General features: G+C 56.4%; 43 protein-coding genes and 2 tRNA genes (1 of these 45 running past the window's edge). 31 read left to right on the forward strand and 14 right to left on the reverse strand.

Features of this window, described 5'->3' with window-relative positions:
* From dnaA to O4G22_RS00035, 7 genes are all read left to right on the forward strand, one after another.
* Positions 1-1,407, forward strand: a complete 1,407-nt coding sequence (dnaA, locus tag O4G22_RS00005) for a chromosomal replication initiator protein DnaA (RefSeq protein WP_022198053.1) — start codon at positions 1-3, stop codon at positions 1,405-1,407.
* 160 nt (positions 1,408-1,567) lie between these two features.
* A complete protein-coding gene (locus O4G22_RS00010; RefSeq protein ID WP_022198052.1) occupies positions 1,568-2,503 on the forward strand; it encodes an ABC transporter ATP-binding protein in 936 nt (311 codons plus the stop codon).
* Positions 2,504-2,557: 54 nt separating this feature from the next.
* Positions 2,558-3,340, forward strand: coding sequence for an ABC transporter permease subunit (locus tag O4G22_RS00015; protein WP_022198051.1), 783 nt, complete (start codon positions 2,558-2,560; stop codon positions 3,338-3,340).
* A gap of 34 nt (positions 3,341-3,374) precedes the next feature.
* Positions 3,375-4,946 carry a DUF7088 domain-containing protein gene (locus O4G22_RS00020; protein WP_022198050.1) on the forward strand — a complete coding sequence of 524 codons (1,572 nt, stop codon included), beginning with the start codon at positions 3,375-3,377 and terminating at the stop codon, positions 4,944-4,946.
* A gap of 28 nt (positions 4,947-4,974) precedes the next feature.
* Positions 4,975-7,029, forward strand: coding sequence for a DUF4340 domain-containing protein (locus O4G22_RS00025; RefSeq protein WP_306713890.1), 2,055 nt, complete (start codon positions 4,975-4,977; stop codon positions 7,027-7,029).
* Between the two features lie 13 nt (positions 7,030-7,042).
* Complete coding sequence (locus O4G22_RS00030) at positions 7,043-7,822, forward strand: Nif3-like dinuclear metal center hexameric protein (RefSeq protein WP_306701851.1); 780 nt, start codon at positions 7,043-7,045, stop codon at positions 7,820-7,822.
* 16 nt (positions 7,823-7,838) lie between these two features.
* Positions 7,839-8,804 (forward strand): RluA family pseudouridine synthase, encoded by a 966-nt coding sequence (locus O4G22_RS00035; RefSeq protein WP_094136079.1) that lies wholly within the window; start codon positions 7,839-7,841, stop codon positions 8,802-8,804.
* A gap of 50 nt (positions 8,805-8,854) precedes the next feature.
* Here the strand turns inward: O4G22_RS00035 and O4G22_RS00040 are convergent, their stop codons facing one another.
* Positions 8,855-9,730, reverse strand: coding sequence for a PEP-CTERM sorting domain-containing protein (locus O4G22_RS00040; RefSeq protein WP_306701852.1), 876 nt, complete (start codon positions 9,728-9,730; stop codon positions 8,855-8,857).
* A 292-nt stretch (positions 9,731-10,022) separates the two neighbouring features.
* Between O4G22_RS00040 and pheA the strand changes: the two genes are divergently transcribed.
* The 4 genes from pheA (at position 10,023) to pgsA (ending at position 16,035) form a co-directional block, all read left to right on the forward strand.
* A complete protein-coding gene (gene pheA, locus O4G22_RS00045) occupies positions 10,023-11,180 on the forward strand; it encodes a prephenate dehydratase (RefSeq protein ID WP_306701853.1) in 1,158 nt (385 codons plus the stop codon).
* 43 nt (positions 11,181-11,223) lie between these two features.
* Positions 11,224-12,840: an alpha-L-fucosidase gene (locus O4G22_RS00050; protein WP_306701854.1), complete on the forward strand. Its 1,617-nt coding sequence runs from the start codon at positions 11,224-11,226 to the stop codon at positions 12,838-12,840.
* A gap of 24 nt (positions 12,841-12,864) precedes the next feature.
* Complete coding sequence (ligA, locus tag O4G22_RS00055) at positions 12,865-15,249, forward strand: NAD-dependent DNA ligase LigA (protein ID WP_306701855.1); 2,385 nt, start codon at positions 12,865-12,867, stop codon at positions 15,247-15,249.
* Positions 15,250-15,426: 177 nt separating this feature from the next.
* Positions 15,427-16,035: a CDP-diacylglycerol--glycerol-3-phosphate 3-phosphatidyltransferase gene (gene pgsA, locus O4G22_RS00060; RefSeq protein ID WP_306701856.1), complete on the forward strand. Its 609-nt coding sequence runs from the start codon at positions 15,427-15,429 to the stop codon at positions 16,033-16,035.
* 231 nt (positions 16,036-16,266) lie between these two features.
* Here the strand turns inward: pgsA and O4G22_RS00065 are convergent, their stop codons facing one another.
* Positions 16,267-17,508, reverse strand: coding sequence for a hypothetical protein (locus tag O4G22_RS00065; RefSeq protein ID WP_306701857.1), 1,242 nt, complete (start codon positions 17,506-17,508; stop codon positions 16,267-16,269).
* A 339-nt stretch (positions 17,509-17,847) separates the two neighbouring features.
* Here O4G22_RS00065 and O4G22_RS00070 point away from each other — a divergent pair, with 339 nt between their 5' ends.
* From O4G22_RS00070 to O4G22_RS00095, 6 genes are all read left to right on the forward strand, one after another.
* Positions 17,848-18,036, forward strand: coding sequence for a hypothetical protein (locus tag O4G22_RS00070; protein ID WP_306701858.1), 189 nt, complete (start codon positions 17,848-17,850; stop codon positions 18,034-18,036).
* 50 nt (positions 18,037-18,086) lie between these two features.
* A complete protein-coding gene (locus O4G22_RS00075; RefSeq protein ID WP_306701859.1) occupies positions 18,087-19,376 on the forward strand; it encodes a DEAD/DEAH box helicase in 1,290 nt (429 codons plus the stop codon).
* A 112-nt stretch (positions 19,377-19,488) separates the two neighbouring features.
* Complete coding sequence (locus O4G22_RS00080) at positions 19,489-20,097, forward strand: hypothetical protein (protein WP_306701860.1); 609 nt, start codon at positions 19,489-19,491, stop codon at positions 20,095-20,097.
* Between the two features lie 494 nt (positions 20,098-20,591).
* Positions 20,592-22,037 (forward strand): Gfo/Idh/MocA family protein, encoded by a 1,446-nt coding sequence (locus O4G22_RS00085; protein ID WP_306701861.1) that lies wholly within the window; start codon positions 20,592-20,594, stop codon positions 22,035-22,037.
* Positions 22,038-22,369: 332 nt separating this feature from the next.
* The gene (gene eboE, locus O4G22_RS00090) at positions 22,370-23,512 is read left to right on the forward strand and encodes a metabolite traffic protein EboE (RefSeq protein WP_306701862.1); all 1,143 of its coding nucleotides are present in this window, start codon (positions 22,370-22,372) and stop codon (positions 23,510-23,512) included.
* A 4-nt stretch (positions 23,513-23,516) separates the two neighbouring features.
* A complete protein-coding gene (locus O4G22_RS00095; RefSeq protein WP_306701863.1) occupies positions 23,517-24,476 on the forward strand; it encodes a hypothetical protein in 960 nt (319 codons plus the stop codon).
* Positions 24,477-24,494: 18 nt separating this feature from the next.
* On the opposite strand, the gene O4G22_RS00100 is transcribed toward O4G22_RS00095, so the two are convergent.
* Both O4G22_RS00100 and rpoN read right to left on the reverse strand, forming a co-directional pair.
* Entirely contained in the window at positions 24,495-25,649 is a 1,155-nt protein-coding gene (locus tag O4G22_RS00100) for an MFS transporter (protein WP_306702433.1), read from the reverse strand.
* A 149-nt stretch (positions 25,650-25,798) separates the two neighbouring features.
* A complete protein-coding gene (rpoN, locus tag O4G22_RS00105; protein ID WP_306701864.1) occupies positions 25,799-27,187 on the reverse strand; it encodes an RNA polymerase factor sigma-54 in 1,389 nt (462 codons plus the stop codon).
* Between the two features lie 142 nt (positions 27,188-27,329).
* On the opposite strand from rpoN, the gene O4G22_RS00110 reads away from it, so the two are divergent.
* The 4 genes from O4G22_RS00110 to O4G22_RS00125 all read left to right on the forward strand — a co-directional run bounded on the left by O4G22_RS00110 (position 27,330) and on the right by O4G22_RS00125 (position 32,422).
* Positions 27,330-28,040: a GDSL-type esterase/lipase family protein gene (locus tag O4G22_RS00110; protein WP_180974692.1), complete on the forward strand. Its 711-nt coding sequence runs from the start codon at positions 27,330-27,332 to the stop codon at positions 28,038-28,040.
* A 211-nt stretch (positions 28,041-28,251) separates the two neighbouring features.
* The gene (locus tag O4G22_RS00115) at positions 28,252-28,851 is read left to right on the forward strand and encodes a manganese efflux pump MntP family protein (protein ID WP_297405666.1); all 600 of its coding nucleotides are present in this window, start codon (positions 28,252-28,254) and stop codon (positions 28,849-28,851) included.
* 108 nt (positions 28,852-28,959) lie between these two features.
* Complete coding sequence (locus O4G22_RS00120; RefSeq protein WP_300771730.1) at positions 28,960-31,188, forward strand: tetratricopeptide repeat protein; 2,229 nt, start codon at positions 28,960-28,962, stop codon at positions 31,186-31,188.
* 16 nt (positions 31,189-31,204) lie between these two features.
* Positions 31,205-32,422: a hypothetical protein gene (locus O4G22_RS00125; protein ID WP_094140301.1), complete on the forward strand. Its 1,218-nt coding sequence runs from the start codon at positions 31,205-31,207 to the stop codon at positions 32,420-32,422.
* A 231-nt stretch (positions 32,423-32,653) separates the two neighbouring features.
* On the opposite strand, the gene O4G22_RS00130 is transcribed toward O4G22_RS00125, so the two are convergent.
* From O4G22_RS00130 to O4G22_RS00155, 6 genes are all read right to left on the reverse strand, one after another.
* Positions 32,654-34,033 carry a replication-associated recombination protein A gene (locus O4G22_RS00130; RefSeq protein WP_022197174.1) on the reverse strand — a complete coding sequence of 460 codons (1,380 nt, stop codon included), beginning with the start codon at positions 34,031-34,033 and terminating at the stop codon, positions 32,654-32,656.
* A 107-nt stretch (positions 34,034-34,140) separates the two neighbouring features.
* Positions 34,141-34,536, reverse strand: coding sequence for a hypothetical protein (locus O4G22_RS00135; protein ID WP_290488355.1), 396 nt, complete (start codon positions 34,534-34,536; stop codon positions 34,141-34,143).
* Between the two features lie 364 nt (positions 34,537-34,900).
* Positions 34,901-35,827 (reverse strand): NAD-dependent epimerase/dehydratase family protein, encoded by a 927-nt coding sequence (locus O4G22_RS00140; RefSeq protein ID WP_022197172.1) that lies wholly within the window; start codon positions 35,825-35,827, stop codon positions 34,901-34,903.
* A gap of 26 nt (positions 35,828-35,853) precedes the next feature.
* Positions 35,854-36,948, reverse strand: a complete 1,095-nt coding sequence (locus O4G22_RS00145) for a phosphotransferase enzyme family protein (RefSeq protein ID WP_022197171.1) — start codon at positions 36,946-36,948, stop codon at positions 35,854-35,856.
* 12 nt (positions 36,949-36,960) lie between these two features.
* A complete protein-coding gene (locus O4G22_RS00150) occupies positions 36,961-37,869 on the reverse strand; it encodes a nucleotidyltransferase family protein (protein WP_343229884.1) in 909 nt (302 codons plus the stop codon).
* A 75-nt stretch (positions 37,870-37,944) separates the two neighbouring features.
* Positions 37,945-38,664, reverse strand: a complete 720-nt coding sequence (locus tag O4G22_RS00155) for a hypothetical protein (protein WP_306701865.1) — start codon at positions 38,662-38,664, stop codon at positions 37,945-37,947.
* Between the two features lie 103 nt (positions 38,665-38,767).
* Between O4G22_RS00155 and O4G22_RS00160 the strand changes: the two genes are divergently transcribed.
* The 3 genes from O4G22_RS00160 (at position 38,768) to O4G22_RS00170 (ending at position 41,405) form a co-directional block, all read left to right on the forward strand.
* Positions 38,768-39,460, forward strand: coding sequence for a M50 family metallopeptidase (locus O4G22_RS00160; protein WP_022197168.1), 693 nt, complete (start codon positions 38,768-38,770; stop codon positions 39,458-39,460).
* 57 nt (positions 39,461-39,517) lie between these two features.
* The gene (proS, locus tag O4G22_RS00165; protein WP_295978710.1) at positions 39,518-41,038 is read left to right on the forward strand and encodes a proline--tRNA ligase; all 1,521 of its coding nucleotides are present in this window, start codon (positions 39,518-39,520) and stop codon (positions 41,036-41,038) included.
* 292 nt (positions 41,039-41,330) lie between these two features.
* Positions 41,331-41,405: transfer RNA gene (locus tag O4G22_RS00170), tRNA-Gly, on the forward strand.
* Between the two features lie 684 nt (positions 41,406-42,089).
* Here O4G22_RS00170 and O4G22_RS00175 read toward each other — a convergent pair.
* From O4G22_RS00175 to O4G22_RS00185, 3 genes are all read right to left on the reverse strand, one after another.
* Complete coding sequence (locus O4G22_RS00175) at positions 42,090-42,509, reverse strand: hypothetical protein (RefSeq protein ID WP_146022881.1); 420 nt, start codon at positions 42,507-42,509, stop codon at positions 42,090-42,092.
* 781 nt (positions 42,510-43,290) lie between these two features.
* Positions 43,291-43,686, reverse strand: a complete 396-nt coding sequence (locus tag O4G22_RS00180) for a hypothetical protein (protein WP_295978706.1) — start codon at positions 43,684-43,686, stop codon at positions 43,291-43,293.
* Entirely contained in the window at positions 43,673-49,555 is a 5,883-nt protein-coding gene (locus O4G22_RS00185) for an RHS repeat-associated core domain-containing protein (protein ID WP_306701867.1), read from the reverse strand. Before O4G22_RS00185 ends, O4G22_RS00180 begins: the two co-directional genes overlap by 14 nt.
* 416 nt (positions 49,556-49,971) lie before the next feature.
* On the opposite strand from O4G22_RS00185, the gene gadC reads away from it, so the two are divergent.
* On the forward strand, positions 49,972-51,540 hold the full coding sequence (gene gadC / locus O4G22_RS00190; protein WP_306701868.1) for a putative glutamine/gamma-aminobutyrate antiporter GadC: 1,569 nt from the start codon (positions 49,972-49,974) through the stop codon (positions 51,538-51,540).
* Positions 51,533-52,474, forward strand: coding sequence for a glutaminase A (gene glsA, locus O4G22_RS00195; RefSeq protein WP_297673382.1), 942 nt, complete (start codon positions 51,533-51,535; stop codon positions 52,472-52,474). The genes gadC and glsA overlap by 8 nt, the downstream gene beginning before the upstream one ends.
* A 98-nt stretch (positions 52,475-52,572) precedes the next feature.
* On the opposite strand, the gene O4G22_RS00200 is transcribed toward glsA, so the two are convergent.
* Positions 52,573-52,983 (reverse strand): GNAT family N-acetyltransferase, encoded by a 411-nt coding sequence (locus O4G22_RS00200; protein WP_343229883.1) that lies wholly within the window; start codon positions 52,981-52,983, stop codon positions 52,573-52,575.
* A gap of 447 nt (positions 52,984-53,430) precedes the next feature.
* Between O4G22_RS00200 and O4G22_RS00205 the strand changes: the two genes are divergently transcribed.
* The 5 genes from O4G22_RS00205 to priA form a co-directional block, all read left to right on the forward strand.
* Positions 53,431-54,840, forward strand: a complete 1,410-nt coding sequence (locus tag O4G22_RS00205) for an alanine/glycine:cation symporter family protein (protein ID WP_295978701.1) — start codon at positions 53,431-53,433, stop codon at positions 54,838-54,840.
* An 87-nt stretch (positions 54,841-54,927) separates the two neighbouring features.
* Positions 54,928-55,003 (forward strand) — tRNA-Glu (locus O4G22_RS00210).
* A 234-nt stretch (positions 55,004-55,237) separates the two neighbouring features.
* The gene (gene prfA, locus O4G22_RS00215; protein WP_295979551.1) at positions 55,238-56,314 is read left to right on the forward strand and encodes a peptide chain release factor 1; all 1,077 of its coding nucleotides are present in this window, start codon (positions 55,238-55,240) and stop codon (positions 56,312-56,314) included.
* A 15-nt stretch (positions 56,315-56,329) separates the two neighbouring features.
* Entirely contained in the window at positions 56,330-57,235 is a 906-nt protein-coding gene (prmC, locus tag O4G22_RS00220) for a peptide chain release factor N(5)-glutamine methyltransferase (protein ID WP_306701869.1), read from the forward strand.
* Between the two features lie 22 nt (positions 57,236-57,257).
* Positions 57,258-57,671 carry the 5' portion of a replication restart helicase PriA gene (priA, locus tag O4G22_RS00225; protein WP_306701870.1) on the forward strand. 1,803 nt of this gene lie beyond the right edge of the window, so 414 of the gene's 2,217 nt are visible here — the first part of the coding sequence; its start codon is at positions 57,258-57,260; its stop codon lies off the right edge, out of view.

Consider the following 57,671-nt stretch of genomic DNA (forward strand, 5'->3'; position numbering starts at 1 on the left):
ATGACGCCGCCATCAGAACTGTCTGCCACCTGGTCCAGAATCACGGGAGCCCTGCAAACAATCATGTCCCCGGAGGTGTATGGATTGTGGTTTCCCAAGTTTTCCCTGCTGGAGGATTCAGGGAAGGCTTTGACGCTGGTGTGCGACGATCCTATGGCCGCCCTCTGGGTGGAAAACAGCTATACGCCGGAGCTGAAGCAGGCCGCCATGCTGGCTCTGGGCACGGAACGCCAGATCAAGTTCGTCTGCACGGATGAAGTGGCTTCCATGCCCGCTGCAGAAGGCCAGCCGCAAAAAGCCTCATCCCGGGCCAAAACGCCGCAGGCGGCGGATTCCCCGGCCGCACCGGTCAAAAAACAGCGCACCCCGGCAGCCAGGGCATGCCTGAATGACTTATATACGTTTGATTCGTTCGTGGTTTATGAAGACAGCCGCTTCGCGTATCAGGCCGGGCTGTCCGCCGCCCAGTCGGAACGGCCCCTGTTCAATCCGCTTTTCCTGTACGGAAAATCCGGCGTAGGTAAAACCCATTTGCTCCAGGCCATCGGCCATGAAGTGCTCCATCAGGATTCATCCACCAATGTGGTGTACGTCACGGGCGAACAGTTCGCCAATGAATTTATTGACGCTTCCCGAACCCAAAACGGACAAAGCTTCACCAAACTGCGCCGCAAATACCGCAAGGCTGACGTCCTGCTGGTGGACGATGTGCAATTTATCTCCGGCAAGGAAAAAACGGTGGAAGAATTCCTGCATACGTTTGACGAACTGTTCCATGCCCACAAAACCATCGTGATTTGCGCGGATGCCGCCGCATGCGACATTTCCAATCTGGACCCCCGGCTGGCGGCGCGCCTGGAATCCGGCCTTACGGTAGAATTGAACCTTCCGGACGACAACGCACGGCTGGAAATCCTGCGCAGCAAGCGCGACCGGGCCGGCATGAACGTCTCCGACGAAATTCTGGAGTTTCTGGCCAGCCGCATCCAGAAGAGCGTGCGCCGTCTGGAAGGCGCGCTGCTCCGTGTGGCCACCTTTACTTCCCTGTCCGGAGACATGCCTGATATCGCCAAAATCGAGCAGCTTCTACGCGACATCCTGCGGGAAGAAACAAGCCGCATCCTGACCGTGGATTCCATCCAGAAGCGCGTGGCGGATTTTTACGAACTTAAGGTGAGCGATCTGACCGGCAAGCGCCGCCCCAACAGCATCGCCTTTCCGCGCCAGATCGCCATGTACTTGAGCCGCCGCCTGACGGAACGCTCCCTGAAGGATATCGGCCAGGCATTCGGCGGACGGGACCACGGCACCGTCATTCATGCGAACAAGCTGGTAGCCTCCCGTATGGAAGAGGATGTGCGCGTGAGGGACATCGTCCAGAGGCTGGAAGAAGAGCTGAGGGATTGATTTCCCTTCTCTTCGTTCCCTGCCGGCCAGGCGGGAAAAGCTCCGCCCCCGTTTAGCCCCCATGGCTTTTCAAACGAAAGAAGCGCTTCCGCGGAGCGGGGGAGAATAAGCTTGAGGCGAAAGCGGTTTGGATTAGAATCACCCTGTTCCCATTGATTCCATGATCCACGCCGACCAGCTTTCCAAAGAGTTTGGCCGCTTTCAAGCGGTAAAGAATGCATCCTTCCAGATTGAAAAGGGGGAAATCGTAGGGTTCCTGGGGCCGAACGGCGCAGGCAAAACCACGACTTTGCGCATGCTGACCGGCTATCTGCCCCCCACTTCCGGCACAGCCACGATTGCGGGGTTCGACATTGTGAAAAATCCCCTGGAGGCTCGCAAACATCTGGGTTATCTGCCGGAACACGTGCCTCTTTACGACGATCAGCGCGTCACGGAATACCTGAAATTCCGCGCCAGGCTTAAAGGCATTTCTTCCAAGCAGATCTGGCCTGCCGTCTCCAAGGTTGTAGAACAATGCGGCCTGGATCCCGTGCGCCGCAAGATGATCCGCACCCTTTCCAAAGGCTACCGCCAGCGCGTAGGCCTGGCGGACGCCCTGCTGGGGGAACCGGATCTGCTGATCCTCGACGAGCCCACCAACGGTCTTGACCCCAACCAGATACGCCAGATACGCGAGCTGATCAAAGGCCTGGCGGCCAACCACACCATTATTCTTTCCACCCACATTCTCAGTGAGGTGGAAATGATTTGCAACAAGGTCATCATCATTGACCAGGGAACTATCAAGGCGGCGGATACCCCCTCCAACCTGACGGCCAACCTCCGGGCAGCCGGCAAGATTACGCTGGAATTCCGGGGAGACTTGGCCCTGATTACGCAGAAACTGGAAAACCTGGAACATGTGAAGAAGGTCATCCATGAAGGAACGGACGCCGACGGCTGGCATACGCTGACCGTACGCGCGGAGGCCGGGACGGATACCCGTGAAAAGGCCGCGCGCCTCCTTGCGGAACAGGGATGCCCCCTGCGCCATATTTACCGCCACACCCCCACGCTGGAAGAAGTGTTCGTGGAAATGACCCGCAAAGATTAACCCCCATTTTTCCAGCCCCGCCCATCCACCACCTCCCATTTCCCTTTTCTCCCCATGTCTCCAGTACTTACCATTTTCAGAAAAGAACTCAGAAGCTACGTAATGACTCCGTACGGATGGGTTATCCTGGCTTTCGTCATGGCCCTTCAGAGCGTCTCCCTGTCCGGCACGCTAAAGGCTTTTCAACTGGCCCCGCAGAAGGAAGGCATCCTGTTCTTCATCCTGCATTCCCCCATGTTCTGGTTTTACTTCCTGTTCATCTTCCCGCTGCTCACCATGCGCTCCCTGGCGGAGGAAGAAAAGACGGGAACGCTGGAATCCCTGCTTACCACGCCCATCAAGACATGGCAGGTGGTCCTGGGAAAATACTTCTCCGCGTACGCCTTTTACATCATCCTGTGGCTGCCCATGCTTCTCTACCCCACCCTGGCGGACTGGTCCAACCTGATTGTGCAGTGGATTTACGGATATGACGCGGGCATGGTTCTTCCCTACCGCCTTGCGGACTGGGCCGGGGCATACGCCATACTGCTGCTGATCGGCGCCTGGTTCACGGCCATTGGCATTTTCGCCTCTTCCATGACGGGCAGCCAGATTATTTCCGGCATCATCACCATCGGCCTGCTGGTTCTGATTTTCTTCATGGGGCTGATTCCCGTGGTGTGGGGGGAATTCCCCGCGGCGGGGATTTTCCACTACATGTCCTGCTCGGAACATCTGGACCGCTTTTCCGCCGGACTGGTTGACACACGTCCCGTCGTATTTTACCTGACCATGACGGTCCTGACGCTGGCCGTCACCATCCGCATCATTGACCACCGCCGCTGGAAACACTGATTCATCCCGCCTTCACCCCTTTTCATTTTTATCTATGAGCGAAACACCAGACACCCCCGCCGCGGCTGCGGAAGCCTCCCAGCCCGCCGCCCGCAAGGTCAAACGCCCCTGGATGACCTGGATCAAGCTTTTCCTGCTGTTCCTTATCGTCGTATGCCTGAATTACGTGGGCTGCCACGAGTATTACCGCCGGGACCTGACGGAAGACCAGCGTTATGAAATATCCCGCCAGAGCATCAACATGCTCCAGTCTCCGGAAATCCAGAAGCGCAAAACACCCGTCAAAATCACGTTCGCTTTCCTGCGCACCACGCAAAACTATACCCGCATGCGTTCTCTGCTTGAGGAGTACGAACGTTATTCCAACGGCAAAGTGAAGGTGGAGTACGTGGATCCCCTCCGCCAGCCGAACAAGGCACGTGAAATCTCCAATATCTACGGAATTGAATTCAAGAAGAACCTGGTCATCATTGATGCCCGGGAAGATACGGAAAAAGCGCTCAAGACGTTTGAAGGCACCCAGGCAGACGCCGCCCACGTGCGCATCCTGCCTGGAGACGCCTTCGTAGTGTACGCCCCCGGGCCGGACGGCAAAAGCATGAAGGCGGTGGCCCTCCAAATTGAAGATATGATGACTGCCGGCATTTACGGGGCGGCCAACGGCGAACCGCGTAAAATCTATATCGCGGCGGACAAGAGCAACTTCAACGAGGCCCTGAGCAACAACCAGGAGGAAAGCATCTTCACGACGCTGGGCAAAATCTGCCGTTCCGTCAACCTGCAGCTTGTACCCATCCGCATGAGCGGTCTGGAAGAGATTCCGGAAGATGCCGCGGGATTTATGATCATCGGTTCCAAATATGATCTGTCCCCGCAGGAGGCGGAAGTGCTCCAGCGGTACTGGGCGCGCCCGAACGCCGCCATCCTGATCATGCTGGAACCCCGGAATGACACCCCCAGACAGCTCTACCGCTTTCTCCGCGAACAGGGGCTGCGGCCCCAGAATGACCGCGTGATGCTCCGCAACAGGGGCAACCGTTCCGTTTTTGAAATTAACTCCATTTTCGCCCCCTCCCTGAATTGCACCCGTGAATTCTGGAATTCCAGCACCGGGCTGGAAGGGGAGAGCATCTCCCTTATCCTGGATTCCGACAACGCGGCCATGGAACAGAAGCGCATTACGCCGTATCCCCTTCTGGTAACCACGGAGGATTATTATGGAGAAACCAAATACAACCAGTTCCCAGCCAAGTTCGACGCGAGGGAAGACAATCCGGGTCCTCTGATGATCGGCGCGGCCCTCATCCGGGGGAATGCCGGGGACGTGAACCAGAACAAGACTACCGGGCGCCTGGTTCTGCTTGGCAATACGGACCTGCTTCAGCCCCGGCAAATCAAACCGGAACAAAGGGATTTCATGCGTACGCTGATCGGCTGGATGACGGACCGTGAAGAATTGCGCGGCCTCGGCTCCCGCCATGACCTGACCGTCAAGCTGAATCTGGACCGCAATGCCCTGGGCGTTTTGGAACTCCTGACGAATATCGGCCTCCCCCTGCTGGCGCTGCTGATCGCCCTGATTATCTGGAACACGCGCCGTCATTAACCCCATCCACGCCCATTACCGGAAGCACATGCGCACATTCCGCTTTATCCTTCTCATCCTCATCGCCCTCGCTTCTGTCGGCGCGGCGGTGCTCCTCACCATTGACGGCAACCTGTCCCGCATCATCGGGCGCACCGCTTTCAGTTCCGGAGAACGGCTTTTCCCGTACACCCGGGAAGAAATGAACGAGGTTTCCTGGATGCGCATCAATTGCGTGGGGGATGTCGCGGAATTCCGCCGCAAACCCAACGGCGTCTGGTGGTGCGAAAAGCCCTGGAACGACCGTATGGACCCTCGCGCGGCGGCGGCCATTCTCCAGTACACGTACTCCACCAGCATCGTGGACGCATTGCCCCTGCACAAGATTGATTCCGCCTCCCTGAAGGAATTCGGCGTGAAGACCACTCCCGTTACCATCACTCTCAAGGAAATGAGCGACGACGGAAAGCGTTCCTCCACCGTGGCGCGCTATACGCTGGGTTCCCCGGCGCCCTGGCTGGTGGACGATCCGGAAAACAAGACCACGGATGACACCACCTATATGCAGACGGATTTCTACGGACGGGACACCCGCATTCTGGTGGGCACCGGGAACATCCTCCCTCTGTTCAAGTCCGGCATCCGCCAGCTTCGGGACCACCGCCCCCTGCTCCTGCATCCGGCCATGCCCGCCTCCATTGAGATCAATAACCGGGGCCAGCGCATCGCCCTGGAGCGCAAGACTCCCGGCTCCCCCTGGAAAATCACGTATCCCCTTTCCCTGGATACGGACCCGGCCATGATGGAGGTGCTTCTGGGCACGCTTCAGAAACTGACCGCCGTGCGCGTGTACAACCCGGAGGAAACAAGCGTACCGGACATGACGGATGATCAAATCACCTCCGTCTCCATCAGGAATTTCACAGGCAGCCTTTCGGGGGACGGCAAATCCCTGCAAATGGAGGAACAGCCCGTCACGCTTAGGATTTACCCTCCCTCCGACAACGGCAGCCTGTCCGAACTGGTCAAGGCCACCGTTTCCGACCGCAAGGCCGTCTTTGAACTGGCGCAAACGACGGAAACCAACAAGGAAATCCCCGGCATACGCAATATTCCGCTGGATCTGGATCTTTTGCGTTCCAAGCAATTGACGGACATCGGGGATTACAAAATTACCGGCCTTTCCATCCGCAAGAGCTTTCAGGATTATCCCACCATTGCCCGCTTCATTCAGGGAGATGAGAAAAAAGGCATCAAACCCACCTGGCTGTACACGGCAGAGGGCGCCCGTTACCAGGAAGCTAATCCGGATCATCTCATTTCCCTGCTGAAAACCGTTAAACAGGGAAAAGTGGCCGGCTTCGCCTCGGACAAGGCTACGGATCTTTCCGTGTACGGGCTGGATAACCCCAGAATGACGCTCACCATGTCCCTTCTGCCCAAGCCCGGTGAAGAACCCCGCCCCCCCGTGACGGTGTTTTTCTCCAAGGGAGCGGACGGTTCCTGGTATGCCCGACAGGCCGGGAAACCCACCGTCGCCATACTGGACAACGCCTACATGAGGGATTTGCTGGCAGATGCCCTGGCCTGGAAAAAAAAGAGGCTTCTTTCCTTCAGCAGGTTTGACCTCAGAGAAATGCACCTGGACCGCATCGGTTCCGGAGGCCCCCTGATTCTAAAATTCGACCGTCTGGACGATTCATGGACGGCTTCCAGGAACGGGAAGGATGAAACCCTGAATATTAACCCGAACCGCGCCAACCGCTATCTGGACGAACTGGAAAAAATGGAGGTGAGCGCCTGGCTCCCCTATACGGACGTCATGGCGCATGAAGCCCTGAAAAATCCCGTTTTCCGCCTGAAACTCGTCCTCCAGTCTTACAAGGATGCGGGCCCCGTGCCAACCAAATCCGGCGTCGGCGATATTACCTTTGCCCCGGAACCGGAAACGGAAGACAAAGTCATCACGCTGGAAATCGCCCCGGCGGGAGAAGCCGGATACAGCAGGTTTTATTACGGCAGAGTCAATACAACCCCGAATTATTTTATCCTGAACATGGACGCCGTACGTCTGCTCGGCGCCAGCCTTTCGGAAGACAACTAACCATTCCTCCCGCATGAGCAAGATTGAGCTGCACACCGCCATTTCCTTTCTGGACGGAATCCTTTCCGTGGATTCCATTCCGGACGCCTCCCGCGCCCTGAACGGCCTTCAATTGGAAAACGGAGGCACTGTTTCCAAAGTGGCCGCCGCCGTGGACGGCTCAGAAAAGGCCATTCATGCGGCCCTGGAAACAGGGGCGGACCTGCTCATCCTTCACCACGGCATTTTCTGGCAGCCCATGCAGCCCATTACCGGCATCGCCTACCGGAAGCTGAAAGCCGCCATAGACGGGAACCTGGCGATTTACGCCGCCCACCTCCCTCTGGACGTCCACCCCGCATACGGCAACAATGCCCTGCTGGCGAAGGCCTGCGGCCTCCGTTCATGTTCTCATGAAGGGCTGGACTATCACGGCGTTTCCCTCGGTACGCACGGAGAATTTTCAGGTACATGCGCGGAATTGGCGCAAAAGCTGGAAACCGTCCTCGGCGCGCCCGTGCAGGCCTTCTGGCAGGATTCCCCGGAGGCTCCGGCCGGAAATGTCTTCATCTGCACCGGAGGCGCGGGGGACGATCTTGCCCAGGCCGCAGCCCTCGGCTGCCGCACCTACGTAACCGGGGAAGGTTCTCACTGGAACATCCCCCTGGCCCAGGAACTGGGCGTCAATCTGGTCTTCGGCGGCCACTACTTTACGGAGACGTTCGGCGTAAAGGCCTTGGGGCTTCTTCTCAAGGATATTTACGGGCTGGACTACACTTTTATTGACCTGCCGCCTTCCTCCTACAGCCATTGACCAAACGCCGCGGAACATGAATCTGACTACGGACGACGCCGACGGAAAAATCCGCCTGGACCAATACCTTGCCGCCCACCTTCCGGAACTTTCCCGCTCCAGAATCCAGAACCTGATCAAAAGCGGGGACGTATTGGTCAACGGTTCTCCCGCCAAGCCTAAAAACCCCGTTTCCCGCGGCGACTCCATCACCGTCCGCATTCCGGAGCCGGAACCGGCGGAAGCCCTTCCCCAGGATATCCCCCTGGACATCCTGTATGAAGATGAAGACGTGATCGTCATCAACAAGGAAAGCGGCATGGTCGTGCATCCCGCGGCCGGCAACCCGGACGGCACCATCGTAAACGCCCTGCTCCACCACTGCGGGGATCTCTCCGGCATCGGCGGAGTGGAACGCCCCGGCATCGTCCACCGCCTGGACAAGGACACTTCCGGCTGCCTGGTCATCGCAAAAAATGACGGCGCCCACCAGTCCCTGACGGCGCAGTTCGCGGCCCGCAGCACGGAAAAGCGTTATCTGGCCGTCGTCCAGGGCATTCCTTCCCAAAGTTCCGGCACGGTCTTCACCCATATTGGCCGCCATCCCGTGAACCGCCTGAAAATGGCGGTAGTCAATCCCGGTTCCGGGAAGGCCGCCATTACGGACTACGATTTGCTCTGCGCGGACCCGGCCACGGACTCATCCCTGGTTCTGTGCACGCTGCACACGGGAAGAACCCACCAGATACGCGTGCACATGCTCCATCTGGGCCATCCGCTCATCGGGGACCCCATTTACGCCAAGCCCGCCCGGCAGAAGGCCAAACCCGGTCGGCTCATGCTCCACGCGTGGCGGCTGGGCTTCGACCACCCGCGCACGGGAAAGCGCATGGAGTTTGAAGCTCCCGTCCCGCCGGAATATACGCCGTGGCTCCAACTCTTCCCCAACGGGCTTTACGGGACCATTCCGGAGCCCCGGAAGAGACATGACGGACAAGGCTGACACGTCGCGCCCTTTTCCGTGGTCCACACACAGTTCTCCCCTCAGGAATATCAGAGGCGCAACCGGCGCTTCCTGCGCAGGAACAAAAGACTGCCGCCTGCAAGAAGGAGAGAAAAAGAAGCCGGCTCCGGAACCGCTTCAATCAGATTCAGTCCATAGGCGGAGTCAATGTAATAGTCGAGCGTTGAGTGGTACCCGTCCATATGAAGATAACCATTTTTTTCAGTCAGGGAGCAGGAACGCAACGCGGTCGTATCATCATCGGAGTCAGTAAAATAGATTTTGGTAAGCAGCCCTGTTCCGTCATCCCTGTCGACTCCCCAAAGAGTAATCGCGTGCCCCATGGCATCATTCGCAGAAATGCCAAGACTTACCCCATAGCAGGAATTCAGGGAAGAAACGATAAAATCGGAACAATAAGCGGAAAACGTGTCGTACCCGGACGGGAGGCTGCTGGACGTTTCCGTCGTCATATCGTTCCAATAATAGATATTTTGTTGATACAGCTTCGGGTTATAATACCCCCCTCCCCATGTTGATGGATCCAGCGTATGCGGCATGGAATACCCATACTCATCAAGCCCGAAATCATAAGGCAAATAGCTTCCCTCATACCACCATTCCCAAGCATACTGGGCGGCGCCGCCCAAATCCTGAAAGGAATTGACATAGGTTCGGAAAATATTCGCCCCGGTCGGAGTCCCGTTATTCGCGCAGGAGGCATAGGAGCTATTCTCTTGCCACCAATTGATGAGGTTGGAAGCGGAAGCGGCCCAGCACAAGTAGGTATCTCCATTCCACGATTTGTTGAAATCGCTCCATCCGGATTCCTGCGTTACACCGTAGGTCCAGACAGAGCCGGAAAAAGCCGGAGAAGAAGAGAGCAAAACGCCGACACAAAAAGCATAGAGGGAATGATATCTCATGTTTTATTTCGTACTTTTTTTTATTCCAAAAACAAGTTTTTAATAGGAAGGACACAAAAAAACGTTCTCTTCGCTCGGCAACTCTATTTTCGTCTCATCCTTCCCTGCCCGCTTGAATTTCATCAGAACGAAGATTCTCTTCATCTTCTTTTTCCCGTGAGCGGAAAATTCCCGTTTTCCCCATTGCTCCGGGCCGCACCGTTTCCGGGCAGCAGCAGGAGCTTTAATCTTGATTTGCCCCCCCGGAACCGCTACCTTGACACGGCTTTAACCACACAGCTTTCACAGAGACATGGAGACCACGCACCACGGGGAGGACACCTCTCCGGACAATCCCCCCAGGCAGCAAAAAGGCGGAAACACGGATGAACAGACCATCGCCCTGACAAAGGCGCGCCTGGCTATTGACGAGGTGGACGCCCGGATTGTAGAGCTGTTAAAAAAACGCGCCGAATGGGTGCATGAAGTCGGCCGCATTAAAAAGGAAAAAAATTCCCCCATCTTCGTTCCCGAACGGGAAACGGCCATGCTCAACAAACTGAACCGCCTGAATGCGGGCGTGCTGCCGGAAGCCTCCCTTCAGGCTATTTACCGTGAAATCATCTCCTGCTCCTTCTTCCTGGAAGGCGGCCTGACCATTGCTTACCTGGGTCCCAAAGGGACCTGGAGCCACCAGGCGGCTCTCAAGCAGTTCGGAAAAAGCTGCGAACTCATTCCGTGCCAGAGCTTCAAGGACGTGTTTGACATGGTGGACCGGGGAAAGGCCCAGTACGGCGTAGTTCCCGTGGAAAATTCCTCGGAAGGCTCCGTCACCGCCGTGATGGATCTTTTCGTCACCTCACCCCTCAAAATCTGCGCCCAGATCAATCTGAACATCCGCAACAGCCTGATGGCGGATATTCCGCGGGAACACATCCGCATCCTGTATTCCCACCCCCAGGTCCTCGGCCAGACGAGGAACTGGATCCAGCGGCACTTCCCGAACGCGGAACTCGTGGAAACATCCTCCACTACGAAAGCCAGCATTCTTGCCAAGGAGAACGCCGCCATGGGCGCGGCGTCCCTAGGCTGCCCGCTGGCCGCGGAATTGTTCGGCCTGAACATATTGGAAGAAGACGTTCAGGACCAGTCCTGCAACACCACCCGTTTTGCCGTCATCGGACGCCAGGAAACGCAGCCCAGCGGCAGGGACCGCACCTCCCTGCTCATCCGCATCCAGCACAAACCCGGCACCCTGGCGGAAGTGGTCAACTGCTTCCAGCGGTACAACAATAACCTGATACGCATTGAATCCCGCCCGTCCAAAGTCATCAACTGGGAATACGTCTTCTACATAGACGCCGCCGGCCACATTCAGGAATCCCCCCTCCGGGAAACCCTTCCGGAGCTGGAACAGCACTGTTCCATGCTGAAAATTCTGGGCAGCTACGCGGATACGGACGTCATTTAAGCCGGTTCAGTCTTCCCCCAGCCTCACACCATCCTGAACAACCATGAACATAGCCACGATTGCCGCCCTGGCCGTCACTCTGGGGCTTCCCGCCCCGGCCCAGCAGTCCGTCACTAAAATCATTACGGAAAACGGGCAGCCCTCTCTGGCCCTGGACGAACAGTTCGCGGCCCGGCTGCGCGGCGGCGGAACAAAGCAGAACTCCCCGGCCACCGTTCCCGCGGAATTTTCGGCAACCGCGCCCGGACTCCCCCTCCCCGCGGACGCCAACCATGCCGCAGTCAGGGAAACGGCGGAGGAACGCAACCGGCGCATGGAATGGTGGAGGGACGCCAAATTCGGCATGTTCATCCACTACGGCCTGTATTCCGGACTGGCCGGGGAATGGAAAGGCAGGCCCGGAGGTTCCGAATGGATTCAAAAAAACGTGGAAGTGGATACGGACACCTACGCCGCGGAAGCCGTGCCCCTGTTCAAGCCCAGGGAAGGCCTGACGGAAGAATGGGCCCAGCTCGCCCGGGATGCGGGGTGTCAATATATAGTGCTCACCAGCAAGCACCATGAAGGCTTCGGCCTGTTTGACAGCGCCTTGACGGATTACGACGCCAAAAGCGCCGTGAACAGGGACATCATCCGCGAATATGCGGACTCCTGCCGCAGGCGCGGCCTGAAAGTGGGCCTCTACCACTCCGTCATTGACTGGCACCACCCGTCCTATGACAACACCATCTGCCCGGACCTCTGCTACCCTGCGGGGCAGGCGGCCATGCTTAACAGGAAAAACATTCCCCGCGACCACACCGCCTACCAGAAATACCTGCACGCCCAGGTCCGGGAGCTGATGACCCGTTACGCGCCCATCGACATCATGTGGTGGGACTACTCCCAGGGGGCCATGGAGGGGGCCAAAGGCTGGAAAGCGCCGGAACTGATGGACATGGTGCGCTCCATCAATCCCGGCGTCATCATGAACAACCGCCTGTACGCCTATTCCGGCCTGAACAAGGACCAGGCCGGAACGCTGGACCTGCGTTGCGGGGACTATATTACCCCGGAACGCTTCATCCCCCGGCGCGGATATCCCGGCGTGGACTGGGAATCCTGCATGACGGTGAGCGACAAATGGGGCTACAACCGCTACGACACCAACATCAAGTCCCCGGAAACCATCATTGAAAAACTGGTGGAATGCGTTACCAAGGGAGGCAATCTTCTGCTGAACGTCAATCCCATGGCAGACGGCACCATTCCGGAAAAAGTGGCCGCTACCATGCGCGGCGTAGGCCGGTGGCTCAACATCAACGGTGAAGCCGTGTACGGCACACGGGCATTCATTCAACTGGACCAGCCGGCCTCCATCAATCGGCAGGGGGATATCTTCGTCTTCCTGATTCCGCCGCCGGACAAGGGAGCGGCCCAGCCGCCCAGCGAAGGAACCATGAAAGAACTGACGGCGGGCGCGGAACACGCCCGCATGCAGCCGCTGGACGCCACCGGTTATGAAGATGATGAGGGAACGGCCGTCACCCTGCCCGCCGGCTATTCCAAAGCATTGCTTTTGGGGGACAACGCCGTCCTTCCCGTCGTCAACGGAACGGTTCTGTTCAAGGCTCATGAACATTCCAAAACACCCTGTTCCGTCATCAAACTGAGCAAATAGCCATTGTTCCCACTCATTTTTCCTATGGAGGAAGACCTTTTTTCCCTGGCAGCCGGCAAACAGCCTTCACAGCAGGCAACAAATGAAACGGCATCCCGGGCTGGGGAGGCGCGGGAAAACGCCGGCGCCGGCCACCCCGGAAACGCGGAGGAAACCGCTCCCCGCCGCATAGACTACCTGCGTGCCGAACTGCGCCGCCACAACCGTCTGTATTACGAACAGGCGGAACCGGAGATTTCCGACGCGGAATATGACGCCCTGTTCCTGGAGCTGGAAAAACTGGAAGAAGCCCACCCCGAACTGGCGGATCCGGACTCCCCCACGCGCCGCGTAGGCGGCGCCCCCCTCCAGGGCTTCAACCAGATCAGGCATGCGGTGCCCATGTTGTCCATTGACGACATTTTTGAGCAGCGGGACGCCCCCGTGCCGGATGAAGAACTGGCGGACTTCTACCATAAGCTGGCCAGGGCGCTGCAAACGGAGAAAGTTCCCGTCTCCGTGGAACCCAAGATTGACGGAGTGGCCCTTTCCATCATGTACCGCGACGGGAAGCTGGCTTATGCGGCCACGCGCGGAGACGGAGACGTTGGGGACGACGTAACGGCCAATGTCCGCACCATCCGCAGCGTTCCCCTCACCCTCCCCCCCGGCGCGCCGCCCGTGCTGGAAGTGCGCGGGGAAGTCTTCATGCCCAATGAAGCCTTCGCCAAACTGAACGAAGAACGGGACGCCGACGGGCTCCCCGCCTTCGCCAACCCGCGCAACGCCACCGCCGGAACCCTCAAGCAGCTGGACCCTCGGCAGGTGGCCGCCCGACCGCTGGCCTTCCTGGCCCACGGATTGGGCGCGTATGAAGGCCCGGAACTCAGGGACGCAAAAGATTTCTGGAACATGCTCCGCCACTGCGGCATCCCCTGCAATGCGCCGGTGTATTACACGGACAGCCTGGAATCCACGCGCCAAGCCGTGCGGGATATTGACAGGCTCCGCCATACGCTCCCCTACGGCACGGACGGAGCCGTTATTAAAATCAGCTCCACGGCTACGCGGGAAGCGCTGGGAGCTACGGCTCGCGCGCCCCGCTGGGCGGCGGCGTATAAATTCCCCCCGGAACAGAAGGAAACCACCCTGCTGAATATTATCGTGCAGGTAGGACGCACCGGGGTGCTGACGCCCGTGGCGGAATTGCGGCCTGTGCTGCTGTCCGGTTCCACGGTGGCGCGGGCCACCCTTCATAACCAGGATGAAATCGACCGGAAGGACATCCGCATCGGAGATACGGTGCTGGTGGAAAAGGCGGGGGAAATCATCCCCGCCGTTCTGAAAGTGAACCTCTCCAAACGCCCGGAGGACGCCAGGCCCTACAGCATTCTGGAAGCCACGCGGGGTCTGTGCCCCGCCTGCGGCAATCCCATCATGAAGGAAGAAGGGAAAGTAGCCTGGCGCTGCACCAACTTCACCTGCCCCGCGCAGGCCGTGACGGGCATCACTCATTTCTGTTCCCGTTCTGCTCTGGATGTGGAGAGCATCGGCTCTTCCGTGGCGGAAGCGCTGAGAAGCTCCGGACTGGCATCCTCTGCGCTGGACCTTTTCTCCCTGACTACGGACCAGCTCGCCAACCTGAACCTGGGCACGCCGGAGGAACCGCGCCGCTATGGGGAAAAAAATGCCCGGAAAGCGCTGGACGCCCTGCAAAACGCGCGAGGGCTTCCGCTGGAACGCTGGCTCATCGCCTTCGGCATTCCTCTGGTGGGGGAAGTTGTCGCCAAGGCGCTGGCGGACACGCATCCCGACCTGAAGCATGTGGCGGATTCTCCCTACCTCCGGGACATCGTCCGCCTGGATGAACTGATGGAAAAAGCCGCCAAAACCAACCCCAACACCCGCGACAATAAAAAGGCGGTGAAGGAAGGCGCGCTTTCCGCAGAAGCGGTACAGGAACGCCACCAGGAACTGATGGAGGAAATCGACCGCCTGACTGCCCCCTATCTGGCAACGGGCTACCTGCGTAAAAACACGGCCAAATTCAGCTATGGCTCCGAAATAGGCGTGGCGGCGGCCAAATCCCTCCGGAACTTTTTCTCCTCCGCAGCAGGGAATCACACCATGGACGTCCTGAACGGATTGGGCATCAATCCCCAGTCCCAGTCCTACCGGGCCAACTTTCTGGAAATCCCGGCGGGATCCCTGTCCGGAAAAACCTTCGTCATTACGGGAACGCTCAGCCATCCGCGGGACTACTTTGAACAGCTTATCGCCTCCCACGGAGGAAAAGCTACCGGGGCCATCTCCAAATCCACCTCCTTCCTCCTGGCAGGCAGCGGAGGGGGATCCAAGCGGGACAAAGCCCTCAAGCTGGGCGTGCCCGTCATTTCCGAGGAAGACTTCTACAAAATGATCGGAAATTAATTGCCGCAAAACAGCGGGAACGGGAAGCAGGAACTGAAACGCGCGCATCATGGTCCGGCTGCCTGTATCTTCGTATTCCCTTCTCTTTTTTCCGTGCGCCGTTTTCCGGAAATTTCATTCCCGAATCCAGCAAAAAAGCTTGCTACGGGCAGACATCTGTCCCCTAATAAACCGCGTATGCTGAACCTGCCCAATGCCATTACCCTGACGCGTATTGCCCTGGTAGTCGTCTTTACGGCAGCAGTCAGCGTCGCGGACCAGTATTCCTGGGGATACCTGGCCGCCCTGGTCACGTTCATTCTGGCTGCCTGCACGGACTGGCTGGACGGCTACCTGGCCCGCCGCCTGAATCAGGTCACCACCTTCGGCAAACTGATTGACCCCCTGGCGGATAAAATAGCCGTCTCCGCCGCCTTCATTTACCTGACGGGGGAAGGGCTCTGTCCCGCCTGGATTACCATTCTCATCATCAGCCGGGAATTCCTGGTCACCGGACTGCGCCAGATCGCGCAGGATCATGGCGTCATCATCCCTGCGGGGACATCCGGCAAATGGAAAACCGCCTTCCAGCTGGCCTTCTGCATCGACTGCCTGCTGGCCCTGACATGGACGCATACGCCGGAATACCTGCCCTCCATCGCGGACCGGCTGGCCGCGCTCTTCCTGTGGCACGGTTCCGGCGCATCCAACTTGCTGTACCAGGTTACGCTGTGGGGGTCCGTCCTCCTGACCGTTTATTCCGGAGCGGTTTACTGCGCGGGCGCCCGCAAATTCCTGCAACGCTGAACGTTGTCTTTCCCCCATCCGTCAGGAGGATGAAACAGCATTTTTCATTTTCCGGAACATTCCGTATCCCGGGCGCATGATTTCATTCCGCCAGGCTCCTGGATGAAAGAACGCACACGCTGAACCTTCTTCCATTGCTCTTCGTGCGTATGCAGAAAAATCCCGCCCCCCTTGAAGCCATATCCATCCTTTGTTCCGGGAGAGGAGCGCCTGTACAGATCTCAAGCCTCTTTACCTGTCCCTGATATGACGTTCCTCAAAAATATTGAGGGGATCATCGTGCTTGGCAGTTGGTTTGCCTCCGGTACTGCCTGATTTTTGTTTACCGGCCTTTTCCCATAATCTTTCCAGGGAAACAGGAGTTCCGTTCAAATCATACCGGCCAAGAGCAAACTGTTTACTGTCCCTGTCAAAATAGTAATTGTAACAATCCTTTCTTGGATAAGAAAAAGACTTTTTGTTCGGGGCGGAAGCAAAAAACTGTAATGATCCCGCTTCAGAATCACGAATCGAAATCTTTCCTTCTTGATCAACGCAAAGAAACAACGAATAAAAGATACCCTTTCGAGCATCATAACTGTGCCATCGGCTCCAAGCGTCATCCCTTCCCTCCTCACCCCTTATCCCGCCAAAGAGAAGCTCCCCGTCTTCCTTCCGTTCAACAAAAGTCTGTACAATATATAAATAATCTCTGCTGTTTTCCCTGTACCACGCAACATATTTTGAATCATTCCTTGCTCTCCTATCAACACGAACACCAAAAACAACCTTTTTCTCATCATTATCAGCGTACAATGTGTCTTCCTGTTCAAAAGTTACATATCTTTCATCCAATTTATAAAATAATTCCTGCATGACACTCTTCCATTGAGGTTCATTGGAATATAATGGGGTTGGCAGATACTCCCCGGTAAAAAGGTTTGTACGCATGGAAATAGACTTCCTCTTTTGCAACATTTTCTTTAAATATTTCATATTGAAAGAATTATCTTCTTTCACAAAATCCACCGGATATTTGTAATGATACGAGTTTGCCTGTTCAAAAAGAGCATCAATAACATTTTGATAATATTTTATCCCTGCCTCAGGAGTAAGGCGTTTTTGTTTCGCTTCAGCAAGAAATCTGACAAATGGATGCTCCCTGCCATTCCTGCCGGAATCCGGAAAACCGGCTTCCCCACCCCGGTTTTCCTCCCGCGTCAGATTATTCAATAACCGCTGATCAGCTTCTGAAAGTTTTTCCAGTAAAATGGTTTTGACCTTTCCTCCATTCACGACCAGCTGAATTTTATTACCCACCCTTCCCTCATACGTTGCTTTTAACTGATGCCCCGTCACCGCTGTCCAAATCCGGGGCTTGCTTAAATCCGCCCTTTCTTCCGATTGGAAATTTGCAAAGAGAGGGCTGCCGCAACATACGGCCAATACGGAAAAAATGACCATTCCATTCTTTATTTTTGTTTTCAGGGGCATAACTCATTTAACATGGTTTATCCAATGAATAAGTATACGGATAAGGAATCCGCTGATTGGAATATGTTGTCTCTAACATGGCGGCCTGCATCCCTGATGCAGATGAACCCTGAATTGGAACAGGAACAGGACCTCTTGGACGTTTCCCCTAAATTGTTCACCAAAAAATGAATCAGGCCATTCATACGCAGAATTTAGGGTTGACGGCGGATTCCTTATCCGCTTCATCCAATAATCCTTTTATACTCAGTTCCTATAAAAAATTCATGACAAAAACTGTTTCCAAAGCGGGGGGAAAAGGCGCTTCCAGGAACCAGACGCGTACCGGAATATGGAGCCATGACAGAGCAGGCGTTTTTATTTTTCTTGACAGATAATCTTCCTCGTGTTCTGATGAAGCCGTTCTCGCCGAATGGTGTTTGGTTGTTGATTGTTGATAGTCATTTGCGGTTGGCGGAATACGGGCGTCCCCGTCTTGACCTTTTCAGTATCGCTTCTGCGGGCTTTTTTGTTCCGTTATTGCCGTGATTCCGTCAGTTCATTGCAGCCGGGGCGCATTCACAGACACACCCACAGACATGGTATCGACTACATTCAGGGAGCTTGGCTTGTCGGCTCCCATTCTCCGCCAACTGGAGAACCTGGAGTACAAGACCCCCACTCCCATCCAGGCCGCCAGCATCCCGCTGCTGCTGCGGAACAAGGACCTGCTGGGGCTGGCGCAAACCGGAACTGGCAAAACGGACGCGTTCGCCCTGCCCCTTATTCAACATCTTTCAGAACGTCCCGGAAAACCGCCGGGCCGCCGGGTGAGGGCGCTTATTCTGAGTCCCACCCGGGAACTGGCCGCGCAAATTCATGAAAACATCCTCGCCTACGCCAGAGGGCTGCACCTGTCCACCGCCGTCATTTTCGGAGGCGTGGGGTATGTTCCCCAGTTCAAAAAGCTGGCGGGCGGCCTGGATATTCTCGTAGCTACGCCCGGCAGACTGATTGACCATCTGGAACGCCGGACTGTCAGTCTGGATAGCGTGGAAACCCTGATTCTGGATGAGGCGGACCATATGCTGGATATGGGATTCGCTCCGGCCCTGAAAAAAATCGTCTCCAGAATCCCGGAAAAACGCCACACGCAAATGTTTTCCGCCACAATGCCGGAAAATATCCGGCAACTGGCCCAGACCCTGCTTCAGGAACCGGAAACGGTGAGGGTCTCCCCTCCCTCCTCCACAGCGGACAGGGTGGAACAGTTCCTTTGCATGGTCGGCTCCCAGGCGGGAAAAAGGCCCCTTACCCTGGAACTGCTAAAACAGCAGGAGTTGCCTGGCCGCACGCTTATCTTTACCCGGACCAGGCATGGAGCCGACCGCCTGGCCTCCTTCCTGTCCGGAAAGGATTATCCGGCTTCCGCCATTCACGGGGATAAAAGCCAGAGCACGCGCGAACGCATGCTCCGAGAATTCCGCTCCGGGGAAACGCCCGTCCTCGTCGCCACGGACATCGCCGCCCGCGGCATTGACGTAAAAGACGTGCGGCTCGTCATTAACTATGACCTGCCGGAAGAACCGGAGGTCTATGTGCACCGCATCGGCCGCACGGCGCGCGCCGGAGCCGCCGGGCAAGCCATCGCCCTCTGTTCCCCGGAAGAAATCAGAAAAGCCAGGGATGTGCACAAGCTGCTGGGACGCCTCATTCCCGTACACGCTTCCAGCGCTTCCGTTCCTGATGAATTGCGTACGGTTCCGGGCGCGTGCAGGAAAAGGAGCAACTCTATGCAGGAAAAACGTTCCTCATTCCGCAAGGGGCCGCGGAAAGGATACGGAAGACGCAACTCCGCCGGAATGCACGGCAGCCGTTCGGAGGCATGATTTTAATCATTCAAAAAAACTTTTGAACGGAATCGGAGCCTGCCCGGTCTCACTTGCTGCAAACGGTTCGCCGGACCGTTCCAGTCGGGAAGCTTCAACCGGAGTTTCAATCATGAAAATAATCTCGTTCATCATCAAGACACTGTGCGCGGGCACCGTCGGTTCCCTCGCCTGCCAGGCCGCCATGCAGGCTTACGCGGATGACGTTCCCTCCACCTTCGTGGAAGGAAACTATTCCCCGGAAGTAGCCAGCTACGTGCAGAGCATCGCAGGCGTGGCGCTGGCCTCGGGCATTCATGATGATGACGAAAACGCCACCGGCAGTTATCAGGTTCTGGTCCAGGTCCTCAACAGCGGCAATGTAACGGAATTGCCGGAAGACCTGAAACGGGCCATTGAGATGCTGACCGACTACGTTCCCGACCCGAACGCGATCATCCAGCCGGTTCTGTCCAAAAAGCAGATCGAAAGGATGAGGAAAATGGCGGACCGCATTGAAAACCTGATGGAGGAAAAATACGGAGTGGACCTGGAAGACTGCATGAACATCATGAAGCGTGCGCTGGCCCCGTCCATCCCGGACATCCTCCGCTCCTGCGGCATGGAAGGCTCCCGGCTGCCCGCCACCACCGCTTTCCGCCCCAGGCTGGGCAAGGCTCTGAATGAGGCCTATGCCAGGCTTGCGGCTCCACAACTTCCCGCCACCGGCATGGCGCCATAACCGGACCATCTACGGATGATCGGGAAGATGATCCGATTCCACGGCATGCGGGCCCCAGCCAAGGGCCCCCTGGATAGAAGCCGCAGGAAACGGAATGATCTTCCCCTTCTCCGGGAACGGAAACGGCAGCCAGCGTCGGCGGCAACAAGCAACACCCTCCGGATGTCCTCCGATGCAGGGCCGATCCTTCGGAACGCGGAGCGGCGATACGCCCGCTCCCCTGCTTTATTCCCAAGCAACGGCATGCAACATCGGCACAACCGGATAATGCCCTTACAAGCCCCGTCCTTCCTGCTCTGCGGCAGGGACGGGGCTTTTTCCATGTCCGGGATTTTCAGAAGGCGGCGGCCTTCCCTCCTGATTCCCTCCCGGAATCAGGAACGCTCCTTTTTGACAGCGGAATGCATTTTTTTCACCATCCGTGAAAGAAAGATTCTCAAGCCGCAGTACCTGTGGTAAACTGAGAATTCAAATCTTTCATATAATTACCATTCATGGATCATTCATCATCACGCCGTCGTTTTCTTCAGACTCTGGGCCTGGCTACTGGCGCCCTGGCTGCCGGTCCCTTTGCCAACGCCCAGGAAGTCGCCCCCCTGGCTCCCAAGAAAATCACCATTCCGGACCCGAATAACATCGGCCCCATGACCACCTGGCCGCCGCGCAAGCCCGGCGCCATCTACATGGGCGGCTTCAGGGCTCCCAAGCTGGACAAGGTGCGCGTAGCCTTTGTCGGCGTGGGTGAGCGCGGCTCCATGCACGTGGGCCAGATGGCCGTTATAGAAGGCGCGGAAATCGTCGGCATTTGCGACCTGTATGAAGACTGGGCCAAGCGCAACGCGGACGTCGTGGAAAAGAAGACGGGCAAGCGCCCCCCCATTTTCACGAAAGGGCCGGAAGACTACAAGCGCATGATGAAGGAAGTCAAGCCGGACGCCGTCATCGTCTGCCCCAGCTGGGAATGGCACTGCCGCGTTACCTGCGACGTGATGAAGATGGGCGCCCACGCCTTTGTGGAAGTGCCTATGGCCGTCTCCATCAAGGAACTCTGGGAAATCGTGGATACTTCCGAAGAAACCAGGAAGCACTGCATGATGATGGAAAACGTCAATTACGGACGTGAAGAACTCCTGTACCTGAACATGGTGCGCCAGGGCGTCATCGGCGATCTGCTGTACGGAGAAGCCGCCTACATTCATGAACTGCGCAACCAGATGAAGCAGGAGGAACGCGGCACCGGTTCCTGGAGAACCTACCACTACGCCAAGCGCAACGGAAACGTGTATCCCACGCACGGCCTCGGCCCCATCGCCCAGTACATGAATCTGGCCCGCAAGGACGACTGCTTCGGCCGTCTCGTGTCCTTCTCCAGCCCGGCCCTGGGCCGTCCCGCGTACGCCAGGAAGAATTTCCCGGCGGACCACAAGTGGAACAAGCTGGACTTTGCCTGCGGCGATATGAATACCTCCATCATCAAAACCACCATGGGCCGCACCGTCCTAGTGGAATGGGATGAAACCAGCCCGCGCCCCTACTCCCGCCTGAATCTCATCCAGGGCACCCTGGGCACCCTGGCCGGCTTCCCGACCCGCGTAGCCGGCGAAAAGCTGGGCAACGGAAATTATCACGAATGGATTGAGGGCAAAGAAAAGCTGGCCCCCATTTTTGAAAAATACGAACACCCGCTCTGGAAGCGCGTCGGCCCGCTGGCCCTGAAGATGGGCGGCCACGGCGGCATGGACTTCGTGATGCTCTTCCGCATCATCGAATGCCTCCGCAATGGCGAACCGATGGACCAGAACGTTTATGAAGGAGCCTTCTGGTCCTCCGTCTCCGAGCTTTCCGAATACTCCGTGGCCCAGGGCGGCATGCCCCAGGTGTTCCCGGACTTCACCCGCGGAGACTGGAAAACGACCGCTCCGCTGGGCATCGTCCAGTAACAGCCGGTGACCTTCCCCGGCCCGGAGCTTTTCCGCCTCCACGGCACGCTTCCAGGCCGGGGCAAATGCCCTCTTTGCAAAAAAACAGGCCCAGCTTGCAAGCGGCCTGTTTTTTATTGCGTCAATGACATCCAATTCCAGAAGTTGAAAAACGCTGCAAGCGCCCCACTTGTCCGGAAAGGCTCCGTATGGCGCCAAAAAGCGGAATTCCATGAAATTTTTTTCCTCTCCCGGAACGTATACAGGATTGAAAAACGTTTAACGGGGCATGTTTTCCGCCCTGTCCCTCTCCCATAGGGGAATGCCGTTTCCTTTACATCGCACACGCCTCCATGCTTTCCTACTGCACCAATATTCATCCCGCCGAATCCTGGGCGGAAACCAGGGAAGCCCTTTTCACCTGCGTTCCCCGCATCAGGCAGGAACTCGCGGCAATGGACTCCCCTTTGAAGAATCTCCCGCTGGGCATCGGTCTGCGCCTGTCCGCCAGAGCGGCGGCGGAACTTCTGGAAACGCCGCACGCCGTGGAAGCCCTGAAATCATGGCTGGATGACCAGGGCGCGCGCGTGGAAACCCTCAACGGTTTCCCTTACGGTAATTTTCACGGGCAGCGCGTAAAAGAGCGCGTTTTCCAGCCGGACTGGACTACGCCGGAACGTTTTGAATACACCTGCAACCTGTTCCGCATTCTGGCGCTCATTGGAGACGAACAGGCTGACAGGCTGACCGTCAGCACGCTCCCCGCCTCACACAGCTGGTTTCATGCGGATGAAGAACGCCTCTTTTCCCGGCTGGACGCCATGAGCGGATTCCTGGATATGCTGGGCAGGCAGACCGGCCGCCTGATGCAGCTGGGGCTGGAGCCGGAGCCATTCGGTCATTTTCACGATACGGAAGGAGCCATCCGTTTCTTCAACGGCCTTCGCAACTATTCCCGCCGTCCCGAACTGATCGAACGCCACCTGGGGCTGACATACGATACCTGCCATTTCGCCATTCTCCGGGAAGAGCCGGAAGCCACTCTTTCCGCCTGGGAGGAGAACAACATCGCCCTCTGCAAGGTTCAATACTCCAACGCCCTGGAATGCCGCGTACGCGGTGAAGAAGACCTGGAACGCCTGCGCCAGTTTGACGAAGGCGTTTATTTCCATCAGACCAGCATCCGCAACCAGGACCGCACCATGCTTTTCCCGGACCTGCCCAATGCCCTGGCCTATGGACGGGACTATGCGGAGGAAACGCGGGATTCCCAATGGCGCATCCATTACCACATTCCCCTGTACGCTTCTCCGGAACCACCCTTGAAAGGCACGGAAGAATTCATCCTGAAAACGCGCTATTTCCTCCGGGACCGCCAAGGCCCGCAGCCGCACCTGGAGGTGGAGACCTATACCTGGAGCGTCCTGCCGGACCACATGAAGATGCCCCTGGCAGCCCAGATTGCCCGTGAACTGCATTACATTGAAACCCTGTAACGCCATGACGCCCCGCATGCATCCCTACGCCGTCCTGTCCTCCGGATTCCTGCTGTTGTCCACCGGTCTTTTCTCCTGCACGCTGCTTTCCACGGTTTCCTCCGGGGGACCGGAAACGCCGCGGACCCTGGGCGCGCGCATGGAAAAACACACGGAAGTCCTGCAAAAAGACATCGGGGTCAGAAACGCCGGCCAGCCCAAATCCATGGAAGCCGCCGCCAAATACATCGCCGGGAACTTCTCGGACATGGGGTACGCCGTCACCATGCAGCCGGTATCCGGAGGAAACGCGGAAAAAGGAGAGGCCATTTACAACATCCTGGTTTACAAGCCCGGCCTGTATTCCAGCAACCAGAGCATCGTCGTGGGGGCCAATTACGATTCCAGCGGACGGCGCAACAACGGCAGCGGAACAGCCCTGCTGCTGGAGACGGCGCGAGGCCTGAAGGACATCCCCACCAATCACAATATCTATTTTGTCGCGTACGCGAATGGAGCGGAACCCACGGGGAAATCCATTCCTTCCGGCGCCTGCGTGCATGCCGGCGCCCTGAGCGGCAGCATCGGGGCAGCCAACATCCTGGGCATGATCAATTTGGAACCCCATAAGCCGGATGCCGGAGGGGAACGAAAACAGCCGGCCCCGGAATCCTCCCGGGAAGCCGTTCTGTTCGTGACCACCCCGCACGGCAGGAAATTCGCAGGCCAGTGCACCGCCCCCTTCGCCAAATCCTGGGATCAGGCGCCCACAACCTTTTACCGGGAACCTTCCGCCCTCACAGGCAATGACCGCCATTACGCGGTCCTGGGCATTCCCACGGTCTCCTGCCGGTGCAGGTATCCCGTCACGGATGCCCGCACGGAAGAGTATGTGCAGGCGCTGACGGACATGATCCACCAGGTAGCGGACAACGACGCGCCCGAACCGGCAAAAAACGCCGATCAGGACGGGAAAACATCCTGACGTTTCCCTCCCTCCCCGTTACCGGGACAGCTTTCTCCTTCCGTGGCCCCCGCCCAGCACCAGCACGGGCATGAAGGAAAGAGCCACCAGCGCAATAACCATAGGCATCCAATTATCGGAATACCTCTGCATCAGGAACGAAGTCAGGGACGGGCCGGCCAGTGTGCCGACGGAATAACTCAACAGCAGAAGCTGGTTCATGGTCACCAGTTCATCCCGGGAGGCTTCCTCGCATCCCCAGGCCATGGCAACAGGGTACAGGGAAAATCCGGCCAGCCCCAGAGCAATCAGGGAGGGAGCCATCAGCCCTCCCTTCAGCATCAGCCCGGCACAGGCCGCCGCCACCAGCAGGGACTGGCATTTCATGACGAAAGCGCGGCCGTACCTGTCCGCCAGCCTCCCCATGGGCCACTGCCCCAGAATGGCAGCGGCAATCAGCAGGGCCATCCAGTATCCCACGGAAGAGTGGCTCATGCCCTGGCGCTTCAAAAACAGGGGCATCAGGCAATAAATAGTACCCAATACCACACCGGAAATCACACATCCCACAATGCCCAGAAAGACGCTGCGGCGCCTCAGCAGTGTCCGGATCTCCACATGGGAGGAAGATGAAATCTCCCCATTGCCCGATTCCAGACGCGCAAACATCAGCGGAACCATGCCCGCTACTGATAAAATGCACACTTCCGTTGCAATCAGGGACATATCGCTGGGGAACCAGCCCAGAAGCAGCTGCCCCAGCACCGTACCCAGATAATAAACCACCATGTAGGAAGCCAGAAGAATGCCGCGGGTTTGCAGCGTTCCGGCCCTCAGCAGGGCGCTCTCCACCACCACCCAGACCAGGGCGCAGCTGATCCCCGCCAGCAGCCTGAGGCCGCTCCAGGCCGGCATGCCGGGAAACACAGGCAGCAGAACGGTGGACACCGCGCACAAAAGGCATGCATATTGGTAACTTCCTTTGAATCCGGCCCTTCGGATCACGCCGCCAGCCAGCAGCGTGCCGGCCAGGTTCCCGAGAAAAAAGAAAGCCCCCACCAGCCCCGCCTCCCAAGTGGCGGCATCAACTTGCTCCATCCACAGGGGAACAACCGTATTCAACACGGCAAACGCCACTGTCTGGAAAAGAAGCCCCGCCAGCAGCAGGGCAATAGGCCAGGTAAATGTACGCATCACGATAAAGCGGGGATTATAGCACCAAAGCCGCACCAGTCAACCGCCTCTTCCGCCGGAAAGAAAAACAAGAAAAGCGCCTGAAGAACAAAAGACACATTTTATTGAATGTGAATTATTAACAAACAATTCAAAAAGATAGGAAACTGTCATATTCCCCGGCGCAGGGAAGCGGGCAGTATCTTCATCTGCTCCCGGTATTTGGCCACCGTCCTGCGGGCGATGTTCACCCCTTTTTCCCGCAGCGCAGCCGCCAGCCCGGCGTCACTGAGGGGTTTGGAAGAATCTTCCTCCGCAATCAGCCGCCGCATCATCTCCTGGACGGCGCCGGAAGCCATGGTTCCGGAGGCCGCCCCATCCGGGGAAACGCCGCCTTCAGAAGGAACTCCCGCACTGAAAAAGGATCTCAGTTCTTTCATCCCCCACCTGCACAACAGGTACTTGTCCCGGCACGCCCGGGAAACCGTGGAAACGTGAACGCCCATCTCCTCTGCCACCTCTTCCATGCCCATGGCCTTCAGGCGGGAGGGACCGGACCTGAAAAAATCCTCCTGCCTCCGCACGATGACGCGGGCCAGGCGCAAAACGGTCTCCTGCCTCATATCCAAAGCCCGCAACAGCTCCTGGCCCTCCCGGAACGCCCTGCGGAGATACTGCCTCAGCTCCCGGCTTCCGGAACCCTCCGACATCAGCTCCATATACCGTTCATTCATGGACAGGCGCGGAAGATACTCGGAAGTGAGGGCAACCTCCAGCGCGCCGGAAGGGTTTTCCTCCACAATGACGTCAGGCAGCAGATGAGGGTTGCCGCCGGGGGCGTAAGCCCCCCCCGGATCAGGAGTCAGGCTTCTAATCACCTCCAGGGCTTCCGCTACGGCGCCCGGTTCCACGTCCAGCAGGTTCGCGGCTTCCTCATATTTGTGCGCCGCCAGTTCCCGCCAGCAGCGCTTGACCAGGCGGAAAGCGAGCGAACGCTTCAAACCGCGCTGTTCAAGCTGAATCAACAGGGAATCCCTTAAATCCGCAGCCCCCACTCCGGGCGGGTCCATTTCCCTCAGCGCAGCCAAAGCTTCCCCCATGTCCCGCATGCTGAAACACCCCTGCTCTTCCAGCTCCTGCGGAGACTCCGTCAGAAATCCGCGTTCGTCCAGAGCGTCAATCAGCAGGAACAGGGCGTCCCGGGCGCGCCCCGTCAATGCGGAATGCTGCGCCTGGTTCATCAAATGGGTTTTCAGGGATTCCGGAGCCACTACGGATTCATACATGAAATCACGGCGTGCGGCCGCGTCCTCAGAAAGGCGGCCTTCCACCGTAAACTCATTCCACCCGTCTTCCCGTTCATTCCTGTCATCTCCGTCCTCCAGAGCTTCCGGGGAAGCGTCCGGCAATTCCTCAAGCATGGGATTGGTTTCCAGCGCCTGGCGGACAATCTGCCTCAATTCCAAAGCGGAGGCCTGGAGAATCTGCATTCCCGTCTGCATGGACTGGGAGACGGCCATCTGACGCGTCATTCCATGCTGCAGGGATACCTCACTCATACGGCCCACAAGCTACACCACCCCCCGGAATCTGGCAAGGGGGAACACCCTGCCGCAAAAGCTGCCCGCACACCGCAACAGCGAAAAAAAGGCCATCACTTTCATGTGGCGTTTTTGGAAAGCTCCCGTACAATAAATGCCCATGAAGATTTTACATATACTTGCTTTCTCCCTGCTGGCCTCTCTTCTCTCCACGGCTGCGCCGTCCCCTCTGGTTCCGCTGCCGCGGGAACAGCCCCAATGGTGGAGAAAGCAATATGAACAGCAGGTGGAACAAATAAAGAACAACCCCTGCGGCGTCCTTTTCCTGGGAGATTCCATTACGGACTACTGGAAAAGGGAAGGGAAAACAATATGGGAAAAGGCGTTCGCCCCCTATCATCCCTGCAATTTCGGCATTTCCGGGGACCAAACCACCAATCTGATTTACCGCATCACGGACTCCGGCATCCCGGCCCAGACGGATCCCAAACTCTGCATCGTCATGATCGGCACCAATAATACCGGTCATTTCAAAGGAGGAGAAGCGCCGGAACAAACGGCCATGGGCATTCTGGGCGCCGTTGAACACCTGCTGGTCAGATTCCCGGACACCCACGTCCTTCTGCTGGGCATCTTCCCGCGCGGCACAGGACCGCAGGACAAGCTGCGCCAGCATAACGACCGCATCAACGCCGTTCTGGCCCAGTGCAAGCTGCCCCGCACCACGTACGCCAACATCAACAGGCGTTTCCTGGATTCCGCCGGAAAACTGCTCCCCGGCATCAGCAGAGACAATCTGCACTTTACGGAAAAAGGCTACGCCATCTGGGCGGACGCCGTGCTGCCCTATATCAAAAAATACTGCAAATAGCTTTCTTTCCCATCCTCAACGCATGGCTGCCGGAAGACGTCTTTCCATCAGTCATGCGTGCGGTCCGGAAACATGCATGCAGGAGACATGCCTCCCCGGCTGAAAGATGGAATCAAGCCTCCACCGCCTGTGATGCATCCGGAACCCGGAAGAAACGCAAGGAACATAAAAATTGCTTTTTGCCGGGGATGCCCTAGAGTGCCTCTCCGCAATGAGCATGCCGCTTGCCGACTTGATATTCCTGGCTTTTGCCCTCTCCGTGGACGCTTTCGTCGTGGCGTTCTCCTACGGTTTGCTCATTAAGCAAAAGCGTTTGAGCAACGGAATCAGGCTCTCCCTGTCCACCGGGGCCGGCCAATTCCTGATGCCCGTGCTGGGCTTTTTGCTTACAGGCTCCGTGCACCGGTATATTGCGGCCTGGGATCACTGGCTGGGCTTCGCCGTGTTCACGTTCCTTGGAGTTAACGTCCTCCGCGAAGGATGGAATCACCGCAATGGAGAAGAGGATATGCCCCACGTCGCCAACCTGACGCTTCCTACCCTTATGGCCGTGGGAATCGCCACCAGCATCGACGCGCTGGTGGCGGGCGTCAGCATTTACCTTTCATCCGCCCAGTGCGGAACCGGCCCCACCCTTCACGCGGTGCTTCTCCCCGCCGCCGCAATCGGCCTCACCACGTTCCTGTGTACGGCGGCTGGCTTTTTTCTGACCGGACGGCTGCACCGCTTCCCGACCTTTCATCTGGAAGCGGGCGCCGGGCTCATCCTCATCGGCCTGGGCGTCAAAATGCTCTGCGACCATTTGTGCTGAAATGTACCACGAAGGATGATAAAAACGCTCCTCCGGCACCGTAATAAGCAGAAAAACGCACTGGCTCTCTCCCCGCTCTTTCTGCTATTATCAAGTAATCCTTTCCACATGAATATTTCACACCTTCTTCTCTGTACCTCCCTGCTCGCGGCGCCCGTCTGCGCGGCGCAGGGCCTGACGGAACCTGAAACGGAAACGCCGGCCTCCGCCAGCCGTCTGCCGGCGCCCCTGGCACAAAAAATTGCCTCCGGAGACTTTGACGGTCTGCAGACGGAACTGCGTTCCACCCTCCTGAAGGCAGGAGAACAAACGAAATCCGAACAAAAACTGCTCCAGAACAGGCAGTACCGCCATTTGCTGGACATTCACGAACTCCTGCGCGTCACGGGACCGGACAAGGTGAAAGCCGTGTTCTCCAAAAGCGCACAGGATGCCGCTTTCATCAAAACCTTTTTACAGGATCCGGCATGGATAGAGCTTTACCTTGGAGCGGGCCTGATTCCGGAAAATTCACCGGAAGGTCTTCAAATTCTTTCCGACATCTGGAAAGCGGACGGCAAGAGCCCGGATTTCCGGAATTACCAGTCCCTGGCCACCGGGCTGGCCTCTGTCTTTTCCACCGGCCCCATGGCGGGAAGGCTCAAAACCAACTCCGCCAACAGCAATCCGGTGCGCCGCTACCGGATTTTCAAGAAACTGCATCAGGAAAACAAGCTGCATCCGGGATTCATCAAGCTGCGCCCATGGGAAATGCGCTTCGTCGTGGGAAGTCCCTGGGACGATAAATCCTACGAATGGAGCAATGAACACGTCAACCTCCCCTGGCGGCGGTACACGGCCGCCTGCTGGGCCGCCCCTTATACGGGCCATAATTTCTTTGGCGATACCATTCAGGGACCGCTTTTCTACGTGCCGTGGAGGGATCTTCACACAACTGCGGAAAACACTCAGATCATCGGCGGCGTCTGCGGCGGCCTCTCCTACTTCGGCACCATGGCGGCCCAAGCCCACGGCATCCCGGCCTATCCGGTAGGGCAGCCCGGCCACTGCGCGTACGCCGTGCGCGTGAAGCGGGGGGAATGGAAAGGCGGCTTCGGAGGACCGGACGGAGGCATGCACAACCATATCTTCGGCTCCCAGGCCCCAACTTCCTACCTGCTGATGGAAAACGTCTTTGCTGACAACGACAAGGCGGACCAGGCCTACCTGTGGGCCGCCCAGGCCCGGCTGGACGAAGCTTCCGGCAATAAGGACAAGGCCATCCAGGCATGGGAGGAAGCGCTCAGGCAAACCCCTCTGCACCCGTTCTTCCGCACGGAACTCCAACGCCTGCTGATGGAAAAGAAAGGCATGCAGCCTATCGACTGGTACGTTTACGCCAAGGATGCCCTTTCCCACTATCAGGGCAACGGCTTTGCCGCATTCGACATCCTCAAGGACGTGCAGAATAAATTCCTGATGGATATTCCGGCGGAAGACCGGATTGCCTGGTTCCGGGACCTGCATGAAGCCATCGCCACCACCCCCACATCCTGGGCAGTGAAATTCCAGCCCGTGCTGGACGCCCAATCCGCCTTCCTGGCCAATCCGCAGGAAAAAGCGGCCTATCTGGAAACAGTCCTCTCCACCCACCTGAAAACGGGGGACGGCACCAATTTTGGCCAGGCGTTGGAATGGGGAGTGAAAAACTTCGTGGAAAACGGCCAGGCGGACGTCTTCTCCAACGCATTCGCCAAGGTAGCCCAGCAAACGGAAAAAACCGGAACCTCCGGAAAAGCCCCCGACCCCAAAAAGCTGAAGGAAGCCTACGGCACAGCCATCTACGCCACGGAAACGGCCCGCTCCATTCCGGCCTTCCAGGCCTTGAGCAAAGCGGCGGCCACTTTCTCCGGCGCCAATATGGCGAGCAATACGGTCAAGGCGGCCGTTCCGCAGGGCTGGAAACTGGTGCCCGCAGACGGCATGGTCCGGTGCTCCACCACAAGCCGGTGGGACACTCCCTGGGATCATATCAACCTGCTGCGTCCCTGCGGGGGTGCCCAGCATACGGATAAGGAAGCCAGTCCGAACGTCATTGTAGAACTGAAAAACGGCGTGAACCTGGCCGGGCTGGTAATCACCAAGCGCAACGGCAATGAAGACCGGATGAAGAAGATGGAGGTTTCCACTTCCACGGACGGAGCCACCTGGTTCCCCCTGTCCGCCACGGAAAACATGCCCAAGGAATGGGTGATCACCGCCCCGGAAGGCGCCAGAGCCAAGTGGATCAAGGTGGAAGCCAAAAACGCACAGCCGGAATTCATGCATCTGCGCCATATCCTCGTTTACGAAAAATAAATTCTCCATTAACGCCATGCTTCATCATATCCATACCGTTTCCGGCCTGCTGGCCGCAGCTCTCCTCCTGTCCGCCCCCGTCCAGGCGGCCCTCCCCGCCTACAGCGCCGTGAAAGACGAGGCGAAAACCGTCAATAAATACATGATCGTCGTGTGGGCTGGCACGGACTGGTCCCCCAAGTCACGTGAAATCACCCGCGCAGTGGAACACCTGGCCAAGAACTCCCCGGAACCCGTGCTCTGGTGCATCCAGGACGAACGTGAGGAAATGACGGAAGAAGAGCAGAAACTGCCCAAGCCCCCCGGGGAAATCTGGAACATCCCCGCCATTCAGGTGGTCTCCCCCACCGGAAACATGGTATTCCTGTCGGAAGGCGTCTCCAGGGAAACATTGCCAGCCGTCATGAAGCAGGCGATGGAAGCCGTAAAACAGCAAAACAAAGCCAATGCCCTGTGGGAAAAAGCCGCCGCTTCATCCGGAACGGCCGCGGCCCTTCTTTACGGAGAAGGACTTCAGCAGCTTCCTCCTTATGCGGCCTCATCCAGAAAGGATATTCTGGAAAAAATCAAGAAGGCGGACCCGGAAGATACCAAGGGCGTGCACTTCAAATCCACCTTCAATCATCTGCCCTACATTGAAAAAGTGCAGAGAATGGTGAATGATTCCGCCAAAGACGGCGGGCCAAAGGATTACAAAACCGCCCATGCCTATGTAAACAAACAGCTCAAAATCCCCGGCCTGACGCCCCTTCAAAAACAACAGGTCATGGCGGCCAGGTTCTGGCTCTACCGCCATGAGGGGAAAAAGGACCAGGCGCTGAAGACCCTGACGGACATCGCCAGGATATCCCCTAAAACCCTCATGGGAATAGGCGCCCAGAACTACTACCGCTACCTGACGGAACCCGTCACCCTGAAAAGTCCTCACTTCACGGGCTACGACCTGCGTCCGGAACTGACGCCTACCCGCGTTAACGTCAGTAGCATGCTCGACGGCCCCGGAAACTACAAGATCACCTTCAAGATGAACAACGGCGGCTGCAATATCCGCAATCCCCGCTTCATGAAGGGCAACCGCGTAGTCAGCGAACTGCCCAAGGACCGTCAGGACAAAAACGGGCGCGAATTCACCCTGCGCCTCTCCGGTTCGGAAAAGCCGGACCTGGTTTTCGACTGCCAGGGACACGGATGGTTTGATGCGGACTGCGACATCATCGTGACCAAGGAATCCTGATTCTTGCCGACAAACAAACACGCCGCCATATCACAACCTTCACAGAGGCAGGATATTACCAGGGGATTTCCTGCCTTTTTTCCGGAGAGGGAAGCATTCCCAACCGGCGCTCAAGCGGAAGCCGCCCCACTCTCCCTGCCCTTTGCCGGCCCAGGCCGAACAACATTCCCGGCAGCTTCAAGGGAGCGATAAGGGAAACATTCTTCTCATTCCCGCGTCTTCAAGGGAGGATTACCCCTTCTTCCCGTCTTCCCTCGCGTTCTCCGCCAGTTGGCGGCGGTACTCCATGCGCTCCCTGATCCGCAGTTCCAGTCCGTTTCCGGTGGGAGTGTAATACACGCGGCCTTCCGGGAGGTAGGCCTGGGGAACGTAATGTTCCGGATAGTCGTGGGAATACAGGTATTCCAGCCTGGCGGCATCCGCGCCTCCGGCGGCGGCCAGCTTCTTGCGCGTGGGCGTCCGGAGGTGCTCCGGCACGGCCAGCGTTTTCCCATTGCGCACGTCATCCATGGCGGCGTTGATGCCCATGTAGGCGGAATTGCTCTTGGGAGCCGTCGCCAGGTAAACCGCAGCATGCGCCAGCGGGATGCGGGCTTCCGGCATGCCGACCATTTCCGCGGCGCGCGCCGCATCCAGAGCCACGCGCAGGGCGTTGGAGTCCGCCAGCCCTACATCCTCCGACGCGGCGATGACCAGCCTTCTTCCGATAAAGCGGATATCCTCCCCTGCTTCCAGCATCATCCCCAGCCAATACAGGGCGGCGTCCGGGTCAGAGCCGCGCATGGATTTGATGAAAGCGGAAATCGTATCGTAATGGGAATCCCCCAGGCGGTCGTACCTGATGGCCTTGCGCTGGATGGATTCCTCCGCGACGGAGATGTCCACATGAATGACGCCGTCTTCCCCCGCGGGAGTGGACAGGACAGCCACTTCCAGAGCCGTGAGCGCCTTCCTGGCGTCTCCGTCCGCCTTGGCGGCCAGATGGTTCAGGGCATCCTCCTCCATATCCACGCGGAATGCGCCCAGCCCGCGCACCTCATCCGCCAGGGCGCGCTTCAGCAGGGCGGCCAATTCCTCCTCCGGCACCGGTTCCAGCGGAAAGACCTGGGAACGGGACAGCAGGGGGGAGTTAATCGCAAAATAGGGGTTTTCCGTGGTCGCTCCAATGAACCTGACCGTTCCCTTTTCCAGATGAGGAAGCAAAACATCCTGCTGGGCCTTGTTGAACCGGTGCAGTTCATCCACGAAGAGGACGGTTTTCCGCCCGTGCATGCTCATCCTCATCTGGGCCTGGGCTATTTTTTCCCGGATGTCCGCTACATTGGATTCCACGCCGTTGAGCATCATGAAATGGGCATTCGTCGTCCGGGCGATGACGGCGGCCAGAGTAGTCTTCCCGCAACCGGGAGGCCCGTAGAAAATCAGGGACGTGAACCGGTCCGTCTCAATGGCCCGTCTCAACAGCTTGCCCGAAGCCAGCAGATGCTTCTGCCCGGCCACTTCATCCAGGGCGCGCGGACGCATGCGCGCGGCCAGCGGCATGGCGGAAGTATCCGCTCCGGGCTCAAAACCTTCCCGCGCTTCCGCTTCCTGTAAACTGAACAAATCCATCGGAAACACTTTACCCGGTTGAAAGGCCGGAGAAAAGGCCAATCCCCGGAATCCTGAAAGTTTGGCGGAAGAGGCACCGTTTCCCCCCTCAGGAAAGAAATGCGCCTTTATCCCAACCTGGACCAGAAGGACAGCATGAAAACCATGCTGACAGGGGCCAAAATACTGAACAGCAGCCCCGCCACAGCCAATCCCCTGCGGTTCACCTCCCAGTAATGAAGGGAGGCGATCAGCATCCAGATGGGAATCACAACCATGTGGACGAGAGCCAGAAGCCCCCAGCCTGCCAGCACCAGCAAAAAGAGCCATGACTGCGAGCCGTCCGCATTATTGCTCGGCATGACAAGGCCAAAGAAGCGGTACACAAACAAAAAGAAGACGAATACGGCAAAAGGTATCCATCCCCAGCGGGCTTCCTCCTTCCGGCGGGCCATGGCCAATTCGAAACAGGGATCTTTAAACGCAGGCCATTGCTTGGCGGAAGAATCTCTGAAGAAACGCATATCGCTCGAAGTCTCTATTATCGCGCCTTTCTTCCGTCAATGATATTCAATGCCAGTCCGGCTTTTTCCCGCAGAAAATTTTTTCCTCTAACAAATACGGGACATCGGCTTCAGCCAATTACCTTATTGTCAAACCAAAGGACTGTAAAAATTCATGAAAAACTTTTGACCATAAATCATTTTTTCATTCTTCCTCCCCCCGCTCTTCTTCTTTTCCCATGATGGGAAAAGTCTTTTTGCATGATCCAAATTTCAACACCCGTCCAATTTGTCATACACATCCCCAATTTCCCATAAAAAAGACTGCCTCCGCTACAGGAGCGGAGACAGTCCGGAGTAATATAAAACCGGAAATTACGGAAGGCTACCTGCCCAGAATTCCCTTGAAGTATTCCAGCGTCGTCGCCAGGCCTTCCGGCAAAGTATGCCTGGGCTGCCATCCGGCATTGCGGAGCTTGTCCGCACAGGCGCGGGAATGCTTGACGTCTCCCGGACGTTCCGGCGCATGAAGCACCTTGGAGGAAGATCCCGCAGCCTTGATGATGTTCTGCGCCAGCTCTTCAATGGTGATCTGGCCGCCGTAACCGGCATTGAACACGCCGGTGACTTCCGGGTGTTCCGCCACAAAGGTCAGGGCTCCTACAATGTCTTTCACATAGATGAAATCGCGCGTCTGGGAGCCGTCCCCATACACGGTGATATCTTCCCCCTTGACAGCTTTTTCAATGAAAATGGGCACGGCCGCGGCATAGGCGCCCTTGGGGTCCTGCCGGGGGCCGAAGACATTGAAGAAGCGCACGGCCGCCGTATTGATTTTTCCTTCCGCCCGGAACATGTTGAGGTAGTATTCCCCGTCCAGCTTGGTAATGGCATAGGGGCTCTTGGGTTCCGGGTACATGGTTTCCAGTTTGGGCACCGTAGGATTATCTCCATAAATGGCGGCGGAAGACGCCAGCACGATTTTTTTGACTCCGGCGGCGGAAGCTTCCTCCAGCACGTTCAGCAAACCGTTGACGTTGATGTCGATGCATTCGCCGATCTTGCTCATGGATTCCGGCACGGAGACGAGCGCGGCCATATGGAAAATATAGTCCACCCCCTGCACCGCCTGGCGCACCAGCTCCCGGTCGCAGATGGAACCTTCGATGAATGTGTGCCTGAGCCCTTCCAGGTTTTTGAGATAGCCCGTGCGCAGGTTGTCCAGCACACGGATTTCTTCCGCCTTATCCTGATAGTGTTCCACAATATGGGAACCGATGAATCCGGCGCCGCCGGTTACGAGAATCTTCATGTTTTTCCGATGTTGGTAAATATTGATTAATAGCGGTCCACAATGGCCTTCATTTCATCCATCTGCGCCTCAATGGATTCCACCAGGGCCATCTGCGTACGGCAACGGTCCAGGTTGTGTTCCGGACGGTGGATTTTAAAATACACGTCACCGGACAGGTAGTCCGTCAGGAAGCGGATGCCGCATTCCATCGTGAGCAATTTGCCGGAGAACGGCAGCAGGCTCTTTTCCAGAGGCGTCAGGAAACTCTTGGCGGAACTCAGGTAACCCTGCACCAGAGCTTCAAACATGAACATGCGCATCGTGACCTTGGAGACGTCCTTTTCATCTTCCGCGGCGGGAGACGTGGCCGTCCGGATCATGTCGCCGAAGTCGTAAATGGCGGAACCGGGCATCGTGGTATCCAGGTCAATCACGCAAATACCTTCTCCGGTTACATCGTCCAGCATCACATTGTTCAGCTTGGTATCATTGTGCGTACAGCGCAGGGGCAATTCCCCGGATTTCAGGTAATCCACCACCATGTGGCAGTCCGCCTCGCGGGAAAGATACCAGTCTATTTCCTTCTGCACTTCCTTCACGCGCCCCAGGGGGTCGGACTGGATGGCTTCTTTCAGAGCCGCCAGGCGGGAAGTAGTATTGTGGAAATTGGGAATGGTTTCGAACAGGGGCTCTCCGGGCAGGTCTGCCGTGAGCTTCTGGAACTCGCCGAAGGCGCGCGCCGCTTCCTGGCACTGCTTGGTAGTTTCAATCTGGTCATACGTGCGTGCGCGTTCAATGAACGGGTACACGCGCCAGCAGTTGCCGTCCGAATCCAGGGCGTACGGCTTGCCGTCCACGGAGGGAACCAGCGTGAGAGTGCGGCGGTAAGCTTCCGGGCACTGTTCCTCTTTCAGGCGCTTCAGAGCGTGGTCCGTTACGCGCTTTACATTCTCCATCAGGGGGATGGGCTGCTTGAACACATTATGGTTCACGCGCTGGAGGATGTAACGGATACGCTGTCCCGCCTGATCCACCCAGATGCAGTAGGTGTCGTTGATGTGGCCGCTGCCGTAGGAGTAACCGTGGACAAAATCGCCGCGGAGATCGAACAGGGTTGATACAGCCTTGAGATCGTGCATAGGAAAAAAGGCTTAGTTGAGCTTTTCAGGGTATACGCCCTGCTGAATAAGTTTGTTGATGCCTTCCACAACCATGGGCTTGTCCCCCGGATAGGTCATGCCGAACCAGGAGGAAGAAGTGGGAAGAACAGCGCAATCCGCCCGGTCCGCATGAATCAGGGCGTCCACCACGGTGGGAATAAAGCATTCGCTCTTGGGTTCCTGGCCGTGTTCTTTCAGGAAGTCGACGAAATGATCTTCCGTCAGTTCAATGAAGGAGGGGGAGAACAGCCAGAAATTCATGGAAACCAGTTCTGCGGGATCCACCGGCAGGCGTTCGCCCTTCAGATTGTTGCCGCGCACGACGCCGTCTTCGTCAGCCTGGATTTTCACGAATTCCTCCACGCCGTCCAGCAGGCCGTCCTTGATGGAGCAAATGCCGCGGTTCACGTCCCCGTTGTCGGAGAGGGTGTTCTTCAGCGGATAGCCGATCATGCCGTAATGGGCCTTGCCGGGTTCATCCGTAGTGGAGGTCAGGAACTTGGCGGCCTGCACAAAAGCGTCCGCACCGTAAAAGTCATCCGCATTCACTACGGCAAAGGGTTCCTTCACCACGTGGCGGGCGGCACGCAGGGCGTGGGCGGTGCCCCAGGGCTTTTCCCGGCCTTCCGGCACGGAGAAGCCTTCCGGCAGGTCGTCCAGAGACTGGAAAGCGTAATCCACCTCAATCTTGCCGGCAAAACGGCTGCCGACCTTTTCCTTGAAAATATCTTCAAAGTCACGGCGGATAATGAATACCACTTTTCCGAAACCGGCCCGGATGGCATCATAAACAGAGTAGTCAAGAACTACTTCCCCGTTGGGGCCCATCGGATCAAGTTGCTTGAGACCGCCGTAACGGCTGCCCATGCCAGCTGCTAAAACAAGAAGTGTAGGCTTCATCATACGCAGGCCATTATGACCAAGCCTCCCCGTTTGGCAACAGGAAAATGCCGGAAAACCGGAGAAATCCGCCCGTTAAAAAACGTAAGAGCACCAAAGCCCCAGCACTACTTTTTTGAAATCGTCCCGCCCGTAGCCGCAATACCATCCCAGGAAAGGCTCCACCCGCAGACCGCCGGAAACGGCCCACAGCGCCCCCGTCCGCACCATCAGCTCTTTCAGGCCGTTCCTTCCCAGATAATCATGGGCAAAGCCCAGGGAAACCGTATTCACCATGGCGACGGATTCGCACAGCAGGGGCTGCCAGGTAACGCCCCACTGGGAATACACCCCCTCCTGGCCGGAATCATACAGGAGGGAGCCGCGGAAAGACCAGGAAGGAGTGGGGTTCCATTTAAGGGAAAGGCCCGGCTCCGCCCCGTTCTTCAGAGGGCAGGCATCATACCGCTGTCCGTTGACAAAAAAACCGGCTGTGCATTCGTCCGCCAGATAATACTGGACTTCTCCGTGCAAGGTGGTCTGACTGAAATGGCGGCGCTGCCAGTTGCGGATGGCGAAAAGTTCCCCGCTCACCGCCCAAGAATTCGACAGGGAGGCTCCGCCGGAAATCTGGCCCTCCAAGGAATCCCCCCCCATCTTTTCCCCCCGGTGAATATAATAGGAACGGTATCCGCCAAGCATCTCCCCGCCCATGCGGATGGGGGAACGGCCGTCCACCTCCGCCAGGGGCGGCGGCCCGTCATACCCCAGGACGGCCTGCACGGCACAGCACGGAATGATGAAAAACAGCCTCATGAAAACCGTTTAACACAATTCGCTGCGCCTCTCCAACGCCAAAACGGGGCATGCACATTCTCCGGGCTTGGCAAAACGGGAATCTGCCCTTACCCTCTCGCGCATGGTTCATTTCACCCTGTTCGGGATACCTGTTTACATCCGCCCCAGCTTCTGGGTGGTGCTGGCCATTTTCGGCGGCGCCCTCAGCATCAGCAGCGTGGAAGATCTCATTTATCCGGCCCTGTTCGTCATTGCCGGCTTCATCGCCATCCTGTCCCATGAAATGGGGCACGCGCTGGTGGGACGCAGGCTGGGCGGCGGCCAGCAGACGATTGTTCTGGAACTCTTCGGCGGCCTGACAAGCAGCCACGGCATGCAATTGACGCGCGGAGGCAGGGCCCTCATGATTCTGGCGGGCCCCATGATGACCCTGCTGCTGGGCATCATCAGCCTGTGGCTCACCTGGAACATCGTCGCTCCCGTCATGGCCTCTCACAACCTGGACTTCTGGGACCTGGCCATCAGCCCCTTCACAGCGGCGCTCATCTCCCCCAAGCTGTACATCCTCTCCTGCCTCATCATGATTGGAGAATGGTGGACCCTCCTGAATCTGCTGCCCATCTATCCCCTGGACGGCGGCCAGCTGATCGCCCAGTACATCCGCTCCCCCAGGAAAGTATTCATGACCGGCTTCATCACGGCCATCCTCATCGGACTGCTCAGTTTTCAGCTCTTCCACGGCTACTTTATTCCCATCTTCATGGCCCTCTTCGCCTACAGCAATTACCGGGAATACAAAAACGCCCCCTTTTAACAGCATTCCGAATTTCCTTTGCGGGCTCCGCCCGTTTTATTCAACAAACCATCCAATATGTCTCAACAAACCGCAATCTCCCCTACCCGCGCCCAGGATTTCCCCGAGTGGTACCAGCAAGTCATCAAGGCCGCCGACATGGCGGAAAATTCCGAGGTGCGCGGCTGCATGGTCATCAAGCCATGGGGTTACGCCATCTGGGAACTCATTCAGAAAGACCTGGACCAGCGCTTCAAGGACACCGGCCACACGAACGCCTATTTCCCCCTCCTGATTCCGATCTCCTATCTGGAAAAGGAAGCGGAGCATGCCGAAGGCTTCGCCACGGAATGCGCCGTAGTCACCCACCACAGGCTGGAAGCGCAGAAGGATGAAACCACCGGCAAGACACGCATGATTCCCACCGGGGAGCTTACGGAACCCTTCGTCATCCGGCCCACTTCGGAAACCGTCATCGGCGCGGCTTTCGCCCGCTGGACCTCCAGCTACCGCGATCTGCCCCTCAAGGTCAATCAGTGGTGCAATGTGATGCGCTGGGAAATGAGACCCCGAATCTTCCTGCGCACAGCCGAATTCCTGTGGCAGGAAGGACATACGGCCCATGAAACCCGGGAGGAAGCCATTGAGGAAACCCTCACCATGCACAAGGTTTATGAGGAATTCCAGCGGGACGTGCTCGCCATCCCCACCATTCCCGGGGAAAAGACGGAGGCGGAACGCTTCCCCGGCGCGGAGCAGACCTACACGGTGGAAGCCATGGTGCAGGACCGCAAGGCCATCCAGGCCGGGACCTCCCACTTCCTGGGGCAGAACTTCTCCAAATCCCAAAACATCTGCTTCGCCGGACGGGACAACACCCAGCAATTCGCATGGACGAGCTCCTGGGGCGTTTCCACCCGCATGATCGGAGCGCTCATCATGATGCACTCCGACGACGACGGACTCGTCTGCCCGCCCCGCGTCGCTCCCCAGCAAATCGTCATCATTCCCGTCACGCCTAAGGAAGAAAGCCGCCAGGCCGTTCTGGACCACTGCGAGGAGCTGGCGCGCACCCTCCGGGCCAAAACCTTCCATGGCCAGCCGCTGCGCGTGCTGGTGGACAAGCGCGATCTGGGCGGCGGCGCCAAGAAATGGGAATGGGTGAAAAAAGGCGTGCCCGTGCGCCTGGAAATAGGCCCCCGGGACCTGGAAAAAGGCTCCGTCTGCCTTCAGCGGCGTGACCGGTCCGCCAACGAAAAATCCTTCGTCCCGGAAACGGAACTGATCGATACCGCTGCGGATATCCTCCAAAGCATCCAGGACGCCCTGCTTCAGCGGGCCATTTCCTTCCGGGACTCCCATATCCGCCCCGCCTCCACGCTGCGGGAATTGGAAGAAAACTTCTCCGGTGAGGGAGACGCAGACTGGCTCCAGGTGCCGTGGGACGGGTCGCCGGAAGAAGAAGAAGCACTGGCTAAGCGGCTGCGCATCTCCATCCGCTGCATCCCGCTCGGCGAACTGGGCCAGGGCGAACCGGCTCCCTGCATCCTCACCGGACGCATGACGACACGCCGCGTTCTGTGGGCCAGAAGCTACTGAGCCCTCTGATTGTCCCTTTCAACGGGATTGTTCCAAGGCAGGCCCAAACGGGCTTTTACGGAACAATCCCGTTTTTATACGCCCCTCCACCGTTTTCCCAAAAACGGCATCAACAAGGAACGGAGCGACACGCATCGCAGACCAGAATTCTTTCTTCTCCTGTGTCCCCATGCCGGCGGCGACATCCGTATTCCGGGAAAACAGGATTTTTTCTCTAAAAAAATCTTGCCAAGACCGGAAAACCTTATATACTTCTCGGCACACGGACGCCGTAAGGCTCCAATCTTTTAAAGCGGATGTAGCTCAGGGGTAGAGCGCAACCTTGCCAAGGTTGATGTCGTGGGTTCGAATCCCATCATCCGCTCCAACTTTTTTATAGCAAAAGACCCGCACAAATCTTGATGATGTGCGGGTTTTATATGATGGCCCGTACAGAAAAAACTGTCCCCCCCCCTATTGTAAAACCGTCACAGGAAACATTTTCATCTGCCCTGGTGAAGCCCTCCGGACGCTCATCCTTCATGGCAGACGTTACCGGTTTTCACAGGCATGTCCTGCCTTGTTGTTTAATGACTTAGTGTTTATCCTCTGAAACCTAGGCGGACTTATACCCACCGTATCAAGAACCTGTCGCGAACCCTATGATCATGATGGCAAGCCATGTACCTGACAATATAAGCGCAATAAGATCGTCTTTTCTATTCGAATTCACGATGATACCACACAATCCCCAAAACAGGCTTGTAAATTGACCGATGAACATTGCCAATCCTAATGTTATAGATAGAGAGACAGGAAAGCTAATGTTTTTGTCGAATAGTGTTACACAAGCTGTAGGAAACAGCGCTATCCATCCGATGAGTGAAGGAGTGTAAGATTTCATGATTAATGCTGGCGCATGCCTGAAATCATCTTATACCGCTTCTTTCATCAGTTGCCGCAGGAAGTTGGCCGGCAACGAGAACATATGGCTCCATCCATCAAGAATTAGAAAAAGATGAACCAAAAAGAGCGATTCCCGTAGAAATAGGAAACATAATTCCGCATTTATCTAATAGAAAAGTCTCCATGGAAAATATATTTTTTCGCAACAAACCCTGTAAGGCTCTTCTTTTGATTCAGGGGGAATTTTGATTTGCACTTCGATACGGCAGCCTTTCACGAGGTCAGGGTTGTTTAACAGATACTCCTCGACTTCCGGAGGAATCCGGGCATTCGTTCCGTCTTCGACAACGAAACGAAGACCACAAGTTTTACTTCTCCAGGAAGCTCCATCGCCTGTTAATTTCATTCCATGCCGGGCAAATATCTTATGGAGTTCCAAATCCTTTTCCACTGTTTCCAACAGAGTTACACTCCTCTTATAACCGTCTCCCGTATCTATGGCCGACCAGAAGAGGGAGAACGGTAAATAAATGAAGAAGTAAAAAACGACTATTCCTATGACGATCTTCCACATTTTCTTTTTCATCTTAAATAATTTATTAATTCTCTCTTTGTTTATTCGCAAGGCTCTCTTCCTTCGCCATAGCCTCTATGCCCTTGAGGAGCTGGAGCCAGAAGAGGAGTATCAGGGGCAAACGGGGCTACAAAACCAGCTCCTTCCACGATTGCACACGACCATCCGCAGCAATTTCTTGCTCCCGAGTTGTATAGTGAATATTGAGGGACCTTCTTTTCATCTTCCCGGATCTGCTCTTCAACTTTATTTACTGACTCAGGACAGGCTTTATAAGTGTAGGAATTTCCAGAATCGGCATCTCCTTCATTACGGGCATCATCCTGAATTTCTCCGGCTCCAACGCCTAAAGCGCCTTTGTGCCAACTTCCGGGGTAGAGGCCTCTCTGCATATTGGGCGTTTTGACCCAAGCATGTCCTACATTTCCTGACCAGTAGCTGCATGGTTTAACCAGAATAAAAATTTCCTGTACTTCATATTCGCAGCATTCCCTTCCTGCGTCATCCGCAATTTTAGAGTATTTTACACCATCCTTGCAACATTCCGTTTCAGAATCTTCAGAAAGGCCAAGCGTATCAGAGTACAGGCATGTATTGTTCTTGGCGAAAATATCAAGATGCCATCCGTTTACCCGCCGGTAAAATTTCTAATATTCCATTTATATCTAGAGAATCACCATATTTAAAATGATATCATGCAACAGATGAAGGAAAATTAAATAACGGAATCAGAAAAAATATTAATCCTGTTTACGCAATTAAATAATTAGTATGAATTTTATATTCATGCCAATTATTGTTTAGGATGATGTTTCCCCTCAAAAGGAATAAATGTCTTACCTGACTCCCATGTCCCCTTTATCATAGGAGATATATTTATATAATATGACCCGGGTGAAAGGAAGACCTTCTCCTCTTCATCTCGTTTTGCGTATAAAATACCTTTACGCAAAACAAAATCGATGCCAAAGAAATTTACAGGCTGATTTTCTTTAAGTATAATTTCTTGTTTTCTCCGGAAGGGATGACCAAATGTTACAATAACTTGTAAATTTTTAGTCAAATCTCTCAAGATAATTCGATCTGGCTCCATATGTTGATTTTTATTTTCTTCTGATATTGCACAATCAGCTAATAATATTGAAAATAAAATGATAAAGACTATTGAAATATATTTATTGATTTTCATCGCATGGGCATTCGATATTTTTTAAAATAGCATCTATTTCATGTTGATTGACGCTTCCTCCATATTCCCCCATCATATGTCCTTTATGTCCTGCGTTAGGAACGGAAGTTACGGTGCCATCTGAATTGGTGTCATCCTGATAATCGTCGGGAAGTCCCATAAGATGGCCGGCTTCATGCGCATAAACCCATGGGACTGCTTGAGAACCCCATACTCCATATCTGCCTCCAACTCCATTAACATAAGAACGATGAGATGAATCTGATGTTATTTCTATATTATTTTCATCACTATTGAGAAATCTATAAAGCCATCTGCTTTTCCTGCTCTGAACAGACACATCCGCTGTTACATTAACTACACAGCATCCCTTCTCATATCCATTCCAATTGCTTTCAATTGATTGTTTTATTTGCAGTGCTGTAGTCTGCATTTCTATGTTATTAATTGAATCTCCACCTTTCGGATATATCACAATATTCAGGCTCACATTGATCGAACAATCATCTTTATTTGTAGTTATTGTATGCGCTAATCCTAATTCATCAGAATATAAGGTAGGTATATTATTAACATATCCATACAAAAGATAACTCTCTTTTTCTGTCATAGGATCTCTACTAATCCACCTTCCATTTTGGGAATTATAGTAGCGGTAATTGTAGTAAACCAACCCCAACTCGTCATCAGCATACTCGCTGGAGAACCGGAACGGATTCAGCTCTGCCGCATTGCCTTCCATCTTGAGAACATTCCCATACGGGCCGTATTCGTACAGGGCTCGCCGGCCCGCCTTGATGCCGAAAAGCGCCGTTGTGTTCTTCAACGCGTCATGCGTGTAGTAAAGATCTTCCACATAAGTTCCCGTTTCATCAAAGACGCTCATCGCCAAGATGCGCGTAGCTACCGGTTCCAGGGGATCCCACAGGTACGTTTTACGCAGGACGGGGTCAGCGGATTCCGAAGCGTCCGCAGCATCCAGTTCCGCGATTTGCAGATAGCCGTGATAGATGAACCGTTTCCTTGACATGAGCGCTTCCCCTTCATAGACGGATTTTTCTACCCTCCTGTTCAGATAATCGTAAACGCACTCAATACGCCTGCCCCCCTGCGTGAAGCTGACCGCCTGATTCAACGCGTTGTAGGCGGCTTCCCATTCTCCCGTGGACGTCTGAATTTTCGTCTGGTTGCCGTCGGCGTCATAGGTGGGAACAAAGGGCGGCTCCGTACCCTCGGTGATATCCGTGTATTGATTAAGCCGGTTGGCAACGTATGTGGTGGGAAGGGAATCCGTTCCCTCCCGGGAGGTTGTGCGGTTACCGATGTTATCGTAGGCGTAACTGTATATGCCGCCCCGGCTCATCGCGTCGCTCACAAGTTCATTCCTGTCATTGTAGGCGTAGGCGTGGGTGAGGTCGGGCGCGGACGTGTTGAAATAGTCTTTCTTCGTGACGGGACGCCCCAGCACATCGTAAGAATAGCCGGTTTTGGCCGGGTAGTTGGCGCTGCCGGGGCGCAGGTAGTCAATATTCACCGGGAGGTCGCGCTTTTCTTCCAGGGTGCGCCGCCATTTCAACGTGTTGGGGTAATCAAGAGTGTCCAGCAGGCCGCTTTCCGCATTGTAGCCGTAGGTGAAGGGCTTCGCGACGGCGTTCAACGAGACGGTGGAAAGCCTTCCGGAGGCGTCATGCCCCCATGCCGTCTGCAAGGCGGCGGCGCCCGCATAGTCCAGACAGTAGCCCGCGGGCCGCCCCACTCCGTCACGGCGGAGGGTCAAGACGCTTGCCGCAAGGCCAGCCGTCGTTTCCGTTTCCTGTTCGTTATACTGATTGTACGTGAACGTGCGCGTTCCGGAAGCGTCTTCAATTTGCGTCAGCTGCCCCAGATGATTGTAGCGGCTGCTGATGGAGGGGGTAAAACCGTCGTCATTAAAGGTAATGGAGGTAAGCTCTCCGGTAAGGGGGGCGTAGGAGCGGGAGGCAACGGTTCCCCGCGCGTCCGTCGTAGCGGAAACGCGGTTGAGCGCATCGTAAGCGGTATCCACATGGGTGGCATTGGCATAGGTCTTGCGGACAACCAGCCCCGTAGCGACATCGTACGTCCAGGTGGTGATGTCCCCATCCGTCCGGAGGCGGGGATCAGTAGTGATGACATCCCCGGGATCACGGAAGGTGGCAAGGCTCACTATATGGCCGGCGGCGTCATAAGCGTATACGGCGGGCTGTATGGCCGTCCCCCATTCGGCTTCCTTGCGACCCCGGATATCATAAACGGAACAGGCTGTTTTACCAAGGGCATTGGTAACGCAGGTAGGCAGATCAAAGGGCTGGGCATAAGCGTAGGTGGTCGTGTTGCCCACGGCATCCGTGCCGGAAATGATGCGGCCGGCGATGTCGCAGACGGCGGTAAAAACGTTACCGCGCACATCTGTGTCCGCATAGGTGATGCCCGTTTCCGTATAAGTGCGCTGCCGGCGGGCGGTCGCGCCGTCAAAGCCCGTAACCGCCGTCGTGAATCCGTCCACGACGCGTGTGAGGGCAACGCTCCCGACGCCGGGCACGGTTTTCTTCTGCAGGCGGACAGAACCGCCGCCATACTCCGTCCACTCCACGGTATCCTGGCCGCGGGGATCCGTCATGACGGTTTTGCCGGCAAGAACAGAACTCAGAGCAGAGAGCAGGACCGCCTGCTTTTGAAGAACGGGAGTACCTGAAGAAGTATAACTTGTTATGGAAACAAGTCTGTAGATGCCGTCTTCACGGCTCTCGGCCACATAAGCGTAATCAGTAATGCGGGAGTTCAGGATGGTCGGTTCATCCTCCAGGGCGACGATTGCCCTTGTCCTGTTCCCAAAGGCATCATAGGCATAAAGTGTCGGCGCCATGTCCGCCAGCTGTTCCCTGATAAGGCGCCCCTTGTCATCGTATGCAAGAGTGCGCACATTTTCCCCATTCAGGGTATTGGCGGCAGCAATCCGTACAAGCTCGCCAAAGCCGTTGACGGTAGAGCTTCCCGTCACGACGCGGGGCTCTCCCCCCTCCCCGCCCGGCACAGCCTCCGTCGTACAGATCCCTTCCGCCGTGGCCTCAACGGTATAAAGGATATCCTGCTGCCCGGTGCCGTAACGCCGCACTACTGTTCCGGAAGGGCTTTTCCGGGTGATGAGCGTAGCGCCGGCGGGCGTGGTAACAGTTTCTACCAGGCCATCCCCGCTATAAGAGCGGACGGTGGTGCGCCCCAGAATATCGGTTTCTCTTATCAGGCGCCCCAGCAAATCGTATTCCCGGCTTTCCACCGTCGTCATTGGGCCTGCATCCCTGCGCAGGGAGGTAATTTTACCGAGGGCATCACGGGTATAGCTCGTGATGGTTTCCGGAGTGATCATGGTTTCCCCGTCCGTAACGGCTGAACGGATAGTTTCCACCAGCTGGCGGGCCGTATTGTAGGAATAGGAAGTGGTCACTCCATTTTCATCCCTCTCCCACAGCGGGCCGCAGCAGGTCATCATGCGCTCGTAAACGCGCCCATTGGCGCGGGTGCGCTTTACCCAACGGTTCTCAACGTCATATTCATAAGAAGACGCGTCCGTCATGGACCAGGCGCCATCGGCCAGCCGGGCGTATTGCTCATAACGCATGTTATTGCCCTGGCCGGAGACGTAAGTAACCTTCCGCGAGCTCAGGCCGGGGACGCTCTCTCCCGCTATCCGCGTTTCCGCGGTCACTTTGTAAAGAGCTCCGTACTGGTCCGTCTCTTCATAAAAATAATGCGTCTGAATGCCGTCCATGCCCTGTTTCATCTTCAGGCGTCCGCGGGCATAAACATTGGGAGCCGTGCCGAGCCAGGATTCCTTCACTTCCAGACGCACGTTTTCTTCCCCCAATGCGGTGGTGCGTTTTTCCACGCGCCGCACATGATTTTCCTCAACGTAGGTGTAATCCGCGCGCCAAAGTTCCGCCGCAGTGGCCGTCAACGTCACCCATTGGGTGAGGATATCCGGATCCGCCTGCGTCTGGTCCCGATACGTGGTGTAAGTGACCTTATCGCCGGCTTCCGCCCAGGGGACGCTGGACACGATTTCACGGCCGAAACGGTCGTATGCCCACGTTTTGACACTTCCGTCAGGAGCAGTTTCCTTCGCGATTTTTCCCATGCCGGTGTACTCGTAAGTCGTTTCCCGGGCGTAGTCCGTTCCGTAGCCTTCAATACGGCTGGTGCACAAATTGCCATTGCGGGTGACGGCATAAGTCTCACAGACGCGGGAAATGGGAGCGCCGTTTTCCCCCCGCTGGATGGTGGTGATGAGTTTCCACGTGCCGGACGAAACGATCTGCTTTTCTTTCAGAGTGAATATGGCGTCTTCTCCTTCCCCCTGCGCCATGTTCCATGCTCCGTCGGCTCCCTGCCAGTAGCGGGTGGTGTAGGGCGCGCGCCCAGCGGTCTGTTCGGTAACGGAGAGTCTGCCCGCAGCCGCGTCCCCGGTAATTGTGAAGGTTTTAAAGGGGTCGCCCGTGACGGAATAAAGGCCGGTGGAACTGTTTTTTCCTCCCACCTGTTCGGGGAGATAGAGGGCGATGCGGTAACCGGACTCCGTGACATTTTCGATGTTGGCGAGCCCGTCCCACAGGTTCCATATTTGCCGGATGCTTCCATCCGAAGCCCGCACGATATCCAGCTTTCCGTCAAATTCTTCTCTTGTGTAAGCCGCGCCGTTTTTAGCGGTGTAGCCGGTGGCGTATTTCAAGGAAGAGGCCGAACCTGCGGTATAGTTAACGGTATTGCCCGCGTTTGAACGGATACTGAGGCAGAATTCTCCCGCCCTTGCCGAAGAAGCGGATCTCCTCCCGAACCACGCCGAGCCCCCGCGCTTGGCGGATCCTGCAATGGGGGCCACGCTGTCAACCCTGCTGCCGTCTCCATCCGCGTAACAGTAGTAGTTAATGGCAGTTCCGCCGCTCCTGATTTGGAAAGCGGTATTCGCCCCGATGCCCGATGATGGCGCGGAGATGATTTCACGAGTCATCGGATGCCAGTAATGAAGCGCACGTGGGGACCAGAGTTCAGCCGAGAATGTGTATCCTACTATTTCCAGCAATCCCTGAGGCAGACCCGTCATGCCCCGGAAAGAGCCGAAATTGGTACGCCAGATCATTTCCGTCTTGAGCGTCCGGGCGACCACGCGCCTGCCGGCGGCCGACGAACCGTAAAGGGTGGAGGAAGAGCGCGCGCCGCGCGCCGAAGAGCTGCTGCTGCCGCCCTCATTGTTTTCACAGGTGCAGGGATCCTCATCTTCACCGTTATCCCCTTCTCCGTTGTCTTCCTCCGGACAGGGAGAACTGGAACTGCTCTGGGAGCCATTGCCGCCAGCAGCCTCCTCCCCGCATTCACACGGCACGTCTTCCCCCTCATCTTCCGTACTTACGGGTTCCGGATAACCTTCATCCGGCTGATAGGAGGATGAAGAGGTTCCATCCGAAACCATGACTTCAATGGAATAATTAAGGATGGCGAGATTAGTCCATTCAGGAGGAACAGCCACGTTCTCATAAGTCATGTGCACGCGGTGCGGTCCCGGTTCAATGGGGAAGCTCAAGCTTTTTTCCCTGTAAGACCCTCCATGGTATTTGCCCTCCCCAGGAATGAAAATTCCCTCGCCGTCAACAGTAAGAGAGCCGTTATCATCCACCCCCAGCATCAGACGGCACTCCGCCGTTTCCCCCGGGCCGAGCGGATCAACGACAATCCCCCAGTCCCAGCTGCCGCTGAACGCCCCGGCCTCTTTGTTAAACGGGACCGGCACACCTCCGGACACTGTGAGGGAATTATCAGGCAGAGAATTCGCATGACGCTGAACCTGTTGATCTTTCATAAAATCCAGATAATTGACGATTGAGGAACGAACATCAAAGAAGACAACGCTTCTCTATATTCACTGTTCTTATGTATCTCGGAAAACGGAACAGGTCAATGATTCATTTTTGAATAATTGTTACTAATTACAATAAATTATTACCAATCAATATTCTTTTAAAATATATATTTATTTCCAACAACCGGAGGGAATAACCATGTTTTTCCGCGCTGCCTGACATCCCCCGCATCCACTGCCGGCCAAATGGCCATGGGGACGGGCTGAACAACTTCCCCGGCCTCCGTTAAGACAAACTCCGGCAGCTCTATCTGCATCATCCCTTCAACGAAAGGGTCTCCCGTCTGGTCGTCCAGATAAGGCCGGTGTGGGCACTTTCTTTACGCCGTCCCAATTCTCAACCCGGAAATAAACCAATGAATAATACGACTCAATCAGGGGCCGCTCCAACAGGCCCCGCAGCAACAAGTAACGCTCCGGCGGTAAAATCCGTCCTCCGCATGGGAGTATTTACGCTCGCCATGATCAACGTTTCCGCCATTGTCAGCCTGCGCGGCATGCCTGCGGAAAGCACTTACGGACTAAGTTCCGTTTTTTATTACATTTTCGCTGCGGTTTTCTTTCTGGTGCCGGTTTCCCTGGTGGCCGCGGAACTTACTACCGGATGGCCTCAAAAAGGCGGCGTTTACCGCTGGGTAGGCGAGGCTTTCGGAAAGAAATGGGGGTTCCTGGCCATCTGGCTGCAATGGATTGAAAGCACCATCTGGTTCCCTACCGTTCTGACATTCGCCGCCGTTTCCCTGGCTTTCATGGGGCCCGGGCAAAGATGGGATGAAGCTCTTGCCGCCAATAAATGGTACGTTCTCATCGTGGTGCTGTGCGTGTACTGGGCGGCAACTCTGCTTAACCTGCGCGGCATGAAGACTTCCGCAGGCGTCACCAAATGGGGAACCATCATCGGAACCATTGTTCCCGGGGCCATCCTGATCCTCCTGGGCCTGGGCTATTGGGCCGGAGGCAATCCGATCCTGCTGGATATGAGCTGGGACAAGCTGGTGCCGGACATGAGCAATTTCAACAACCTCGTTCTAGCTGCCAGCATCTTCCTGTTTTACGCGGGGATGGAAATGTCCGCCGTTCATGTGAAGGATGTGGATAATCCCGGACGCAATTATCCGCTGGCCATTCTGATTTCCGCCATCATTACGGTGCTTATTTTCGTTCTGGGCACGCTGGCCATCGGCTTCATCATTCCCAATTCCCAGATTAATCTGGTGCAGAGCCTGCTGATTACTTATGACAGCTACTTCAGCTTCTTCGGCCTCGGCTGGATGAACTGGATTCTGGCGCTTGCGCTGGCCGTAGGCGTTCTGGCCCAGGTGACCGCATGGGTGGGAGGCCCTTCAAAAGGCCTGTACCAGGTGGGCCTGGCCGGCAACCTTCCGCCCGTCATGCAGAAGCGGAACAAGAATAACGTTCAGATGGGCATCCTGCTTATTCAGGGGGGAATCGTCACCCTGCTCTCCATCATGTTTGTGATCATGCCTTCCGTGCAATCCGCCTACCAGATTATTTCCCAGCTGACCATCATTCTGTACCTCATCATGTACATGCTGATGTTCGCGTCCGGCATTTACCTGCGCTACCGGGAACCGAATACGCCCCGCACCTTCCGCATTCCCGGGGGCAGAACCTTCGGCATGTGGGTTGTCGGGGGCCTCGGCCTTCTGGCCAGCCTGGCGGCTTTCCTGGTGAGCTTCATCCCGCCGAATCAAATTACCGTAGGCAGCAGTACCATGTACATTCTCCTTCTGGTGGCGGGCACCTTCATTTTCGCGGGTATTCCCTTCATCATCCATGCCATGGCCAAACCCTCCTGGAAACGACCGGTGGATCCCGAAGACACCTTTGAACCCTTCGGATGGGAAAAAAACAATGATTCCCATTCCACCGCAACCCCTAGCCACACCATATCCCATGAGTAACATTCCTTCCAATGAGCAAATCCGGACGGCCCTGGATAACGCGTACGCCTACGCCAAAACCGTCCAGGGAGGCAAAAACGCCTCGTACATTCCCGCCCTGGCCCAGGTGCCTTCCGACCTGCTGGCGATTGCCGTGGTCACCGTCAACGGAGACCTGCTGACCGCAGGTTCCGCGGACACACCCTTTGCCATTGAATCCATCTCCAAGGCATTCAACCTGGCTTATGTCATGGATTTGATCGGCATGAAGCAGCTGCGCGCGAAGATCGGAGCGGACCCCACCGGGGAACCCTTCAACTCCGTGATGGCGGTTGAGCTGCACGGCGGCAAGCCCCTCAACCCCCTGGTCAACGCAGGGGCTATGGCGACGGTCAGCCTGGTCAACGGTTCGGATTCCGATGAAATATGGGGAAACATGATCCATAATTTCAATAACTTCGCCAACACGGCCCTGACCGTGAACCAGGAGATTTACAAGTCGGAAAGCGCTACCAACCAGCACAACCGCGGCATCGCCTGGCTGCTGGACAGCTACGGCTATTTTTACAATACGCCGCCCATGATTGTGGATTTGTACACCCGCATGTGTTCCCTGAACATCACCGCGTCCCAGCTGGCCCTGATGGGCGCCTGCTACGCCAACGGCGGGATCAATCCCGTCAGCAAGAAGCGTGTGGTAAAGGAGGAAAATGTTCCCCCCATTCTGGCGGAAATGTGCATGTCCGGCCTCTATGATTCCACAGGGGACTGGATGTACAAGGCAGGCCTTCCGGCCAAGTCCGGCGTGGGAGGAGGCCTGGTGGCCGTAGCTCCCGGCAAGCTGGCTATGGCGGCCTTTTCGCCTCCCCTGGATCCCGCAGGGAATACCGTCAAGGGGCAGGCAGCGCTTCAATCCATGATCAGGGAATTGAATCTCAACCTTTTCCGGAGCTGATCCGGGATGAGAAGGTAAACCCGCGGAGCCAAAATCCGAAAGGATTCCCGCGGGTTTACTGTACCCTGGCCAGGAAAAACGCTCCGAGGCAGCCCGCATCAGCTCCTGTTTGAAAAATTGCACAGCTGCATGGCTACGCCGTCTGCCATAACCCGGAAGCCGTGCTTCTCATAAAAAGAGGCGTTTCTGCTCTCCTCCGGCATGATTTCAAGATACAGGTAGTCCCTGTATTTCTCCTTGACCATTTCCACCATTTTTCCGGCAATCCCCCTGCCCTGATAGGCGGGATGCACCAGAACATAATGCATGTAGGCAACCATCTCGCTGTCGTCCAGCACCCGCACCAGCCCTGCCAGGCGGTCGCCATCCCAGGCCGTCACAACAGTGGACGAATTCATGAGCGCTTTATACAGACGCCCCGGATATTGTCCGGAAATCCAGCCAACGGACAGAAACAATTCTTGAACATCTTTCCTGGAAAATTTCTTTTCTTCCGTAAAAACAATCATTTTCTTCTTTAATTGATTATTGATGATCCGCCTGTACTGTCGCGGCCACCTCACCGCCTGAGTGGAAAACGCCTTTCCCCCGGCCGGATGAACACCTTGTTTCAAGGTTTTATCTGCTCCTGCCGGCGCAGTCAACACCGTCTGTCCGAGGACTTTGCCCATTCCAAAACATGGCGGAGCTTATGATAAGAACGCGCGCGCCGGGAACAAGACCCTCCCTTTTCCCAGTCAGCAACTCGTTCGCTCCTGCCTCCATCCTCTTCCGGAGGGAAGAAGAGCCGCACTCAGAACACACATCTTCTATCAGGGAAACGGCATTTTTCCTGGAATCGATTCCCCCAAAGCGGAAAAACTCCGGCCCAGGATTCATAACATCGCGAAAAACCTTTCTCCGTCATCTGTTTAAGGGCTTGTCACCACGTTACTTTTCCCTAGAATCCCTCCGGTATGCCTGATGCCCTCCAAAATGCCTTTTTCCAGGCCGGTGACGCTCTCACGTCCTGGCTATCCGCTTTCAGCAGCTTCCTGTGGGGCTGGCCCCTGCTCATCATGTTGCTGGGCACGCACCTGTACCTCACCGCCATCCTGCGGTTTCCGCAGCGTTATCTGCTTAAGGCCCTGAAATTGTATTTTGTGAAAGATCATACGGACAAGGGGGATATCTCTCCATTCAGTTCCTTGATGGTGGCCCTGGCCGCCAACATCGGAGCCGGTAATATCATCGGCGTGGGCGTGGCGATTGCCGCCGGAGGTCCCGGAGCCGTCTTTTGGTGCTGGCTGACGGGAGTTCTGGGAATGGCAACCCGTTATTCGGAAGGATTGCTCGCCATCAAATACCGGGTGGAGAACAAGGACGGCAATATGAGCGGAGGTCCCATGTTCGTGCTGGAACGCGGACTGAACAGCAAATGGCTGGGTACGGCCTTCGCCGTCTTCACGGCCATTGCCGCCTTCGGCATCGGAAACCTGACGCAGGGGAACGCAGCTGCGGAACAGCTCCACCATGCCTTTTCCATTCCTTCCTGGGGCACAGCCATTGTACTGACGGCGTTGACGGCGCTGGTGATGCTGGGAGGCATCCGGGGCATTGCCAGGGTATGCGCTTTCTTCGTGCCGTTCATGGCCGTCATCTACATCCTGGGATGCCTGTATATTCTGACCGTACAGGCGGAGTACATTCTTCCTGCCGTCCGGTATATTCTGGATTGCGCCTTTACGGGAGAAGCCGCCGTCGGGGGCGCGGCAGGGGCGGCCGTCATGGCTGCCATGAGAACCGGTGTGGCCCGGGGCCTCTTTTCCAATGAGGCCGGCCTGGGGTCCGCAGCCATCGCCTCCGCCGCCGCACAAAACCGCAACCCCGTCAGGCAGGCGCTCATCTCTTCCAGCGGCCCCTTCTGGGATACCGTCATCATCTGCGCCCTGACAGGAATTGTCCTGACCACCAGCATCATCGCGCATCCGGATATTTCCTGCACGGACGGCCCCAGGCTTACTACGCTGGCATTCAGCAAAATTCCTTACCTAGGCTCCCCTCTGCTCACGCTCAGCCTGGTTACTTTTGTAGTTTCCACCATTCTGGGCTGGTCCTACTTTGGAGAAAAAGCGCTGGAATACCTGGGCGGCATCCGGCTGATCACGCCTTACCGCGTCATCTGGGTGGCGGCGGTTTTCATCGGCTGCGTCTCTAAAATAGAACTGGTATGGATTTTTGCCGACTGCGCCAACGGCCTGATGGCCCTGCCCAACCTCATTTCCCTGCTGGCACTTTCCGGCGTGCTTGTCCAGCAAACGCGGCACTATCTCTGGCAGCACAGGCTGGACGACTACGACGAATCCCACATACCGGAAGGAAAATAACGATTTTTTTAACTCGGATTCAAATAATTCTTGCCTTTCGGCCTCCGGTAGTATTTACTTCGCCGCGCAGTCCCTGCAAACCTAAAAGTCGCGTTCGTCTAGCGGTCCAGGACTCCCGCCTTTCACGCGGGCAACACGGGTTCGAGTCCCGTACGCGATGCCAGCTTTACCGCCGCGGCAGTTACGATGATTCCGCTTTTCCATTTTTCAGGAAAGCATATCGGAAAAACGTAATGGCTGCGGTTTTCTTTTGGCCCGGTTTCCCGGATTCAGGAAAGCGCGGCAAAGGCGCCGGAAGCGGCCCTCCTTCTTTTAAATGCCGGAATTGTCTTACATTTCCCGGATTTGGCTTTCAGAAAGCCCTGCCATCTTTTAGAATTCTTTACACGCAAACGCCATGGATTACACACCTCTCATTGAAAAACGCCGCCAGCGCCTGGAAGAATTGGAAACAGTCATTGCCGAACCGGCCTTTTTCAATGACCAGAAAAAGGCCTCGGAAATCATGAGAGAACACCGCCGCCTGAAGGAACTTATGGAAACATGGGATTCCCTGAACGCCACGGAACAACAGCTGGCGGACAATCAGGAACTGGCCAAGGCGGACGATCCGGAACTGGCGGAACTGGCCGCCCTGGAGATTCCGGAACTGGAAGCCGCCCTGGAAAAACTGCGCAGCGACGTGCAGTACAGCCTGCTTCCCCGCGACACGACGGAAGACCGGGACGCCATTATTGAAATCCGCGCCGGAACGGGCGGGGATGAAGCATCCCTGTTTGCCGGAGACCTGCTGCGGATGTACCAGCGTTTTGCGGAAGAACGCGGCTGGCGCTTTGAGCATCTGGAAAGCAGCCCGTCAGACGTGGGGGGCTTCAAGGAAGTCGTCTGCCGCATTGCCGGGGAAGAAGTGTTCCGCTTCCTGAAATATGAAGGTGGCGTACACCGTGTGCAGCGCGTTCCCGCTACGGAAACCCAAGGACGCATCCATACCTCCACCGCCACCGTGGCCGTCATGCCGGAAGCGGAGGAAGTGGACATAGAAATCCGCCCGGAAGATCTCCGCATCGAAGTATGCCGTTCCGGCGGAGCCGGGGGCCAGCATGTGAACAAGACGGAATCCGCCGTTCAGATATGGCACCTCCCCACGGGAGTTTATGTCCGGTGCGAGGAAGAACGCAGCCAGATGAAAAACCGGGAAAAGGGCATGAAAATCCTGCGCGCCAAGCTCTTTGAAGCCAAAAAACGGGAAGAGGCGGAAAAATATTCCGCCGCGCGCCGCAGCCTCATTGGCTCCGGCGGCCGTGAGGAAAAAATACGCACATACAATTTCCCGCAGAACCGTCTGACAGACCACCGCATCGGCTACACCTCCCACAATCTGGACGGTATCCTGATGGGGCAGCTGGAAGACCTGATTATGGCCCTCCAGCACGCGGAAATGCAGGAACGCCTGGCGGAGGCCGGAATGTCCTAACCCCTTTTCCCTTGCATGAAAACTTTACTGGAAGTCCTTCAGTCCGGCACGGATTATCTGGTCCGCCAGGGGTGCGACGAAGCGCGCGCCACCATGCAGCATTTGCTGGCCCATGTCCTGCACTGCAACCGCACGGCTCTTTACTCCCAGTTTGACAGGCCCGTGGAAGAAGCGGAACTGGCCCCTCTGCGCGAATTGCTGAAACGCAGGGCAGCGGGAGAACCGTTGCAGCACCTGCTGGGCGTCACGGAATTTTTCAGGAGGGATTTCCTGACGGATGCCCGCGCCCTGATTCCCCGCCCGGAAACTGAGGAATTGGTGGAAATGGTGCTAAGGAAAATCCCGGATCATCCGGTACGCATCCTGGACATGGGAACGGGCTCCGGCGTTATCGGCGTCACGCTGGCGTTGGAACTCAAGGAGCGCGCCAGGGAAGTCGTGCTGGCGGACATCTCCCCGCAGGCTCTTGATCTGGCTCTGGAAAATGCCATGCGGCTGGGAGCCAGGGTTTCCACCCTCCAGACCAACCTGTTCGCCAACATTTCCCCGGAAAAAACGGGGCTGCCCACAAAAGATGCCGATTCCGCTCCGGAAGGAGAAAAAGGGGAAGACGGGCGGAACATGCTCTTTGACGTTATCGTGGCCAATCTGCCATATATTGCGGAGGGGGAAAAACTTGCCCCGGAAGTTATGAAAGACCCCCATACAGCCCTGTTCGGAGGACCTAAAGGCTGGGAAATCATTGAACGCTTTCTGTCCCGCGCCCGGGATTACCTGAATGAAGACGGCTTTGTAGCCCTGGAAATCGGGTACGACCAGGCCTCCGTCGTAACACAAATCATGGATGGATACGGCTACAATTATATTGAAGTTCTGAAAGACATGAGCGGCGTCGCCCGTTTCCCCTTCGGCTATCGTTAATGTTATCCCTCCTTTTCACTCCATGCAGGCGGCGCGCATTCTGGTTGACGGACAAAGCGATCTGGTACTGGATTACGGCATTCCTCCGGAAGCGGGAGACGTCAGGCCGGGCTGCCGCGTACAGGTGCCCCTGCGCAACAGAACGGCTACCGGAACCGTGCTTACGCTGTCGGAACCGTCTCCGGCCTGGAAGGACAGGCTCAAACCCATTCTGAAACTGATTGATCCGGAGCCTCTGATTTCCCCGGTGATGATGAATCTGGCCTCATGGGCGGCGGACTATTACTCTGTGGCTCTGGATCAGATGATCCGGTGTCTGCTCCCGGAAACCGTCCGTCAGGAAAATACGGCGGAAAAACTGCGCAAAATGGTGTATCTGGAAAAAACTCCGGCACGGGAGGAACTGGACGCCCTGTACCGCAAAGCGCCCCGGCAG

Source organism: Akkermansia muciniphila, from assembly GCF_030848305.1.
Taxonomy (GTDB): Bacteria; Verrucomicrobiota; Verrucomicrobiia; order Verrucomicrobiales; family Akkermansiaceae; genus Akkermansia; species Akkermansia muciniphila_A.

What these genes read in the sequence shown, in the direction of transcription:
- dnaA (WP_022198053.1), top strand. Translation starts at nt 1, where the DNA reads ATGACGCCGCCATCAGAACTGTCTGCCACCTGGTCCAGAATCACGGGA.
- O4G22_RS00010 (WP_022198052.1), top strand. Translation starts at nt 1,568, where the DNA reads ATGATCCACGCCGACCAGCTTTCCAAAGAGTTTGGCCGCTTTCAAGCG.
- O4G22_RS00015 (WP_022198051.1), top strand. Translation starts at nt 2,558, where the DNA reads ATGTCTCCAGTACTTACCATTTTCAGAAAAGAACTCAGAAGCTACGTA.
- O4G22_RS00020 (WP_022198050.1), top strand. Translation starts at nt 3,375, where the DNA reads ATGAGCGAAACACCAGACACCCCCGCCGCGGCTGCGGAAGCCTCCCAG.
- O4G22_RS00025 (WP_306713890.1), top strand. Translation starts at nt 4,975, where the DNA reads ATGCGCACATTCCGCTTTATCCTTCTCATCCTCATCGCCCTCGCTTCT.
- O4G22_RS00030 (WP_306701851.1), top strand. Translation starts at nt 7,043, where the DNA reads ATGAGCAAGATTGAGCTGCACACCGCCATTTCCTTTCTGGACGGAATC.
- O4G22_RS00035 (WP_094136079.1), top strand. Translation starts at nt 7,839, where the DNA reads ATGAATCTGACTACGGACGACGCCGACGGAAAAATCCGCCTGGACCAA.
- O4G22_RS00040 (WP_306701852.1), bottom strand. Translation starts at nt 9,730, where the DNA reads ATGAGATATCATTCCCTCTATGCTTTTTGTGTCGGCGTTTTGCTCTCT.
- pheA (WP_306701853.1), top strand. Translation starts at nt 10,023, where the DNA reads ATGGAGACCACGCACCACGGGGAGGACACCTCTCCGGACAATCCCCCC.
- O4G22_RS00050 (WP_306701854.1), top strand. Translation starts at nt 11,224, where the DNA reads ATGAACATAGCCACGATTGCCGCCCTGGCCGTCACTCTGGGGCTTCCC.
- ligA (WP_306701855.1), top strand. Translation starts at nt 12,865, where the DNA reads ATGGAGGAAGACCTTTTTTCCCTGGCAGCCGGCAAACAGCCTTCACAG.
- pgsA (WP_306701856.1), top strand. Translation starts at nt 15,427, where the DNA reads ATGCTGAACCTGCCCAATGCCATTACCCTGACGCGTATTGCCCTGGTA.
- O4G22_RS00065 (WP_306701857.1), bottom strand. Translation starts at nt 17,508, where the DNA reads ATGCCCCTGAAAACAAAAATAAAGAATGGAATGGTCATTTTTTCCGTA.
- O4G22_RS00070 (WP_306701858.1), top strand. Translation starts at nt 17,848, where the DNA reads ATGACAGAGCAGGCGTTTTTATTTTTCTTGACAGATAATCTTCCTCGT.
- O4G22_RS00075 (WP_306701859.1), top strand. Translation starts at nt 18,087, where the DNA reads ATGGTATCGACTACATTCAGGGAGCTTGGCTTGTCGGCTCCCATTCTC.
- O4G22_RS00080 (WP_306701860.1), top strand. Translation starts at nt 19,489, where the DNA reads ATGAAAATAATCTCGTTCATCATCAAGACACTGTGCGCGGGCACCGTC.
- O4G22_RS00085 (WP_306701861.1), top strand. Translation starts at nt 20,592, where the DNA reads ATGGATCATTCATCATCACGCCGTCGTTTTCTTCAGACTCTGGGCCTG.
- eboE (WP_306701862.1), top strand. Translation starts at nt 22,370, where the DNA reads ATGCTTTCCTACTGCACCAATATTCATCCCGCCGAATCCTGGGCGGAA.
- O4G22_RS00095 (WP_306701863.1), top strand. Translation starts at nt 23,517, where the DNA reads ATGACGCCCCGCATGCATCCCTACGCCGTCCTGTCCTCCGGATTCCTG.
- O4G22_RS00100 (WP_306702433.1), bottom strand. Translation starts at nt 25,649, where the DNA reads ATGCGTACATTTACCTGGCCTATTGCCCTGCTGCTGGCGGGGCTTCTT.
- rpoN (WP_306701864.1), bottom strand. Translation starts at nt 27,187, where the DNA reads ATGAGTGAGGTATCCCTGCAGCATGGAATGACGCGTCAGATGGCCGTC.
- O4G22_RS00110 (WP_180974692.1), top strand. Translation starts at nt 27,330, where the DNA reads ATGAAGATTTTACATATACTTGCTTTCTCCCTGCTGGCCTCTCTTCTC.
- O4G22_RS00115 (WP_297405666.1), top strand. Translation starts at nt 28,252, where the DNA reads ATGAGCATGCCGCTTGCCGACTTGATATTCCTGGCTTTTGCCCTCTCC.
- O4G22_RS00120 (WP_300771730.1), top strand. Translation starts at nt 28,960, where the DNA reads ATGAATATTTCACACCTTCTTCTCTGTACCTCCCTGCTCGCGGCGCCC.
- O4G22_RS00125 (WP_094140301.1), top strand. Translation starts at nt 31,205, where the DNA reads ATGCTTCATCATATCCATACCGTTTCCGGCCTGCTGGCCGCAGCTCTC.
- O4G22_RS00130 (WP_022197174.1), bottom strand. Translation starts at nt 34,033, where the DNA reads ATGGATTTGTTCAGTTTACAGGAAGCGGAAGCGCGGGAAGGTTTTGAG.
- O4G22_RS00135 (WP_290488355.1), bottom strand. Translation starts at nt 34,536, where the DNA reads ATGCGTTTCTTCAGAGATTCTTCCGCCAAGCAATGGCCTGCGTTTAAA.
- O4G22_RS00140 (WP_022197172.1), bottom strand. Translation starts at nt 35,827, where the DNA reads ATGAAGATTCTCGTAACCGGCGGCGCCGGATTCATCGGTTCCCATATT.
- O4G22_RS00145 (WP_022197171.1), bottom strand. Translation starts at nt 36,948, where the DNA reads ATGCACGATCTCAAGGCTGTATCAACCCTGTTCGATCTCCGCGGCGAT.
- O4G22_RS00150 (WP_343229884.1), bottom strand. Translation starts at nt 37,869, where the DNA reads ATGAAGCCTACACTTCTTGTTTTAGCAGCTGGCATGGGCAGCCGTTAC.
- O4G22_RS00155 (WP_306701865.1), bottom strand. Translation starts at nt 38,664, where the DNA reads ATGAGGCTGTTTTTCATCATTCCGTGCTGTGCCGTGCAGGCCGTCCTG.
- O4G22_RS00160 (WP_022197168.1), top strand. Translation starts at nt 38,768, where the DNA reads ATGGTTCATTTCACCCTGTTCGGGATACCTGTTTACATCCGCCCCAGC.
- proS (WP_295978710.1), top strand. Translation starts at nt 39,518, where the DNA reads ATGTCTCAACAAACCGCAATCTCCCCTACCCGCGCCCAGGATTTCCCC.
- O4G22_RS00175 (WP_146022881.1), bottom strand. Translation starts at nt 42,509, where the DNA reads ATGAAAAAGAAAATGTGGAAGATCGTCATAGGAATAGTCGTTTTTTAC.
- O4G22_RS00180 (WP_295978706.1), bottom strand. Translation starts at nt 43,686, where the DNA reads ATGAAAATCAATAAATATATTTCAATAGTCTTTATCATTTTATTTTCA.
- O4G22_RS00185 (WP_306701867.1), bottom strand. Translation starts at nt 49,555, where the DNA reads ATGAAAGATCAACAGGTTCAGCGTCATGCGAATTCTCTGCCTGATAAT.
- gadC (WP_306701868.1), top strand. Translation starts at nt 49,972, where the DNA reads ATGAATAATACGACTCAATCAGGGGCCGCTCCAACAGGCCCCGCAGCA.
- glsA (WP_297673382.1), top strand. Translation starts at nt 51,533, where the DNA reads ATGAGTAACATTCCTTCCAATGAGCAAATCCGGACGGCCCTGGATAAC.
- O4G22_RS00200 (WP_343229883.1), bottom strand. Translation starts at nt 52,983, where the DNA reads ATGATTGTTTTTACGGAAGAAAAGAAATTTTCCAGGAAAGATGTTCAA.
- O4G22_RS00205 (WP_295978701.1), top strand. Translation starts at nt 53,431, where the DNA reads ATGCCTGATGCCCTCCAAAATGCCTTTTTCCAGGCCGGTGACGCTCTC.
- prfA (WP_295979551.1), top strand. Translation starts at nt 55,238, where the DNA reads ATGGATTACACACCTCTCATTGAAAAACGCCGCCAGCGCCTGGAAGAA.
- prmC (WP_306701869.1), top strand. Translation starts at nt 56,330, where the DNA reads ATGAAAACTTTACTGGAAGTCCTTCAGTCCGGCACGGATTATCTGGTC.